57 protein-coding genes, 7 pseudogenes and 1 riboswitch (1 of these 65 running past the window's edge) are annotated in these 55,256 nt (G+C 63.8%); of the genes and pseudogenes, 44 read left to right on the plus strand and 20 right to left on the minus strand.

Annotated features, from left to right (window positions below):
* Positions 1 to 31 precede the first annotated feature (31 nt).
* The gene (locus tag CJD35_RS18030; protein ID WP_095687317.1) at positions 32 to 331 is read right to left on the minus strand and encodes a hypothetical protein; all 300 of its coding nucleotides are present in this window, start codon (positions 329 to 331) and stop codon (positions 32 to 34) included.
* A gap of 378 nt (positions 332 to 709) precedes the next feature.
* Between CJD35_RS18030 and CJD35_RS18035 the strand changes: the two genes are divergently transcribed.
* Positions 710 to 1,144: a hypothetical protein gene (locus tag CJD35_RS18035; RefSeq protein WP_244917330.1), complete on the plus strand. Its 435-nt coding sequence runs from the start codon at positions 710 to 712 to the stop codon at positions 1,142 to 1,144.
* A gap of 135 nt (positions 1,145 to 1,279) precedes the next feature.
* On the opposite strand, the gene CJD35_RS18040 is transcribed toward CJD35_RS18035, so the two are convergent.
* Positions 1,280 to 1,456, minus strand: a complete 177-nt coding sequence (locus CJD35_RS18040; RefSeq protein WP_095687318.1) for a DUF3606 domain-containing protein — start codon at positions 1,454 to 1,456, stop codon at positions 1,280 to 1,282.
* A gap of 48 nt (positions 1,457 to 1,504) precedes the next feature.
* Between CJD35_RS18040 and ligD the strand changes: the two genes are divergently transcribed.
* The 4 genes and pseudogenes from ligD to CJD35_RS18060 all read left to right on the plus strand — a co-directional run bounded on the left by ligD (position 1,505) and on the right by CJD35_RS18060 (position 5,992).
* Complete coding sequence (ligD, locus tag CJD35_RS18045; protein ID WP_095687319.1) at positions 1,505 to 3,481, plus strand: DNA ligase D; 1,977 nt, start codon at positions 1,505 to 1,507, stop codon at positions 3,479 to 3,481.
* Positions 3,478 to 4,287 (plus strand): exodeoxyribonuclease III, encoded by an 810-nt coding sequence (xth, locus tag CJD35_RS18050; RefSeq protein ID WP_095687320.1) that lies wholly within the window; start codon positions 3,478 to 3,480, stop codon positions 4,285 to 4,287. Before ligD ends, xth begins: the two co-directional genes overlap by 4 nt.
* Positions 4,287 to 4,773 (plus strand): annotated as a pseudogene (locus CJD35_RS18055) (cupin). Before xth ends, CJD35_RS18055 begins: the two are co-directional and overlap by 1 nt.
* Positions 4,774 to 4,876: 103 nt before the next feature.
* Positions 4,877 to 5,992: a DNA topoisomerase IB gene (locus tag CJD35_RS18060; protein WP_095687321.1), complete on the plus strand. Its 1,116-nt coding sequence runs from the start codon at positions 4,877 to 4,879 to the stop codon at positions 5,990 to 5,992.
* Positions 5,993 to 6,080: 88 nt separating this feature from the next.
* Here the strand turns inward: CJD35_RS18060 and CJD35_RS18065 are convergent, their stop codons facing one another.
* A complete protein-coding gene (locus tag CJD35_RS18065; RefSeq protein WP_095687482.1) occupies positions 6,081 to 6,932 on the minus strand; it encodes a glucose 1-dehydrogenase in 852 nt (283 codons plus the stop codon).
* A 265-nt stretch (positions 6,933 to 7,197) separates the two neighbouring features.
* Between CJD35_RS18065 and CJD35_RS18070 the strand changes: the two genes are divergently transcribed.
* Positions 7,198 to 7,998 carry an alpha/beta hydrolase gene (locus CJD35_RS18070; RefSeq protein ID WP_095687322.1) on the plus strand — a complete coding sequence of 267 codons (801 nt, stop codon included), beginning with the start codon at positions 7,198 to 7,200 and terminating at the stop codon, positions 7,996 to 7,998.
* A gap of 110 nt (positions 7,999 to 8,108) precedes the next feature.
* Here CJD35_RS18070 and fixJ read toward each other — a convergent pair whose 3' ends face one another.
* Both fixJ and CJD35_RS18080 read right to left on the minus strand, forming a co-directional pair.
* Positions 8,109 to 8,720: a response regulator FixJ gene (fixJ, locus tag CJD35_RS18075; RefSeq protein WP_095687323.1), complete on the minus strand. Its 612-nt coding sequence runs from the start codon at positions 8,718 to 8,720 to the stop codon at positions 8,109 to 8,111.
* Positions 8,710 to 10,212 carry a sensor histidine kinase gene (locus CJD35_RS18080; protein ID WP_095687324.1) on the minus strand — a complete coding sequence of 501 codons (1,503 nt, stop codon included), beginning with the start codon at positions 10,210 to 10,212 and terminating at the stop codon, positions 8,710 to 8,712. Before CJD35_RS18080 ends, fixJ begins: the two co-directional genes overlap by 11 nt.
* A gap of 125 nt (positions 10,213 to 10,337) precedes the next feature.
* On the opposite strand from CJD35_RS18080, the gene CJD35_RS18085 reads away from it, so the two are divergent.
* From CJD35_RS18085 to CJD35_RS18105, 5 genes are read left to right on the plus strand one after another with little or no spacing between them, the layout of a single operon-like run.
* Positions 10,338 to 11,027, plus strand: coding sequence for an alternative oxidase (locus CJD35_RS18085; protein WP_008831954.1), 690 nt, complete (start codon positions 10,338 to 10,340; stop codon positions 11,025 to 11,027).
* Between the two features lie 29 nt (positions 11,028 to 11,056).
* Complete coding sequence (locus tag CJD35_RS18090; protein ID WP_036529359.1) at positions 11,057 to 11,416, plus strand: response regulator; 360 nt, start codon at positions 11,057 to 11,059, stop codon at positions 11,414 to 11,416.
* Position 11,417: 1 nt separating this feature from the next.
* A complete protein-coding gene (locus tag CJD35_RS18095; protein ID WP_095687325.1) occupies positions 11,418 to 11,801 on the plus strand; it encodes a group III truncated hemoglobin in 384 nt (127 codons plus the stop codon).
* Complete coding sequence (locus CJD35_RS18100; RefSeq protein WP_095687326.1) at positions 11,798 to 12,091, plus strand: TehB family protein; 294 nt, start codon at positions 11,798 to 11,800, stop codon at positions 12,089 to 12,091. The genes CJD35_RS18095 and CJD35_RS18100 overlap by 4 nt, the downstream gene beginning before the upstream one ends.
* Before the next feature lie 59 nt (positions 12,092 to 12,150).
* Positions 12,151 to 12,600: a globin domain-containing protein gene (locus tag CJD35_RS18105; protein WP_036529351.1), complete on the plus strand. Its 450-nt coding sequence runs from the start codon at positions 12,151 to 12,153 to the stop codon at positions 12,598 to 12,600.
* A gap of 174 nt (positions 12,601 to 12,774) precedes the next feature.
* Here the strand turns inward: CJD35_RS18105 and CJD35_RS18110 are convergent, their stop codons facing one another.
* A complete protein-coding gene (locus CJD35_RS18110) occupies positions 12,775 to 13,209 on the minus strand; it encodes a hypothetical protein (RefSeq protein WP_095687327.1) in 435 nt (144 codons plus the stop codon).
* Positions 13,210 to 13,377: 168 nt separating this feature from the next.
* On the opposite strand from CJD35_RS18110, the gene CJD35_RS18115 reads away from it, so the two are divergent.
* From CJD35_RS18115 to CJD35_RS18155, 9 genes and pseudogenes are all read left to right on the plus strand, one after another.
* Positions 13,378 to 13,764 (plus strand): universal stress protein, encoded by a 387-nt coding sequence (locus CJD35_RS18115; protein ID WP_157742338.1) that lies wholly within the window; start codon positions 13,378 to 13,380, stop codon positions 13,762 to 13,764.
* The gene (locus CJD35_RS18120; protein WP_095687329.1) at positions 13,742 to 14,263 is read left to right on the plus strand and encodes a universal stress protein; all 522 of its coding nucleotides are present in this window, start codon (positions 13,742 to 13,744) and stop codon (positions 14,261 to 14,263) included. Before CJD35_RS18115 ends, CJD35_RS18120 begins: the two co-directional genes overlap by 23 nt.
* 208 nt (positions 14,264 to 14,471) lie before the next feature.
* Positions 14,472 to 17,399 carry a monovalent cation/H+ antiporter subunit A gene (locus CJD35_RS18125; protein ID WP_095687330.1) on the plus strand — a complete coding sequence of 976 codons (2,928 nt, stop codon included), beginning with the start codon at positions 14,472 to 14,474 and terminating at the stop codon, positions 17,397 to 17,399.
* Positions 17,399 to 17,740, plus strand: coding sequence for a Na+/H+ antiporter subunit C (locus CJD35_RS18130; protein WP_095687331.1), 342 nt, complete (start codon positions 17,399 to 17,401; stop codon positions 17,738 to 17,740). Before CJD35_RS18125 ends, CJD35_RS18130 begins: the two co-directional genes overlap by 1 nt.
* Positions 17,737 to 19,357, plus strand: a pseudogene (locus CJD35_RS18135) (monovalent cation/H+ antiporter subunit D). The gene CJD35_RS18130 and the pseudogene CJD35_RS18135 overlap by 4 nt, the downstream one beginning before the upstream one ends.
* Positions 19,354 to 19,839, plus strand: coding sequence for a Na+/H+ antiporter subunit E (locus CJD35_RS18140; protein WP_313326596.1), 486 nt, complete (start codon positions 19,354 to 19,356; stop codon positions 19,837 to 19,839). Before CJD35_RS18135 ends, CJD35_RS18140 begins: the two are co-directional and overlap by 4 nt.
* The gene (locus tag CJD35_RS18145) at positions 19,836 to 20,117 is read left to right on the plus strand and encodes a K+/H+ antiporter subunit F (protein ID WP_036529339.1); all 282 of its coding nucleotides are present in this window, start codon (positions 19,836 to 19,838) and stop codon (positions 20,115 to 20,117) included. Before CJD35_RS18140 ends, CJD35_RS18145 begins: the two co-directional genes overlap by 4 nt.
* On the plus strand, positions 20,114 to 20,518 hold the full coding sequence (mnhG, locus tag CJD35_RS18150; RefSeq protein ID WP_174703670.1) for a monovalent cation/H(+) antiporter subunit G: 405 nt from the start codon (positions 20,114 to 20,116) through the stop codon (positions 20,516 to 20,518). The genes CJD35_RS18145 and mnhG overlap by 4 nt, the downstream gene beginning before the upstream one ends.
* A gap of 76 nt (positions 20,519 to 20,594) precedes the next feature.
* Entirely contained in the window at positions 20,595 to 22,781 is a 2,187-nt protein-coding gene (locus tag CJD35_RS18155; RefSeq protein WP_244917331.1) for a putative bifunctional diguanylate cyclase/phosphodiesterase, read from the plus strand.
* 43 nt (positions 22,782 to 22,824) lie between these two features.
* Here the strand turns inward: CJD35_RS18155 and CJD35_RS18160 are convergent.
* Positions 22,825 to 23,130, minus strand: a pseudogene (locus tag CJD35_RS18160) (LysR substrate-binding domain-containing protein); the annotation flags it as partial.
* 464 nt (positions 23,131 to 23,594) lie between these two features.
* Positions 23,595 to 24,473: a LysR family transcriptional regulator gene (locus CJD35_RS18165; RefSeq protein WP_095687334.1), complete on the minus strand. Its 879-nt coding sequence runs from the start codon at positions 24,471 to 24,473 to the stop codon at positions 23,595 to 23,597.
* Positions 24,474 to 24,682: 209 nt separating this feature from the next.
* Between CJD35_RS18165 and CJD35_RS18170 the strand changes: the two genes are divergently transcribed.
* The 9 genes from CJD35_RS18170 to CJD35_RS18205 all read left to right on the plus strand — a co-directional run bounded on the left by CJD35_RS18170 (position 24,683) and on the right by CJD35_RS18205 (position 31,515).
* Entirely contained in the window at positions 24,683 to 25,378 is a 696-nt protein-coding gene (locus tag CJD35_RS18170; protein WP_095687485.1) for a type 1 glutamine amidotransferase domain-containing protein, read from the plus strand.
* Positions 25,378 to 25,836, plus strand: a complete 459-nt coding sequence (locus CJD35_RS18175) for a VOC family protein (protein WP_095687335.1) — start codon at positions 25,378 to 25,380, stop codon at positions 25,834 to 25,836. Before CJD35_RS18170 ends, CJD35_RS18175 begins: the two co-directional genes overlap by 1 nt.
* Entirely contained in the window at positions 25,830 to 26,942 is a 1,113-nt protein-coding gene (locus CJD35_RS18180; RefSeq protein ID WP_095687336.1) for an NADH:flavin oxidoreductase/NADH oxidase, read from the plus strand. Before CJD35_RS18175 ends, CJD35_RS18180 begins: the two co-directional genes overlap by 7 nt.
* Positions 26,939 to 28,090 carry an L-dopachrome tautomerase-related protein gene (locus CJD35_RS18185; protein ID WP_095687337.1) on the plus strand — a complete coding sequence of 384 codons (1,152 nt, stop codon included), beginning with the start codon at positions 26,939 to 26,941 and terminating at the stop codon, positions 28,088 to 28,090. Before CJD35_RS18180 ends, CJD35_RS18185 begins: the two co-directional genes overlap by 4 nt.
* Positions 28,091 to 28,166: 76 nt before the next feature.
* Entirely contained in the window at positions 28,167 to 28,907 is a 741-nt protein-coding gene (locus tag CJD35_RS18190) for an SDR family oxidoreductase (RefSeq protein ID WP_095687338.1), read from the plus strand.
* Positions 28,908 to 29,018: 111 nt separating this feature from the next.
* Positions 29,019 to 29,312 carry a putative quinol monooxygenase gene (locus CJD35_RS18195; protein ID WP_062106251.1) on the plus strand — a complete coding sequence of 98 codons (294 nt, stop codon included), beginning with the start codon at positions 29,019 to 29,021 and terminating at the stop codon, positions 29,310 to 29,312.
* A gap of 125 nt (positions 29,313 to 29,437) precedes the next feature.
* A complete protein-coding gene (locus CJD35_RS23465) occupies positions 29,438 to 29,569 on the plus strand; it encodes a hypothetical protein (RefSeq protein WP_276327795.1) in 132 nt (43 codons plus the stop codon).
* 205 nt (positions 29,570 to 29,774) lie between these two features.
* A complete protein-coding gene (locus CJD35_RS18200; RefSeq protein ID WP_095687339.1) occupies positions 29,775 to 30,914 on the plus strand; it encodes a glutathione-independent formaldehyde dehydrogenase in 1,140 nt (379 codons plus the stop codon).
* A 31-nt stretch (positions 30,915 to 30,945) separates the two neighbouring features.
* The gene (locus CJD35_RS18205) at positions 30,946 to 31,515 is read left to right on the plus strand and encodes a type 1 glutamine amidotransferase domain-containing protein (protein ID WP_095687340.1); all 570 of its coding nucleotides are present in this window, start codon (positions 30,946 to 30,948) and stop codon (positions 31,513 to 31,515) included.
* A gap of 257 nt (positions 31,516 to 31,772) precedes the next feature.
* On the opposite strand, the gene CJD35_RS18210 is transcribed toward CJD35_RS18205, so the two are convergent.
* On the minus strand, positions 31,773 to 34,364 hold the full coding sequence (locus tag CJD35_RS18210) for an excinuclease ABC subunit UvrA (RefSeq protein WP_095687341.1): 2,592 nt from the start codon (positions 34,362 to 34,364) through the stop codon (positions 31,773 to 31,775).
* A 407-nt stretch (positions 34,365 to 34,771) separates the two neighbouring features.
* On the opposite strand from CJD35_RS18210, the gene CJD35_RS18215 reads away from it, so the two are divergent.
* A complete protein-coding gene (locus CJD35_RS18215) occupies positions 34,772 to 35,983 on the plus strand; it encodes an IS256 family transposase (RefSeq protein WP_095686774.1) in 1,212 nt (403 codons plus the stop codon).
* A 402-nt stretch (positions 35,984 to 36,385) separates the two neighbouring features.
* Here CJD35_RS18215 and CJD35_RS18220 read toward each other — a convergent pair whose 3' ends face one another.
* The 3 genes from CJD35_RS18220 to CJD35_RS18230 form a co-directional block, all read right to left on the minus strand.
* Positions 36,386 to 37,495, minus strand: coding sequence for an S-(hydroxymethyl)glutathione dehydrogenase/class III alcohol dehydrogenase (locus CJD35_RS18220; RefSeq protein ID WP_095687342.1), 1,110 nt, complete (start codon positions 37,493 to 37,495; stop codon positions 36,386 to 36,388).
* A 215-nt stretch (positions 37,496 to 37,710) separates the two neighbouring features.
* On the minus strand, positions 37,711 to 38,001 hold the full coding sequence (locus CJD35_RS18225) for a metal/formaldehyde-sensitive transcriptional repressor (protein WP_095687343.1): 291 nt from the start codon (positions 37,999 to 38,001) through the stop codon (positions 37,711 to 37,713).
* A 204-nt stretch (positions 38,002 to 38,205) separates the two neighbouring features.
* Positions 38,206 to 39,195, minus strand: coding sequence for a zinc-dependent alcohol dehydrogenase family protein (locus CJD35_RS18230; protein WP_095687344.1), 990 nt, complete (start codon positions 39,193 to 39,195; stop codon positions 38,206 to 38,208).
* Between the two features lie 138 nt (positions 39,196 to 39,333).
* Here CJD35_RS18230 and CJD35_RS18235 point away from each other — a divergent pair, with 138 nt between their 5' ends.
* Entirely contained in the window at positions 39,334 to 39,912 is a 579-nt protein-coding gene (locus CJD35_RS18235; RefSeq protein WP_244917332.1) for a TetR/AcrR family transcriptional regulator, read from the plus strand.
* A 409-nt stretch (positions 39,913 to 40,321) separates the two neighbouring features.
* Positions 40,322 to 41,615: pseudogene (locus tag CJD35_RS18245) on the plus strand (IS110 family RNA-guided transposase).
* A 213-nt stretch (positions 41,616 to 41,828) separates the two neighbouring features.
* On the opposite strand, the pseudogene CJD35_RS18250 reads toward CJD35_RS18245, so the two are convergent.
* Positions 41,829 to 41,963: pseudogene (locus CJD35_RS18250) on the minus strand (IS3 family transposase); the annotation flags it as partial.
* 67 nt (positions 41,964 to 42,030) lie between these two features.
* Between CJD35_RS18250 and CJD35_RS18255 the strand changes: the two are divergent.
* Positions 42,031 to 42,210: an EAL domain-containing protein gene (locus CJD35_RS18255; protein WP_244917333.1), complete on the plus strand. Its 180-nt coding sequence runs from the start codon at positions 42,031 to 42,033 to the stop codon at positions 42,208 to 42,210.
* A gap of 54 nt (positions 42,211 to 42,264) precedes the next feature.
* Here CJD35_RS18255 and CJD35_RS18260 read toward each other — a convergent pair whose 3' ends face one another.
* The 3 genes from CJD35_RS18260 to CJD35_RS18270 form a co-directional block, all read right to left on the minus strand.
* Positions 42,265 to 42,645: a nuclear transport factor 2 family protein gene (locus tag CJD35_RS18260; protein ID WP_095687348.1), complete on the minus strand. Its 381-nt coding sequence runs from the start codon at positions 42,643 to 42,645 to the stop codon at positions 42,265 to 42,267.
* A gap of 39 nt (positions 42,646 to 42,684) precedes the next feature.
* Complete coding sequence (locus tag CJD35_RS18265) at positions 42,685 to 43,218, minus strand: DUF937 domain-containing protein (protein WP_095687349.1); 534 nt, start codon at positions 43,216 to 43,218, stop codon at positions 42,685 to 42,687.
* A gap of 172 nt (positions 43,219 to 43,390) precedes the next feature.
* The gene (locus CJD35_RS18270) at positions 43,391 to 43,774 is read right to left on the minus strand and encodes a hypothetical protein (RefSeq protein WP_244917334.1); all 384 of its coding nucleotides are present in this window, start codon (positions 43,772 to 43,774) and stop codon (positions 43,391 to 43,393) included.
* Here CJD35_RS18270 and CJD35_RS23165 point away from each other — a divergent pair.
* From CJD35_RS23165 to CJD35_RS18300, 7 genes and pseudogenes are all read left to right on the plus strand, one after another.
* Positions 43,754 to 44,149, plus strand: a complete 396-nt coding sequence (locus CJD35_RS23165; protein WP_244917335.1) for a winged helix-turn-helix domain-containing protein — start codon at positions 43,754 to 43,756, stop codon at positions 44,147 to 44,149. The two genes, CJD35_RS18270 and CJD35_RS23165, sit on opposite strands and share 21 nt — an antisense overlap.
* A gap of 44 nt (positions 44,150 to 44,193) precedes the next feature.
* Positions 44,194 to 44,901 (plus strand): hypothetical protein, encoded by a 708-nt coding sequence (locus tag CJD35_RS23170; protein WP_244917336.1) that lies wholly within the window; start codon positions 44,194 to 44,196, stop codon positions 44,899 to 44,901.
* Positions 44,902 to 44,918: 17 nt separating this feature from the next.
* On the plus strand, positions 44,919 to 45,437 hold the full coding sequence (locus tag CJD35_RS18280) for a PaaI family thioesterase (protein WP_244917337.1): 519 nt from the start codon (positions 44,919 to 44,921) through the stop codon (positions 45,435 to 45,437).
* Positions 45,438 to 45,556: 119 nt separating this feature from the next.
* A riboswitch (Fluoride riboswitch) is annotated at positions 45,557 to 45,632 on the plus strand.
* 20 nt (positions 45,633 to 45,652) lie between these two features.
* Positions 45,653 to 46,030: pseudogene (gene crcB, locus CJD35_RS18285) on the plus strand (fluoride efflux transporter CrcB).
* A 185-nt stretch (positions 46,031 to 46,215) separates the two neighbouring features.
* A complete protein-coding gene (locus tag CJD35_RS18290) occupies positions 46,216 to 47,109 on the plus strand; it encodes a DnaJ C-terminal domain-containing protein (protein ID WP_095687350.1) in 894 nt (297 codons plus the stop codon).
* Positions 47,106 to 47,444, plus strand: coding sequence for a chaperone modulator CbpM (locus CJD35_RS18295; RefSeq protein ID WP_095687351.1), 339 nt, complete (start codon positions 47,106 to 47,108; stop codon positions 47,442 to 47,444). The genes CJD35_RS18290 and CJD35_RS18295 overlap by 4 nt, the downstream gene beginning before the upstream one ends.
* 207 nt (positions 47,445 to 47,651) lie before the next feature.
* Positions 47,652 to 47,819: pseudogene (locus tag CJD35_RS18300) on the plus strand (acetyl-CoA C-acyltransferase); the annotation flags it as partial.
* 75 nt (positions 47,820 to 47,894) lie between these two features.
* Here CJD35_RS18300 and CJD35_RS18305 read toward each other — a convergent pair.
* Positions 47,895 to 48,143, minus strand: coding sequence for a hypothetical protein (locus CJD35_RS18305; RefSeq protein ID WP_095687352.1), 249 nt, complete (start codon positions 48,141 to 48,143; stop codon positions 47,895 to 47,897).
* Between the two features lie 260 nt (positions 48,144 to 48,403).
* A complete protein-coding gene (locus CJD35_RS18310; protein WP_095687353.1) occupies positions 48,404 to 49,477 on the minus strand; it encodes a catalase family protein in 1,074 nt (357 codons plus the stop codon).
* 117 nt (positions 49,478 to 49,594) lie between these two features.
* Between CJD35_RS18310 and CJD35_RS18315 the strand changes: the two genes are divergently transcribed.
* From CJD35_RS18315 to CJD35_RS18330, 4 genes are all read left to right on the plus strand, one after another.
* Positions 49,595 to 50,590: an SDR family oxidoreductase gene (locus CJD35_RS18315; protein ID WP_095687354.1), complete on the plus strand. Its 996-nt coding sequence runs from the start codon at positions 49,595 to 49,597 to the stop codon at positions 50,588 to 50,590.
* 68 nt (positions 50,591 to 50,658) lie between these two features.
* Complete coding sequence (locus CJD35_RS18320) at positions 50,659 to 51,165, plus strand: (2Fe-2S)-binding protein (RefSeq protein WP_095687355.1); 507 nt, start codon at positions 50,659 to 50,661, stop codon at positions 51,163 to 51,165.
* Complete coding sequence (locus CJD35_RS18325; RefSeq protein ID WP_095687356.1) at positions 51,162 to 52,175, plus strand: FAD binding domain-containing protein; 1,014 nt, start codon at positions 51,162 to 51,164, stop codon at positions 52,173 to 52,175. Before CJD35_RS18320 ends, CJD35_RS18325 begins: the two co-directional genes overlap by 4 nt.
* 10 nt (positions 52,176 to 52,185) lie before the next feature.
* Positions 52,186 to 54,438, plus strand: coding sequence for a xanthine dehydrogenase family protein molybdopterin-binding subunit (locus tag CJD35_RS18330; protein WP_095687357.1), 2,253 nt, complete (start codon positions 52,186 to 52,188; stop codon positions 54,436 to 54,438).
* Between the two features lie 78 nt (positions 54,439 to 54,516).
* Here CJD35_RS18330 and CJD35_RS18335 read toward each other — a convergent pair whose 3' ends face one another.
* The gene (locus CJD35_RS18335; protein ID WP_095687358.1) at positions 54,517 to 54,927 is read right to left on the minus strand and encodes a hypothetical protein; all 411 of its coding nucleotides are present in this window, start codon (positions 54,925 to 54,927) and stop codon (positions 54,517 to 54,519) included.
* Positions 54,928 to 55,052: 125 nt separating this feature from the next.
* Positions 55,053 to 55,256: the 3' end of an RES family NAD+ phosphorylase gene (locus CJD35_RS18340; RefSeq protein ID WP_174703671.1), read on the minus strand. Its footprint extends 552 nt past the window's final position; 204 of the gene's 756 nt are visible here — the last part of the coding sequence; the start codon falls outside the window, past its right edge — the gene reads right to left on this strand; it ends in the stop codon at positions 55,053 to 55,055.

Here is a 55,256-nt window from a genome sequence, read left to right on the forward strand (position 1 = left end):
GGCCAAAATCGCAGCTTCGGGCCGACTGGGCCTAGAAAGGGTCTGACGGCGTGTTGCGCGCCATGCTCAAAAGGACAGCGACGCTCCCCGCGAGAAAAAGCGGAAACAGAAACAAACTCACGATCCCGAAAATCCGGTGCGCGCCGCGTCGCTGATGATGAATGGTCCAGCTCTGGAGCGCCAGCAGCAACATCCAGGCGGTGGCCGTTACTCCATGAAGATAAAGTTCTGTCCGCGCGGTCCGCAAAACAGCGAAGTAGGTCGGCCAGAATGCCACGACTGTGGCGAGCACCATTGCCAGGACGAGATAATGGGCGCGGCGAAGCGGCATCCGATGATCCTGACAGACAGTAATTTCGCGGCGCCCCTTCCGTAGGGACCGCGTGGGTCCTTAGCAATTGCGCAATCCGCCGAGCGGCATTTCGTTGGCTGGAACCGGCAACGACTTCCTCGACGACCGAGCGCCCGGATTGGCTGCGAGCGCTGCCGATCACAGGTCAGGCATTGACGACGAAGTTCTGTAAGAAAGTGTGTCCCCCAATCGAAACCGTGACGGGCCCATTGATAAACTCGATCTGAGGCCTAGCTTTGGGATGCGTACCGGGCCCCTCTGGCGAGAATGTCTCGTGATGTCGGACGTATCGAACTCAGGGGCCGTCTCAATCATACTCCCTGAGCTCGATCCATTGTTTGGAAAGAGGAGTATGTTGTGATCTTGTCTTTGCTTGCCCTGGCAACCGCTTCCGTTGCGCCCTTTACTGATCAGGTTCATCGGACCAGCGTGGATCATCAAGGGAGATCCCTGGATGTGACCTATCGGGCCGATACCAAGGTATCTACCCGGCAGATCGGCATGTCCGCGGGAACCCGACCCACCACGGAACGCTGCCTCTGGACCGCCCGGGTGGCCGTCGTTCGCGATGTGGCAGGTACCAAGGGCGCATCTTTGAGCCATCGCCTGGATGCCGATCGAATGATCCGGGGCAGCCATTTTGGCAAATGCTCGGAGAATAGGGCGCAGGTTGCGTCATTAATTGCGCGTCGCAGTGATGAGGTGAAAGCTCATCTTGCGGAAGTTGCGCGAGAGGATGAACCTCGGTTGGCGAACGATATCAGCTCAGCCAAGCATTTCGCGGCCAATTAGACCCAGAGTTCATAGGTAGCAGGGGGCCCGGCGCGTGGGTCGCGTCGGGTCCACATCTGATGAAATGCGAGTTACACGCCGTCCGCTGGGCAGCGCGACCGCGGAGCGACATATTCTAAACGAGCCCGGTCGGCCTCAGCCCTTCAGGTGCTGCTCGACAGCGTCCGCGCCGTTTCCGACGGCCTTCACGGCCGCTTCCAGCGTTTCCTTGCTGACACCAAACTTGCCGGTCCAGTAATCGACCTCATAATCCTCTCCGAGCGAGATACGCGCCCGGTCCTGGGGCCCGCGAGCGTCCTTGTCGTCTGCCATTGCTCATCTCCTTCGTCGGTGGCCTAGGTCCGCAACGCCGGGGGGACGATGCGGTTGCCGCGATCGGTGAGACGCGGGGCGTCGCTCGGCGAGCCGAGTCCGCGGCGCGCTGGAACGAGTCCGCCGCTCACGCACTTTGGTCTCCATGAAGAACAACGGCCCTCCATCATGGCGCGCGTGAGCTCAGCGCCAGGGAAAGCGGCTTCAACCGGCCGCGCGCCGCCTTTCCGCCCTATGCAACTCGCAACGCTGGTCGACACCGTTCCCACCGGCAACCGCTGGCTGCACGAGATGAAGTATGACGGCTACCGTGTGCTGCTGAGCGTCGGCGGGGGCGAGGCCGTTGCCTATACCCGCTCGGGACTCGACTGGTCGGAGAAGTTTAGCGGACTGGTTGTCGACGCCCTGAAGCTGAAGGTCTCCTCCGCGCTCATCGACGGCGAGGCGGTCGTGCTCGATGCCGACGGCCGCTCGAGTTTCCAGGCTTTGCAAAACGCGCTCAAAGGGCCGCCGGCTTCGATCGATTATTTCGCGTTCGACCTGCTGGAGCTCGACGGCGAGGATCTAACCCAGCTGCCGCTCACCGAGCGCAAGGCGAAGCTCGCGAAGATCCTGCCCAAGGGCAAGTCGCGGTTGCGCTATTCGGATCACATTGCCGGCAATGGCGAGAAGTTGCTCAACCAGTTCTGCGCGGCGGGCCTTGAAGGGGTCATCTCGAAGCGGGCCGACGGCCGCTATGTCGGCTCGCGATCGGGCGGCTGGCTGAAGACCAAATGCATCAAGCGGCAGGAGTTCGTCGTGGTCGGCTGGACCCCTTCGGACAAGTCGCGGTTATTCCGATCGCTGATCCTGGGTGTCCACGAGGACGGCGTCCTGCGCTATGCCGGCAAGGTCGGCACCGGCTTCGATACCCAGGAGATTATCGACCTGATGGCGGTGATGGCGCCGCTCGAGCAGGAAGCGCCGGCCGTCAAGGCGCCGCGCGCAGAGGTGCGCGGCGCGCACTGGCTGCGGCCCAAGCTGGTCGCAGAAATCGCGTTTACCGAAATGACAAACGAAGGGACCCTCCGGCATCCGTCCTTTCTGGGCCTACGCGAAGACAAGAAGCCCGAGGCTGTGGTCGTCGAGACCGAGGCGCCGGTTGGGGCGGTGGCGGCCGAGACGTCGTCGATCAAGATCACCAACCGCGACCGTGTCATTTTTCCCGAGGGGAAGCTTACCAAGGGTCAACTGGCCGACTATTATTCGCAGGCCGCTCCGATCATGCTGCCCTGGATCGGGTCTCGGCCGATCAGCCTCGTGCGCTGCCCGCAAGGCCGGGCCAAGAAATGCTTCTTCCAGAAGCATGACGCGGGCAGTTTTGGCGACGCTGTCCGGCATGTCGCCATTCGCGAGAAGGACGGGCATGACGAGCCCTATCTCTATGTCGATACCGCGGACGGCCTGCTCACCTGCGTACAGATGGGCACGATCGAGTTCCATGGCTGGGGCGCCAGGATCGAGGATGTCGAGAAGGCCGACAGGCTGGTCTTCGATCTTGACCCCGACGAGGGTCTGGATTTCGAGAATGTGCGCAGCGCCGCCTTCCACTTTCGCGAGATCCTGCAGTCGATCGGGCTTGAGACCTTCCCGATGGTGACCGGCGGCAAGGGCGTCCATGTGATCGCGCCACTGGTCCCGCAAGCGGAGTGGCCGGAGGTGAAAGATTTTGCGCATCGGCTGGCCCAGGCGGTTGCCCAGAGCGACCCTGAGCATTTCACGGCCGCCCTGCCGAAAGCGCAGCGCAAGGGCCGCATCTTTGTCGACTATCTTCGCAACCAGCGCGGTGCGACGGCGGTCATGCCCTATGGGGTCCGCGCGCGCGAAAGCGCGCCGGTCGCCGTACCCATCACATGGAAGGAAATGGAGACGATCGACAAGCCCTCGCACTGGACCATTCGGGATGGCACCGAACTGGTGAAGCGGGCCGGCTCCAAGGCGCTCAGCGGTTGGGGCCGCGCCGACCAGACCCTGCCTGACCTGTGAAGATCGCCACCTATAATGTGAACGGCGTCAATGGCCGGCTGCCGGTGCTGCTGCGCTGGCTTGAGGAAGCGCAGCCTGATGTGGTCGTGCTCCAGGAATTGAAGGCGCCGCAGGAGAAGTTTCCGGAAAGTGCGATCCGCGATCTTGGCTTTGATGTCATCTGGCACGGCCAGAAGTCGTGGAACGGCGTTGCGCTGCTCAGCCGCGTCGGCGAAATCCACGAGACGCGGCGGGGGCTTCCGGGCGACCCCGACCCGAGCCAGAGCCGCTATATCGAGGCGGCGGTCAACGGCATCCTGATCGGCGGGCTTTATTTGCCCAACGGCAATCCGCGGCCCGGCCCCAAATTCGACTACAAGCTGCGCTGGTTCGACCGGCTGGTCGAGCACGCGGCTGGGTTGCTGGAGAGCGGACTGCCGGTGATGCTGGCGGGCGACTTCAATGTCATGCCGACCGATCTCGACGTCTACAAGCCGGAGCGCTGGCTCGACGACGCGCTGTTTGCACCCGAAATAAGGGCGGCCTATTTCCGGCTGCTGGATCAGGGCTGGACCGACGCGCTGCGCACGCTGCGCCCGGGCGAGGTCATCTACACCTTCTGGGACTATTTCCGGAACGCCTATGGCCGCAATGCGGGCCTGCGCATCGATCACCTGCTGCTCAGCCCCGCGCTTGCCGACCGACTGCTCGATGCTCAGGTCGATCGCCATGTGCGGGGCTGGGAAAAGACCAGCGACCATGCCCCGGTCTGGATCGAACTGGCCGACAAGCCAAAGCGCAAGCGAGTCCCCAAGGCGAAAATGTGATGGAGATCGAAAGCTTCCTGCTCGGCGAGAATGACTGGGTGCCGAACAATGCGCGGTTGCCGGTTGTCATCTATCGCGCCGCGCTGGACGGCGAGGGCGAAGACCTGGCCGGCCGGTTCGAGGCCTTGTTCGAGGACCATGGTTGGCCACCGGATTGGCGCGACGGCATATTCGACTATCACCACTATTCATTCGACCGCGCACGAGGTTGTGTTCGCAGGGAAGGCGAGCCTCGAGCTTGGCGGGCCAGACGGGCACGAGGTGTCCGTCGCAGCCGGCGATGCGCTCATGCTGCCGACCGGTACCGGCCACCGCGCGATTCATGCGAGCCAGGATTTCGAGGTTGTCGGCGCCTATCCGCGGGGACAGGGCTGGGACATCTGCCGCGAAGCGCCCGACGATGCGGCACGCGCGCGGATGGAGGCGCTTCCCGATCCGAAGCATGACCCCGTTACCGGCGAGACGGGGGCAAGGACTGGCGCCTGATCATGACAGGCGCATAGGAGGATCGAGTCTTGCTCTTGGACAGTGCGAACCAGAGTCCGGCCTGGGTGGGGAACGCGAACCCGTGCTGGACGCTTCAGCGGTTATGAAAACACAAGAGGATGGGCCGGCTGACACCGGCGAGGCAGGAACGATCGTCGATGCGCAGGAAGCCGCGGAAAATGCGAGTCTCGTCTACGTAACCGACGACAGCCCGGGAATCGTCCGCCAGCCCTACCGCGGCAAGTTTCGATATCGCGATGCCCGGGGCAACGTCGTGACGGACAAAAAAACTCTGAAGCGAATTGCTTCGCTCGCCATCCCCCCGGCCTATACCGATGTCTGGATCTGCCCCAAGGCAAACGGGCACATCCAGGCGACCGGCCGTGACGCAAAGGGCCGCAAGCAGTATCGTTACCACCCGCGTTTCCGCGAGGTACGCGACAGCACCAAGTACGAGCACATGCTGGACTTCGCAAAGGCCCTTCCTGGCGTGCGCGAGCGCATCGATGCCGATCTCAAGAAGCGCGGGCTACCGCGTGAGAAGGTCCTGGCCGCCGTCGTGCATCTGCTCGAGACCACGATGATCCGCATCGGCAACGCGGATTATGCCAAGCAGAACAAGAGTTATGGCCTCACGACCCTCCAGGACCGCCATGTCGCGATCGAGGGCGCTGAGCTCCGATTCAATTTCAAGGGCAAGAGCGGAAAGCAGTGGCGGCTGAAGCTGAAGGATCGGCGCATCGCGAAGATCGTCAAGGCCAGCCAGGATCTGCCCGGACAGCATCTGTTCCAATATGTGGGCGAAGACGGCGCGCAGTACGAAGTCACCTCGAACGATATCAACGCTTATCTTCGGGAGATCTCCGGGACGGACATCACCGCCAAGGATTTCCGCACCTGGAATGGCACGGTGCTCGCCGCCCTGGCGCTTTCCGAATATGAAAAGGTCGACAGCCAGGCTGCGGCGAAACGGAATGTCCGGACCGCAATCGAAGCCGTCGCTTCGCGGCTGGGCAATACGCCCACCGTGTGCCGCAAGTGCTACATTCATCCCGAAGTGTTCGAAAGCTACCTGAGCGACGAATTGGTCCTGGAGACACGGGACGCCGTCGAGAAAGAGCTGCGGGAAGACCTGTCCCGCCTCCGTCCGGAAGAAGCGGTCGTGCTGGCCTTCCTCCAGCGGCGGCTCGCCGAAAAGGCAAAGGTTCCGGCCCTGTAGCCATATGATGAATGGCAGGGCGATGGCCCGTCTCGATCTTTCCGTAAGCCCTGAAGGTCCCTCGCACAGATGCTCAGCGTCGGTTGCTTCAGCCGTTCACGATCGTGCCGCCATTGGGATGGAGGACTTGGCCCGACATGTAGCTGGAGTCCTCGCAGGCTAGGAACAGGAAGGCCGGAGCGACCTCATTGGGCTGTCCGGGCCGGCCCATCGGGGTGTTTTCGCCAAAATGCTCGAGCTTCTCCGGGCTGGCGCCTCCGCAAGGGTTGAGCGGGGTCCAGATCGGTCCCGGTGCCACCGCATTGACGCGAATGCGGTCACTGACGAGGTTCTCGGACAGCGAGCGGGTGAAGGCGGTGATGGCGCCCTTGGTTGAACTGTAGTCGAGCAGCTCCTTTGAACCCTGGTACATGGTGACCGAGGTGCAGTTGATGATGGCCGCGCCCTCCTTGAAATGCGGCCGCGCCGCCTGGACGAGGAAAAACATCCCGAAGATGTTGGTCTGGAACGTGCGCCGTAGCTGTTCCTCGGTAATGTCGGTGATGTCCTTGTCGGGATGCTGCTCGCCGGCATTGTTGACCAGGATGTCGATTTTGCCGAACGCGCTGAGCGTCTCGGCGACGATCCGCTCCGAAGTTTCCTTTTCTCCGATATCACCCCGAATGGTGATCGCCTGGCGGCCTTCGGCCTCGACGATGCGCTTCGTCTCGGCGGCGTCGTCATCTTCGCACAGATAAGCGATCGCGATGTCGGCGCCCTCCCGGGCATAGAGAGCCGCCACCGCCCGCCCGATCCCGCTGTCAGCACCGGTTATGATCGCGACCTTGCCAGCGAGGCGATCGGAACCCTTGTAGCGCGGTTGCCACTCTGGCCGCGGATCGAGACCGCTCTCGCGACCCGGAAGCGCATCTTCGTGAATCATCCCCTGGGTATCGCTCATGGACATCTCCTTCTCACAAGAGAACTCGCCCACCGCGGATCGGTTCTTCGCCTTGGCGACGAAGCGAAACATTAGGAACCCAGGCGCCGGCACAGGATGGAGGAAGCCACCGGCACGCCGACGCGGCGAGGAGCAGTCATCGCGAGAAATCATCCCGGGCAACGCCGTTCATAGTCGCGCGTTCTCGTCCCGTGCCTTCAAACAGGCGAGGAACCCATCCTGCCCGGACGCGTGTCGGGAAGGCAGATCAGCAGGAGATTATCGCATGACCGACATCGTCTTCGTCCACGGCATGTTCCAGAACCCCAAGAGCTGGGAGAACTGGATCCGTATGTTCAGCGACAAGGGGTACAATTGCCACGCCCCGGCCTGGCCGCTGCATGAAGGTGATCCGCGCTCGCTGCGCGACAATCCGCCGCCGGGTTTGGGCGAACTTCGCCTCAAGGATGTCATCGCATCTATCGAGGCTACGGTGCGTGGCCTCGACCGCCCGGTGATGATCGGCCATTCGGTGGGCGGTCTCATTACCCAGATCCTGTTGAGCCGGGGATTGCTCTCGGCCGGGGTGGCGATCGATTCCGTCGCGCCCAACGCCATGGTCGACTTTGACTGGGGCTTTCTCAAGAACAGCGCGATTATCGCCAATCCGCTGAAGGGTGACGAACCGATCTACATGGATGCCAAGACATTCCACGGCGCTTTCGCCAACAGTTTGAGCGAAGAGGAGGCAGCGCGCGCGTTCGAAGCGACAGCAACGCATGACAGCCGCAATATCCTGCGCGACTGTATGGGCGAGGATGGCCGGATCGATCTCGACGCGCCGCACGCGCCCTTGCTGATGATCGGCGGTGAGGAGGACGAGATCATCCCGGCGCATCTGACCGAGAAGAACCACAGCGCCTATAAGGATGAGGGGAGCGTTGCGGAGTTCGTGTCCTTTCCTGGCCGGAGCCACTTCATCTGCAACGAGCTCGGCTGGGAAGAGGTCGCGCAGACGGCGCTCCAGTTCATCGAGCGCAACGGCGTCCGTGCCGGATCTGGCGCCCGCAGTATTGAACCGATGTGATTTGCCGGGTGAGGGGCTGTCTGGTTGAGATCGGCCCTTGCATTGTCCGACGGTTGCGGAGGGCCGGGCGAGCCCTTCCGCCGATTATCAAGGACGCCCCTTGGTGCCTCTCAGGATAGCCGCGCGATCGTGACCATCCGGACGAGGTCGGACAAGGTCTTTGCCTGCATTTTCATCATGACATTGGCGCGGTAGACCTCGACCGTCCTCGCGCTGATCTCCAGGTCATAGGCGATCGCCTTGTTAGCCTGGCCCGCGACGAGGCCGTCCATGACCTCGCGCTCGCGCGGGCTGAGCGTGGCGATGCGGTCGAGGATGGCCTGCCTTTCCGCGGCGGAGGCGGCATCTCCCGCGGTGCGAGCCAGCGCGTTGCGGATCGCGCTCAGCATGACCTCGTCATCGAAAGGCTTTTCGATGAAGTCCGCCACGCCGGCTTTCATGGCCTGGATCGCCAGCGGGACGTCGGCGTGGCCGGTCACGACGATGACAGGGACTCCTGCGCCTCCGTGCTGCAGCTTTTCGGCCAGCTCGATGCCGGTCATCCCCGGCATGCGCACGTCGGTCACGAGGCAGGCGCCTGCGAGGGGCGGCGATGATTTGAGAAAAGCGTCTGCCGAAGCATAGGAGCGCACCCGTATCCCGGCTACATCGAGGAGAAATTCCAGTGAATGCCGGACGCTATCGTCGTCATCGATCACATAAACGATTGGGTCACTCGCCATCGCCTGGCCCTTCCTTGTCCTCCTTGGGCAGCGTGAAGCCGAACACGGCCCCGCCCCCTTCATGAGATTCTGCCCAGATGCGCCCGCCATGGGCCTCGACGATCGTGCGCGAGATCGACAGGCCTACACCCATGCCGGTGCGTTTCGTGGTGATGAATGGTTGAAACAGCCGGTCGGCCACATCGGCCGCGATGCCCGGGCCGGTATCGGCGACCGTCACCCGCGCCATGTCGGCGTCGGCCGGCGCGATGGCGATGGTCAACGCACGTGGCCCCGACCCATTCCCGGCCATGGCGTCGATGGCATTGCGAACGAGGTTGAGCACCACCTGCTGGATTTGCACCTTGTCCGCGAGCACGAGATCGATCTCTGGGCTGAAGTCATGCTGGACGCGTATCCCATGCTCCTTGGCGCCGACGAGCGCCAGCGCGCTCGCCTCCTCGACAAGCTTCGGCAGGCTTTCGACCGCTCGTTCGGTTTCGCCGCGCGCGACGAAATCGCGCAGCCGGCGGATGATTTCCCCGGCTCGCAGCGCCTCGGCGGCGGCGCGGCCGACCGCATCAATAACCCGGTCGTTGCGACCCTCATCGCGTTCGAGCAGCATCTTGCTGCCCTTGAGATAGTTGGCGATGGCGGAGAGGGGCTGGTTCAGTTCATGGGCGAGGGCCGAGGCCATTTCACCCAGGGCGGTCAGCCGCGAGACGTGAACGAGTTCGCTCTGCAGTTCCTGCAGCCTCGCCTCGGCATGCTGGCGCTCGGTGAGATCGCGGACGAAGCCGGTGAAGAACCGCTGCCCGTTGGCCTGCACTTCGCCGACGGCGAGTTCGAGCGGAAAGGTCGATCCGTCGCGACGTTCGCCTACGACGACGCGGCCCTTGCCGATGATGCGGCGCTCTCCCGTCTGGTAGTAGCGATCCAGATAGCCATCATGGGCTGCGCGGTAGGGCTCGGGCATCAGGAGCCGCACGTTGCGGCCCGCGATGTCCTGCGCCTTCCAGCCGAACATCCGTTCCGCCGCGGGGCTGAAGTCGCGAATGAGTCCCGCAGCATCGATCACCACCATGGCGTCGGGGACGGTGTCGAGGATCGAGCGCAGATGGGCTTCTCGGCTGGCGAGGCCGGCAGCGGCCTCGTCCGAAGCAAGTCGGGCTCGCTGAAACCACTCGCCCCCTAGCGCGATGGCGAGCCCGATCGCCACGAAGGCCACCGCGGCAATCACGCTGCCTTCCTCGATCGGGCCTGTCAGGTGGTCGCACCACAGGCCGGCGGCTGCGCCGGCCAGCGAAGCCATCGCGCCGACGCGAAGGCCTGACAGGGCGCTGGCGGCGACCACGCCCGGGACGAAGAAGATGAAGGTCGCGCGTGCGCCGAGCTGATCGGCAAACAGCAGCCGCACCGCGAGGCCGCCGGCGATCGCGAGCAGCGCGACGCCCAGGGCAGCGGGCAGGGCGAGCCGCGGCAGGAGCCGGCTTGCACCATCGCTGCGAGCCACCTCCGGTAAGTCCCTTAGGGGCGCTGCGGTAGGGACATCATCCAAATTTTCGTCCTTCCTTTCCCCGTCTACTTACGGCCCATCAGCGGCGCCCCGTCAATCGCGTCGCCATTGGAGACACGACAATGACTGCACCGTTCATCGATCTGGGCGTTCACCATAAGGCCAGCGGACTCTCCGACAAGGTCGCGCTCGGCTTCACCAAGGTCCTGCGCTGGTGCGCGGACACCTTTTTCGCCCAGCGCTACGGTCACCGGGCCGTCGTGCTCGAGACCGTCGCCGCGGTGCCCGGCATGGTCGGTGCGACGATCAACCACCTCGCCTGCCTGCGCCGCATGTGTGACGACAAGGGCTGGATCAAGACGCTCATGGACGAGGCCGAGAATGAGCGCATGCACCTCATGACCTTCATCGAGATTTCCAAGCCGACCTGGTTCGAGCGGGCCGTGATCATCGGCGTGCAATGGGTGTTCTATGTGTTCTTCTTTGCTCTCTATCTCTTGAGCGCCAAGACGGCCCACCGCGTCGTCGGCTATTTCGAGGAAGAGGCGGTGATCAGCTACACGCACTATCTCGCGGAAATCGACGAGGGCCGCAGCGCCAATGTGCCGGCGCCCGAGATTGCCAAGCGGTACTGGGGGCTGCCCGAGGAGGCCACCTTGCGCGACGTGGTGCTGGTCGTCCGCGCCGACGAGGCGCACCACCGCGACGTCAACCACGGCTTCGCCAATGAACTGGGCGGGTTGCCGGTTGGAGCCGTCGCGCAGTGCCCGCCCCACGCCGAGCTCGTCCCCAACTGGAAGAAGGCCGCCTGAGCCTCGGCCTGACTGCGGAAGGACATGACATGGTCTTGGATCGCCCGGTCCTGCTGTTCGAAAGCGATCAGCCCGTCCTGTCCTCCCTGCAGTTCGCCCTGAGCCTCGAGGGGTTCCTGCCCGCGGATGGCAATGTGCCGGATGCGGACCCCGCGACGGCCGAATGCCTCGTCATCGACCAGCGATATCGCGCCGATGGGATCGGCTTTCTGCAGGATCTGCGGGACAAGGGCGTTGTCGTACCGGCAATCCTGCTGGCGACCAATCCCTCGCGGGAACTCCGGCGACGGATGAAGCCGCTCGGAGCAGTCCTGATCGAAAAGCCGCTGCTCGGCAACGAGCTCACTGATGCCCTCCTGACCATCATCGCTTCCTCCAAGGCCGCCTGACATGTCTGCTTGCTCTATCGACGAAACCGTCATCGACCTGCTCGTGCCTGCCTTCTATGCCCGCGTCCGGGCGGATGGGTTGCTCGGGCCGATCTTCGAGAGTGCCATCGACGACTGGCCCCATCATCTGGCGAAGCTGAAGGATTTCTGGTCGTCGGTGATGCTGGCAAGCGGGCGCTACAAAGGCCAGCCGATGCCCGCCCATATCCGTCACGAAAGGGCGTTGAGTAATGAGGCCTTTGCCCGCTGGCTCGCGATCTGGCGAGAGACCACGGACGAACTTCTCGCGCCGGCCGTCGCCAGGGCGTTCCAGGAAAAGGCGGACCGTATCGCCCAAAGCCTTCAGCTAGGGATGCAGTTTTATCGCGAACGGAGCGCCGCATGACTGTCGCGATCCCAGCGAACGCCAAGTCCTACAAGCGCACCGCGACCTTTACCGAAACCACCATCCCGGCAGGCCTGCTGGGCGACCATTCGACCAAGGAGGGCACCTGGGGCCTCATCCGGGTAGAAAACGGCGCGCTTCGCTATGTGGTGACGGACGAGCGTCGGCCGCCTTCGGAGCGGATCCTCACCGCGGCCGGCGAGCCGGGCGTGGTCGAACCGACCATCCTGCACCATGTGGCGCCGGTGGGGCCGGTCCGCTTCCACGTCGAATTTCTAAGGATGGATTGATCGCCTGACCGGCACGTCCCCTCGTTCCCAACCTCGGTAGTTTATCAAGGAGTTCCCTGATGCGTACAGCCTCACCCGCCGCCATGGAGATCGTCAAGGCCACGGCCCCCGCTCTTGAGAAGCACGGCGTTGAGATCACCACGGCCATGTATGCCCGGCTGCTGCAGGATCCCGAGATCGCCGCCATGTTTGATCGGGCGGCGCAGGAAAGCGGGGAGCAGCCGCGCCGGCTCGCCGGCGCGATCCTGGCCTACGCAAGGAATATCGATAAGCTCCAGAACCTTGGGAGCGCCGTGCAGCGCATGGTCGCCCGGCACGTCGAGACCGGCGTCAGGCCCGAGCACTATCCCCATGTCGCGGCCGCTCTACTTCCGGCGATCCGTGAAGTTCTGGGCGCCGAAGTCGCCACGGACGACGTGCTGGCTGCCTGGGGCGAAGCCTACTGGATGCTTGCCGACATTCTCATCGCTGCCGAAACGCAGGCTTATGAAGAGGCCAGCGCCGCCTGATCGATAGCTTTGACACGGCCTATCCCGAGGTGACCGGCAGGAGAGCCTTACCACGTTGCGATATCGCGGGCCCTGGCCGCCGCTGTCGGACTCCTGCTGGTGATCCGGATCATACCAGCCAATAGGGCAAGCATCTCCCTATGGGGCCACCAGGGACCTTAAGGCCCGCTCGTGTCAGGTTCCGGAAGCGCCTTGCGTTTTCGTGAGGTCGACTGCGGGCAGGGCGTTCAATTGTTCCTTTGTCATCGTCGTCGAAAGGTCGGTGTCATTGCCCTTGCGAACGACCTGCAATCCGGCCACGGGAACGTGGACGAACTTGTCAGGATGGCTGTCCTCGATCTCGATCAGAAGCTGTGACACCGAGCCGTCCGCGCCGCGCACGAGCGACTTCACGTCTCCGAGTTCCACGCCGTTGCCGCCGACTAGGTCCGCTTCCAGCAATTGGACCTCGGTGAGACCGAGCGCGGCCGGAGTCGGGCCGGCGGCGGCCGCCGCCGCTTCGGCGTCGCGTTCGACCTTGTCCTCGGCGATATCACTGGGGGAATCGGCCCTGTTGCAACCTGTGATAAGGACAGCCGAGCAGGCCAGAGCGAACAAGGCGCGATTCATTAGTCTTCTCCGGATTTCAAACTGCCATCGCCATAGAAGGCGCTTGGGGCCTTACGGTTCCCTGATCCGCGGGCCGGCAACGCACCCATTCAGGCGGACGTAGGTGGATGTAAAAGGCGAAATGTTCTAGCTTCAGCAGCTTGGGGGGCGAACCGAAAGGAGCGTCGTGTGGCCGAGCCTGTTGCAGCCACGATCAGGAAGATCCTCGTGGCGACGGATCTTACCCCGCGATGCGATCGCGCCCTCGACCGCGCCGTCCAGTTGGCGAGGGAGAGCCAGGCCGAACTGGTGGCGGTTCATGTCATGGACGCGGCCGACCAGTCCGACTCGATGTTCGATCGGCGAGAGCGGTCCTGGCGGCGCGTGCCTGACCCCGCCGAACGGATGCGCTGGCGGTTGCAGCGCGACCTTGCCGAGGCGTTCGAAGGGATCAGGGTCATCGCGGCCCAGGGCGATCCGGCTGAACAGTTGGTTGCCCATGCACGCAGCGAAGCCTGCGATCTCATTGTGACAGGGGCGGCGAGCGCGATCGATGGGCCGGATCCTGTTCGGTAGCACCGTCAACCGCGTGGCTCGCGAGGTCGAGCAGCCGATCCTGGTCGTTCACGACCGCGCCTTCCGGCCTTATCGCGAGATCGTCGTGGCGACGGACTTTTCCGATGCGTCGATTGCGGGACTGCAGACTGCCTGGGACCTGTTTCCCCAAGCGGCATTTACGCTATTTCATGCCTATGACGTCCCCAGTGCCGCGCTCGCCGACGCGCGGCAGGACGGGCGCGCGCTTCTGACGATGCAAGAGGACATGATGGCGAAGGTTCGCGCCGATGACCGCCTCGACGCCCGTCTGGGCGGCAAGGTTTCGGTGGTGGCCGATTACGGCGCGCCCGAGGCCCTTCTCCCCGACTATGTAGAGGACCAGCGCGTCGATCTCACGGTCGTCGGCAGCCACGGACATGGCGCCCTGTTCGACGCGCTGATCGGCAGCACGGCCAAGCGTCTGGTCGAAGCGCTCGAGGGCGACCTTCTGATCGTGCGCCATTCTGCGGACGCGTGAGAAAAGGGCCGAGTCCATATTCGGCGGGGAGCCAGTCGCGCGCCGCCGTGTTTCACAGGAGGAAAGACCGTTCAGGCCGCTGCAGGGGATATGAGGGGGTGCAATCGGTTTTGATATCAACCAAGCGCGCCTGGCGCCCGGGACAGGTCATGATCCGACATCGGCGGCACCAGGGTCGCGCCTTGCGGGAAGGGGAGGGGTTGGTCTCGTGATCAAGCCGCACCTTCTCTACCTGGTGCTCGCCTTGCCGTTTCTCGCGAGCCTGGCCGCAGCCTTTCTACCCTCGGTGACCCGCAATCTGGCTTCGAGCTTGGCAGGGGTCGTCACCCTGCTGGCGATCGGGGCGCTCCTCAGCTTCTATCCGGCCGTATCGCAAGGGGACGTGGTGCGCATCGACCAGCCCTGGCTGCCGTCCCTCGGGCTCGATCTGGTCCTGCGTCTGGACGGCTTTACCTGGCTGTTCGCGCTGCTGGTTCTCGCGATCGGAGCCTTGGTCGTTCTCTATGCGCGCTATTACATGTCGCCGGACGATCCGGTGCCGCGCTTCTTCAGCTTTCTGATGGCCTTCATGGGCTCAATGCTGGGCATCGTGTTGTCGGGCAATCTCATCCAGACCATATTCTTCTGGGAGCTCACCAGCCTCTTTTCCTTTCTCCTCATCGGCTATTGGCATCACAACCAGAGCGCGCGCGACGGTGCGCGCATGGCGCTTATAGTGACGGCCACGGGCGGCGTCTGCCTGCTCCTGGGCTTTCTGCTTATCGGGCACATCGCCGGCAGCTATGATCTTGAGGTCGTCCTCTCCTCGGGCGGATTAATCCGCGCCCATCCCCTTTATCTTCCCGCGCTCGTGCTGGTGCTGATCGGCGCCTTTACGAAAAGCGCGCAGGTCCCGTTCCACTTCTGGCTGCCACATGCGATGGCGGCGCCCACCCCGGTCTCGGCCTATCTCCATTCCGCGACGATGGTGAAGGCCGGCATCTTCATACTCATCCTGCTCTGGCCGGTGCTGGCCGGCACGCAGGCCTGGTATCTGATCGTCGCGACCACAGGCCTTGCCACATTGCTGGTCGGGGCCTGGGCCGCGATCTTCCAGCATGATCTCAAGGGCCTGCTCGCCTATTCGACCATCAGCCATCTCGGGCTCATCACGCTGCTTCTGGGGCTCGGCAGTCCGCTCGCGGCTGTGGCGGCGATCTTCCACACCGTGAACCACGCGACCTTCAAGGCGTCGCTGTTCATGGCGGCAGGGATCATCGACCATGAAACGGGCACACGCGATCTGCGGCGGCTGAGCGGCCTCTTTCGCTGCATGCCGGTCACCGCGACGCTGGCAATGGTGGCGGCGGCGGCGATGGCCGGCGTGCCGCTGCTCAACGGCTTCCTGTCGAAGGAGATGTTCCTGGCCGAGGCGCTCGGGGCGCATAGCGGCACCTTGCTCGACAAGGCGCTGCCGGTGCTGGCGACGCTCGCCAGCATGTTCAGCGTGCTTTATTCGGTGCGCTTCATCCACCAGACCTTCTTTGGCCCGCCGCCCAGCGACCTGCCGCACCAGCCTGGCGAGGCGCCCCACTGGATGCGGCTGCCAATCGAGGTGCTTGTGCTGCTTTGCCTGGTCGTGGGCGTCGCGCCTGCCGCGACGATTGGCCCGCTGCTCGGTGACGCCGCTCGCGCCGTGCTGGGCGCGCGCACGCCGGCTTATGACCTTGCCGTCTGGCATGGCTTCACCTTGCCCCTGCTTATGAGCGGGATCGCACTGGCCGGCGGCCTCCTGCTCTACCGGGTCTTCGGACGGCGGCTCAACAGTGTCGAAGCCTCCCCTGTCATCGGCCATCTGAAAGGACACCGCCTGTTCGAGCGGACGCTGACCGGTCTTATTCAGGGTGCGCGGTCCGCCTATGGGGCGATCAGCTCGGGCCGGCTGCAGGTGCAACTGCGCCTCCTCATCGTGACCGCGCTCTGTGCCGGCGCCTTGCCGGTCTTCCTCCTGGGCTATAGCGCCGGGACCGCGCCGCGCACGCTTCTGAATCCCATATTCGCTCTGCTCTGGCTGATCGGCGGAGCCGCTGCGATCGGCGCGGCCAACCGCGCGAAGTTCCATCGTCTGGCGGCCCTCGTCATGGTCGGCGTCGCCGGGCTCATGACCTGCGTCAGCTTCATCTGGCTCTCGGCGCCGGATCTTGGACTCACACAGCTGCTGGTCGAGACCGTGACCCTGGTCCTTCTCCTGCTTGGGCTGCGTTGGCTTCCGCTGCGCCGTCCGGACGTCTGGCCGGGCGCGCAGACACCGCTCGCCGTTCGTCTGCGCCGCGGCGGCGACCTGCTGTTGGCAGGCATAGGGGGCGTCGGCATGGCGGCGCTATCCTATGCGACGATGACGCGCGCGCCGCCCGAAGGCGTCGGACGCTTTTTCCTGGAGCAGGCCTATCCCGGCGGCGGCGGCAAGAATGTGGTCAACGTCATCCTTGTCGATTTCCGCAGTTTCGACACCCTGGGCGAGATCACGGTGCTGTCGATCGTTGCTGTGACCATTTTCTCGCTGCTGCGCCGCTTCCGACCCGCTGCGGAAAGCGTCGAAGCGCCCGACCAGCAGAAGGTCCAGAATGCCTTCGACGACGCGGGCGCGGAGCGGGAGCGAGGCGACACGGCGCGCCACTATCTCATGGTCCCTCGGGTCCTCATGGAATGGCTGTTTCCGATAATCGTCACGTTCGCGCTCTATCTCCTGATGCGCGGCCACGACTGGCCGGGCGGCGGCTTCGCGGCGGGGGTGACCGCTTCCATCGCACTCATCATCCTTTATATGGCGGGTGGCACGCGCTGGGTGGAAGCGCGGCTCAATGTGCAGCCGCTGGTCTGGATCAGCGCGGGCCTGGTCTGTGCGGTAGCGACCGGCGCCGGAGCGCTCCTGTCCGGCGCGCCATTCCTCACCACCTATTTTCAGTATTTCGAGGTGCCGCTGACAGGCGCGGTGCCGGTGGCGAGCGCGCTGCTGTTCGACATTGGCGTGTTCATGGTGGTGGTGGGGACAACGGCGCTGATCCTGATCGCGCTTGCCCATCAATCGATCCGCGCGCCTCGGTCGCGTCCAGCGGCCGGGTCTTCGCCCGAGGATCCTGCCGAGGGTGAGAGTTGATGGAGGCGGTGCTGGCCCTTGCGATCGGCATCCTCGTCGCCAGCGGCCTGTGGCTGCTGTTTCGCCCGCGCACGTTCCAGGTGGTGCTCGGACTGTCGCTCCTCTCCTATGCGGTCAATCTCTTCATCCTGGCCGCAGGTCGGCTGCGAACCGACGCACCGCCGATCCTGGACGGCAAGGCCGTCGATCCGGCGCTTTATGTCGATCCCGTGCCCCAGGCCCTGGTGCTGACGGCTATCGTCATTTCGTTCGCCACGACGGCGCTGCTCCTGGTGGTGTTGCTTGCCGCGCGCGGCCTGACCGGAACCGACCACGTCGACGGCGAGGATGAAGAGCCATGAGCGCGGCCCCCCTCTGGCTCCAGCATCTGCCCGTCCTGCTCGTCGTCCTGCCGATCGTGGCCAGCGCGCTGCTGCTGGCGGTGGCCGAGCGGCGACGCAGGCTCAAGCGGGCGATCAGCCTCGTGACGGCTGTCACCATGGTCGCCGTCGCGGGGCTGCTGGTGCTGAGCTGCGATGGACAAGTGGGGGCGGCACCGGGGGGCCGCAGGTCTACCGTCTTGCCGACTGGCCGGCGCCCTTTGGCATCGTTCTGGTGGCGGACCGCCTTTCGGCCCTGATGGTCCTCCTGACCGATCTCTTGGGAGTGACGGCGCTGGTCTATGCGCTGGCGCGGTGGGACCGCTCGGGTCCGCGTTTCCATGCGCTGTTTCTGCTGCTGCTGGCTGGGATCAACGGCGCCTTCCTGACCGGCGACATCTTCAATCTCTTCGTATTCTTCGAGGTGCTGCTGGCCGCGTCCTATGGCTTGATCTTGCATGGCTCGGGGGAGGAGCGCACGCGGGCGAGCCTTCACTATATCACGATCAATATCGCGACATCGCTGCTGTTCCTGGTCGGGGTCGCGATGATCTACTCAGTGACAGGATCGCTCAACATGGCCGACATCGCGGTGAAGACCCCGCAGGTCGCGCGCGGGGATCTCATGCTGCTCGAGGCGGGCGCCGCGGTGCTGGGCGTTGCCTTTCTCGTCAAGTCGGGCATCTGGCCGCTCAACTTCTGGCTGCCGCGCACCTATGCGGCGGCGGCGCCGCCTGTCGCTGCGGTTTTCGCGATCATGACCAAGGTCGGGGTCTACATCATCCTGCGGCTCAGCTCTTTACTATTCGGCGAAGGGTCGGGCGCGGCGGTGGCTTTGCCGATCATGCGCTGGTTCTCCTGGGCTTCGCGACGATGCTGTTCGGAACTTTGGGCATTCTGGCGACCCGCCAGTTGACCCGGGTCGCGGGTCACTATGTGCTGGTGTCTTCAGGTACGCTGATCGCGGCGATCGGGCTGGGCGGTCAGGCGCTGGTGGCGGCGCTGCTCTTCTATCTGGTGAGCTCGACGCTCGCGGTGGGCGCGCTCTACCTGCTCATCGAACCGGTGGAGCGCAATGCCGACGAGGAGGATCTGATCGCGGGAATCGCCGAACCCGTATTCGACGACGAATATGTGGGCGCGGTCAGCGAGGAGACGGACGAGGTCGGGATTATAATACCGGGCACGATCGCGGTCCTGGGCGGCGCTTTCATCTTCTGCACGCTCCTTCTTGCCGGTCTGCCGCCTCTTTCCGGTTTCATCGCCAAGTTCGCGATCATTTCCACCCTGTTCGACCAGGACGCCATTTCCCCCTCCGCGTGGACGCTTGCCGGCCTGATCATCCTTTCGGGTCTCGCGACGCTGGTCGCCATGACCCGCGCCGGCATCGATCTTCTCTGGACGCCGGGCGAGGATGCGCCAGCCCGCCTGAGCGTGATCGAGGTTGTCCCGATCGGGCTGCTGCTGGCAATCTGCCTGTCCCTCATGGTCGCGGCGGGTCCGATTTACCGCTATGTCGAGACGACCGCCGGGGGGCTGGGTGCGCCACGTGCCTATATCGAGGCGGTGATGGGATCTCACGCGGGCGCGCCGCGATGATCGGGCGTCTCTTCCCCTATCCGCTTCTGGCGGCGGCAGTTTGTCTCCTGTGGATCCTTCTGAGCGGCGTCTCTGCGGGGCAATGCCTTCTGGCTGCAGCGGCGGCGCTGCTCGTGCCGCAGGTGATGCGGCCTCTCGGGCCAGCGTCGGCCCAGATCCGGTGGGGGAGGGCGGTGCCGCGCCTCGTCGGCCTGGTGCTGCTCGATATCCTGCGCTCCAATCTGGCGGTCGCGCGCATCGTTCTGTTCGGTTCGCGGCGGCGGCGGTCGGGGTTCATTGAAGTGCCGCTCGAACTGCGTAATCCCTATGCGCTTACCACTCTGGCGGTCATCATCACGGCGACGCCCGGCACCATCTGGCTTCAGCATGACCCCGATCGGCAGACAGTCCTCATCCATGTCCTCGACCTGAAGGACGAGGCGGACTGGATCGCGCTCATCAAGGGCCGCTATGAGCGCCTCCTGAAGGAGATTTTCGTTTGAGCCACCTCCTCCTGGGCCTGGCGATCACTGCAGCCCAAATCCTTCTGGGCCTGGCCATGGCCTGCGCAAGCTTCCGGATTCTACGTGGACCGCGCGCGCAGGACCGGGTGCTGGGCCTCGACGCGCTTTATCTGGCCGCAATGCTGCTCTTGCTTACATACGGCATCCAGACCGGACGCACCCTGTTCTTCGAGGCCGCGTTCATTATCGCCTTGCTGGGCTTTGCGGGAACCGTGGCATTGGCGAAATTTCTGATGCGCGGCGAGGTGATCGAATGATCCAGGCGCCTGACCTTCCGCCCTGGGCGGCCTTGATCGTGGGTATCTGCCTGCTGCTCGGCGCGAGTGTCACGCTTATCGGCACGGTCGGCCTCGTGCGGATGAAGACCTTTTATGAGCGCCTCCATCCGCCGACGCTCGGCCCGACGCTGGGCACGGCCTTCATCCTCATGGCGTCCATCACCTGTTTTTCCGCGATGCAGTCCAGGCCCGTTGTGCATGAGATCCTCATTGCGGTGTTCGTGACTTTGACGACGCCGCTGACCCTCATGCTGCTGGCCCGTGCCGCCCTCTATCGTGACCGGCTGGCAGGCGACATGTCCGTGCCGGGCGACGATCACAACGGGCCATCTTCGCCCGCTGTCACGCGGGATGCACAGGGATCGCCTCCTCCAAACTGAGATCGGTCGGCTTTGCAGCGAAGCAGCAACACTGGGCGCCGGATGTCTGGAAGGCTCGTCAACCGGCCGTTCGATCTTGACCGAGGCAATCGGCAGGAGAGCCTTAACCAAGTTGCGATATCGCGAGTCCATGGCCGTAGCTGTCCGACTTCTCCGCGTTTCTGTGCCACGGCAGTATCTTTGGCCGCTCCTGTCGCTGCTCAGCGTATGCTTCGGTTTCATCTTCCTTCTCATTTTCCTGAGCACTCGTGCCCAGGATGCTCAGCAGCTCGAGCGGGAGCGGCAAGCGCTCGGGGGCGTGTTCGCCACCGCTTCCGCGATGGTGCAGCACGATCTGCAGGATTACGCCAAATGGGACGATGCCGTGCGTCACATCGGCTCGAGGTTCGATGCGGCCTGGATGGATGACAATGTCGTGGCCTATCTGGGCCGCACCCAGGGATATTCCGACATCTTCGTGCTCGGCGCGGACGATCGGACCCTTTACAGCTTTAACGACCGGAAGATCGCCGCGAAGACCGCTCACCTGCGTCTTGGCGCCGACTTCGTCCGCTCGATCGCCGAAGTGCGGCGCTTGCCGGCTGAGGGCAGCCCGATCGTCAGTGGCTTCACGCGCTCGGGCCAGCAGATCATGGTCTATGCCACGGCCGCCGTGGTGCCTCTGACGGGTAAGATCGCCGCACCCCCAGGGCCGACCCGCCTTCTGGTGATCGCCCGGCGCGTCGACGAGGCGTTTTTGGCGGACCTCACGCGCGAACTCAATGTCCACGATGTACGAATGACGCTGGAAAACCGGACAGCGGGAATGGACGCCATCGCCATCAAGGGCCGGTCGGGCGAACGGATCGCCTGGCTGGAATGGCGGTCGCATCACCCGGGTGAATCGCTGAGGCAGCATCTGGTGCCGGCGATCCTGGCGGTGGCTTTCGTCGCCTTTGTGGCTGCCGGCCTAATTCTTCGCCGGGGCGGCCAGTCGATCGAGGCTTTGCGCGCAAGCGAGCTTCTTGCCCGGCATCTGTCGGATCACGATACCTTGACCGAACTGCCCAATCGCCGCGCGCTAGGGGAGCGGCTGGGCGAGCTTGTCGCGGCAAGGCAAGGACTGGCCCTGCTGTTCCTCGATCTCGACGGGTTCAAGGACGCCAATGATGTCTACGGCCATAGTGCCGGCGATCTCCTGCTCAAGGAAGCCGCCGGTCGCCTGAAGGCCGCGGCGGGGGAGGCCTTCATCGCGCGCGCGGGCGGCGACGAGTTTGCCGTTCTCTTGGGATCGCCATCGCCTGGCGTGGCGGCCGAGACATGCGAGGCCATTCTCGAAGCGTTCTCGACGCCGTTCAAGGTTGGCGCCTACAGCATCACAATCGGGACCAGTATCGGCTATTTCGAGAGCGACACATCCTGCGATAGCGCGGAAGAGTTCATTCGCAAGGCGGACGTTGCCATGTATGCCGCCAAGGATGCGGGCAGGAACTGCGCGCGGGTCTACCACCCCTCGCTCGACGAAGGCCATGAAAGGCGCCAGCGGCTCGAGCAGGATCTCAAGCGCGCGGTCGAGAACGAAGAGATCTACGTCCGCTATCAGCCGATCGTCGATGCCCAGTCGGGCGAGGTCGTCGCCGTCGAGGCGCTGGCGCGCTGGTCTCATCCCGTCCATGGCGATGTCCCGCCGGACGTGTTCATTCCTATCGCCGAGATCAGCGGGCTGATCAACGCGATCGGCCGCCAGGTGCTTCTCCATGCCTGCCGGGAAATGCGCGAGACCGGGCTTGATCTGGCCGTTAACCTGTCGCCGGCGCAATTCTGGGATGGCAATCTTTACGACGAGGTTCAGCAGGTCCTGGAACGGACCAGGTTTCCTCCCGAGCGGCTGGAGCTGGAAATCACCGAAAGCCTGCTGCTGCGCCGTCCCCAGGTCGCGGCGGCTGTGATCGACCGGCTGCGCTCACTCGGTATCCGCATGGCGCTCGACGACTTTGGTACCGGGTTTGCGAGCATCGCCTATCTCCAGCAACTCACGATCGACCGGCTCAAGATCGACAGGTCGTTCCTTGCTCCGCTGGAATCGGAGCCTGATATGCGAGAGGTTCTGGTCTCCATCGTCGGCCTGGCGAAGGCCTATCGTCTTGAAGTCTGCGCCGAAGGGATCGAGACACCGGGACAGGCGCAGCTTGCGCGCCTCGCGGGCTGCGGACGCTTGCAGGGCTGGCTGTTCGGGCGCCCCCAAGCCGCGAGCGCCTTCCAGGCTGTGGCCTTGCGGGCTTAGGAGCGCGAGGAAGCGGTCGGCCGGTCAACGACCACGCTCGAAATCAATCAGTAAGGGGTGGAACGATCTTGTTGGCCTGGGCGCGCTGAATTGCACATTCCCGGGCGAGAAAGTCGACCAGCGCTCGTACCGATGGCAGAAGGCCGCGCCGCGACGGAAAGACCGCATGGACTATGCCGGCCTGTGGTCTCCAGTCCGGGAGTATGTGCGTTAGCCGTCCGGACTTAACGTCGTCCCAGATAAAAATCGTCGGTAGCTGTACCGCGCCCGCCCCCGCTATCGCCGCTTCCCGCAACACCGCCATGTCGTCGGTAACCAGCCGGGGGGAGTGGGGGACTGTCGCTAATTGACACACCCTACATCGAGCAGGTCGATGCACAGCGTGCCTTGCTGGGCGTCGAGCTGTCGCTGGTGCAGGTAAGGACCGATGAACTCACGACGCTGGTCGGACTTTATCAGGCCTTGGGCGGTGTACCGGAATGAATACGCGAAGACTTTCGGGACTGCGGCTTCAAAAAGCCGCTATCCCATCAAGATCGGGTAGAGGTACTCATTCCCCTTGTGCTGCAGATCGTCCAATTTCACGCATTCTCGAGGAAAACCAAAGGCCCGGGGCGCACCCAACATGAAAGTGATGAGCACTGTGATTATTGGGAAATTCTGGTTTCACTGCCCTCATAACGCCAGCTTTGCGCCCCACATCCGGCCGTTCGGCCTTGTCGCCGACGATTCCGAAAGCCGCCATTCGCTTCGCCAACGCTCAACTGGTTCAGGCCCGACATTGCGCTCACGGCCCAACAGGCGTGGCCACAATTATGTTCGGAGTGCAGCAATCAGGGCGTCCCGAGCCATGGCCACGCGCGGGTGTCGCAGCGATGAGCGTGCCCAGACGAGGTAGTAAGCGTTGCGCGGCACCGTGATCGGGGCGGGGATCTCGATCAGCGTGCAAGAAGCGCGTTCGCTGCGGGTGAGATAGCCGGGCAGCACCGTCCAGCCGAGGCCCGCGCGCAATCCCGACCGTAGCACCCGCAGATCGGGCGCGGTCAAGGCTGGCTGGCTGGTCAGCTCGATCTGGTTTGCCTCGAGCCAGGTCCGCAGCAGCGGCCGGTCAAGATCGTAGGCGAGGTGGACCGTCCGGTTGAGCCCGTCGGCAAGCGGCAATTCGGCAATCCGCATAGCCACGGCGGGCGAGGCTACGGCGCGCAGGTGCTCTTCGCCCAGCACATGAAAGGCCAACCGCGCATCTTCGGGTTGCGAGGCGGTGACGGCCAGGTGCACCTTGTCTTCGAGCAGCAAGGCATAGAGCGCCTCGCGTCCGCCGATATGCAGGCGCAGGTCAAGCCCTGCTTCCAGCAGCGGGGCCAGCCGGGGCGTGATCATCTCCCCCAGCAGGTCCGACGGCGCGGCGATGTGGACCGTGCCCGAGATGCGCGACGATCGGGCCCGCGCGCTGGCCAGTGCCGATTCCGCCGTGTCGAGGCTGCTTCCGATCGAAGCCGCGAGATCGTCGGCAATCGCTGTTGGTCGAACACCCCGCGAATGGCGATCGAACAAGGGACGGCCCAATTGCGCCTCGAGCGATGCGATGTGCTGCGACGCCGCCGGTTGGGTGATGCCGATTGCCCGGGCCGCCTCGCTCAGCGAACGACGGCGGTAGACTTCAACGAAGGTGCGCAACTGCAGGAGGGACATTGCGGTTCCATAAGCGGATTTATGGCCGTCCGCCATTCCCGCTGGATTTCATGATGCCGTTCCCTGCGTATCTAAGCCGCCGAAAGGAACGATCGAATGCAAAATCGCCGCCAATGCTGCAAGCCCTCACCGCTGTCCTGGTGGCGGGCGCGGCGCCGGCGGGTGCGTTTGCTCGTGTTCCCGACATCACTAGAAAAGGACAACTGACGATGACCCGCATTCTCATGGTGGCCACCTCCGCCGACCGCATGACTCCCGGCACCGAACCGACGGGTGTCTGGCTCGAGGAACTCACCACCCCGTACTACGCGTTCCGCGATGCGGGCGCCGAGGTGACGCTGGCCTCGATCAAGGGCGGCGCCATCCCCGTCGACCAGCGCAGCGTCAACGCCGACGGCGAGAACGACGCTTCGGTCGAGCGCTATCTGAAGGACGAGGCCCTGAAGGCCGAGGTTGCCAGCACCCCTGTATTCACAAGCATCGATCCCGCCGGCTACGACGCGCTGTTCCTGCCCGGCGGCCACGGCACCATGTTCGATTACCCCGGCAGCGACGAACTGGCGCGCCTGGTCGAACGCTTCGACCGCGAAGGCAAGATCGTCGCCGCCGTCTGCCATGGACCGGCAGGGCTGGTCTCGGCGAAGAAGGCCGATGGCACGCCCTTCGTCGCCGATCGCCGTGTCGCGGGCTTCACCGACAGCGAGGAACGCGCGGTCGGCCTCGATCAGGCGGTGCCGTTCCTGCTCGAAACGCGCCTCAAGGAACTTGGGGGCAAGCACGAGGGCGGCCCCGATTTTGCCCCCTTCGCCCTGCGCGACGGCAATCTGGTGACCGGCCAGAACCCCGCCAGCGCTACCCGCACCGCGGAGCTGGTGATGGAAGCCCTCAAGGACAAGGTCGCCTGATCATGCGCTATCTCCACACCATGCTGCGCGTCGCCGATCCCGAGGCGGCGATCCGGTTCTTCACGCTGCTGGGTCTAAAGGAGACCCGGCGCATGGAGAACCAGGCCGGGCGTTACACGCTGATCTACCTTGCCGCCGACGAGGATTTCCGCGGCGACGGCGAGCAGGGCGAAGCCGAGGTCGAGTTGACGTACAACTGGCCGCCCGAGGACGGCAGCCCTGCCGAGAAATACACGGGCGGCCGAAACTTCGGGCACCTCGCCTACGGGGTCGACGACATCTACGAAACGTGCGCGCGGCTGCAGGCGGGCGGCGTGACGATCAATCGCCCCCCGCGTGACGGATACATGGCGTTCGTCCGCTCGCCGGACGGGATATCGATCGAACTGCTGCAGAAGGGCGAACACAAGGCTCCGGCCGAACCCTGGGCCTCCATGCCCAACACAGGCGAATGGTGATGGCGAATTTGTTCGAACCGATTGAGGTTGGCGGGCTGCGGCTCGCCAACCGCATCGTCATCGCGCCGATGTGCCAGTATTCGGCAGTCGACGGCGCGATGACCGACTGGCACCAGATGCATCTCGGCCAGTTGGCGCTCTCGGGCGCGGGCGCGCTGACGATCGAGGCGACCGCGGTCAGCCCGGAAGGGCGCATCACCTACGGTGACGTCGGCCTGTACGATGACCGTACCGAAGCGGCGATGCGAAGCGTGCTCGAAAGTGTGCGCCGTTGGTCGGACATGCCGCTGATCATCCAGCTGGCCCATGCCGGCCGCAAGGCGAGCTGCGCCAAGCCGTGGCAAGGCGGAACGCAGATCGCCCCCGATGCGGAGAATGGCTGGCAGACCGTGGCACCCAGCGCCATTCCCTTCTCTCCGGACGACCATCCCCCTGTCGAACTGGACACGGCGGGGCTTGCCCGCATCCGGGGCGCCTTTGCCGACGCCGCCCGCCGCGCCGGCAGGCTGGGCATCGAAGCCATCCAGATCCACGTCGCGCATGGCTATCTGCTCCACGAGTTTCTTTCGCCGATCTCCAACCGGCGCGGCGATGAATACGGCGGCAGTCTCGACAACCGGATGCGGTTCCCGCTCGAAGTGTTCGATGCCGTGCGCGAGGCGTTTCCGGCCGACCGCCCGGTCACCGTTCGCGTTTCGGGTACCGATTGGGTCGAAGGCGGCTGGACGGCGGAAGAAACCGCACGGTTTGCGCAGGAACTGGAGCGGCGCGGTTGTTCGGCGATCCACGTGTCCAGCGGCGGCCTCGACCCGCGCCAGCAGATCCCTGTCGGCCCCGGCTATCAGGTGCCGCTGGCGCGGACGGTCAAGGACGCGGTTGCCATGCCTGTCGCGGCGGTCGGAATGATCACCGATCCTCAGCAGGCAGAGCGCATCCTCGAAGACGGGCATGCCGACACCATAGCCATTGCCCGCGCTGCGCTGTGGGATCCGCGCTGGCCCTGGCACGCCGCCGCCGCGCTCGGCGCATCGGTCAAGGCTCCGCCGCAATACCTCCGGTCCGAGCCCCCCGAGGCGGGCCGCATCCTCAAGGAAATGACACCATGAAAATCTCCGTCAAACTGCTTCTTGCCGCTGGCGCCGCCCTCTCGCTCGCCGCCTGCGCGACGACCCGCGAGGGTGCATCCGCGCCCCAGATCGAACAGGTCGCGACCTTCGATGGCGCGATGCCGACTGGCGTGACCGTCGCCCCCAACGGGCGCATTTTCGTCAACTTCCCGCAATGGGGCGACAACGCGCCGTTCACGGTTGCCGAGTTGGTCGACGGCAAGGCGGTGCCTTATCCCGATGCCGCGACCAACCGGCCCGATCCGGCCGACCCGGCGGGGCATTTCATCTCGGTGCAGAGCGTGGTGGCCGACGGCGCCAATCGCTTGTGGGTGCTCGACACGGCGGCGCCCAAATTCTCTCAACCGCAGGCCGGCGGTGCAAAGCTGGTGGCAATCAACCTTGCGACCGACCGGGTGGTGAAGACGATCGTCCTGCCGCCCAGCGTGGTGCTGCCCACGACCTACCTCAACGACGTGCGCTTCGATCTGCGTCAGGGCGCCGAGGGCGTCGCCTACATCACCGACAGCAGCAACGAGGGGGTCGGCGGCATTATCGTCGTCGATATCGCCAGCGGGCGTGCGATCCGGCGCCTGTCGAACCATGCGACGACCAACCCCGAGCCCGGCTTCACCCCGGTTGTCGACGGCGCGGTGCTCATGAACCGCCCGGCTGACGGCCCCGCGACGCCGGTCACGATCGCAAGCGACGCGATTGCGCTCAGCGCCGACGGCAGCCTGCTGTATTACGGTCCACTGTCGGGCCGCACGCTGCACGCGGTGCCCACGGCGATGCTGCGCGATCCCGCGGTGTCCGAGGAGGAGTTGAGCCGCGCGGTCCGCAGCCTGGGGCGCAAAGGCGCCTCGGACGGGATAGCCGAAGACGACAAGGGCCGCGTGTTCGCCGGCGATTACGAGAACAACGCGATCCGCATGCTCGACCAGGGCCGCTGGACGACGGTGGTCAGCGACCCGCGCATCAGCTGGCCCGACACGCTGTCGATCGGCACCGACGGCTATCTCTACTTCACCGCCAACCAGCTTCACCGCCAGCCAGGCTTCCACGGCGGGCGGGACTTGCGCCGCAAGCCCTACGAGCTGCTCCGCATCAAGGTGGGCACCGCTCCCGTCCTGTTGCGCTCGCGGTGACCCCATCAGGCCGGGCGGGCTCGCGCGGGCCCGCGATCCGGCGAAAAATCAACAACTGACTTGAAGGAATACTGTCATGACCAAGGGTATCGAAGGCAAGGTCGTTCTCATTACCGGCGGCAGCACCGGCATCGGCGCGGAAACCGCGCGTCTTCTCGCGGAACGCGGCGCCAAGGTGGCCATCGCCGCGCGGCGCAAGGACAGGCTCGACGAGGTCGTCGCGGACATCGCCGCAACTGGCGGCACGGCACGTAGCTACGCGCTGGACGTGACCGACAAATCGGCGGTCCAGTCCGTGGTCGCCGCAATCATTGCCGACTTCGGCCGCCTCGACGTGCTGATCAACAACGCCGGGCTGATGCCGATCCGTCCGATGGCCGAGGTCAACACCGACGAGTGGGACCAGATGATCGACGTCAATCTGAAGGGTACGCTCTACGGCATCGCGGCGGCCCTTCCCGGTTTTCTCGAGCAGGGCAGCGGTCACATCATCAACTTGAGCTCGGTTGCAGGCATCAAGGTCTTCGCACCGGGCGGCACGGTCTACTCCGGCACCAAGTTCGCCGTCAGCGCGATCAGCGAGGGCTTGCGCCACGAGGTGGGGGAAAAGGTCCGGGTCACGTCAATCGAGCCTGGAGCTGTCGAGAGCGATCTGAAGTTCACGACCTCTGGCACGGCTGCCGAGACGGTGCTGGACTTCTACAAGCAGGCCATTCCGGCGGCATCGGTGGCGCGTGCTATCGCGTTCGCTGTCGAACAACCTGATGACGTCGATGTCAACGCGATCGTCATCCGGCCGACCGCACAGCAGTTCTGATTTCGACGAGGAGGCGGGGCCGCGTGTGCTCCGCCTCCTGGGGAACGTACCGGCCCGCTCGTCCGTTATTTTGCCAAATGATATCTGTCCGTTTAACTTGAGGAGTCGATGATGCCCAAACTCGCGCTGTACGTGCCACTGAAGGCCAAACCCGGTAAAGAGAGCGATGTCGCCAATTTCCTGACCTCGGCATTGCCGCTCGTTCAAGCTGAGCCGGGCACTCTGACCTGGTATGCGATCGAGGAAGGTCCCGGTGCGTACGCGATCTTCGATACGTTCGACACAGAGGAGGATCGGCAGGCCCATCTTGACGGCAAGGTTGCCGCCGCGCTGATGGAGAAGGCGGAAGAACTGTTCTCGGAACCGCCGCAGATTCACAAGTTCACCCTGCTGGCCGCGAAATAGCGGAGCGGTCGGCACCCCAAGCTGCCGTACGACTGCACGGTTAGGGTCGCCTGCCCTCGGGAATGGACGGCCCGGCCGGCTCTGGAACTAAAGAGAAGAATACGACAGGCCATCCGCGATAGTGGATGGCCTTGTCTTTTGCGCTTATCCGGCCTTTTGATGCTGCTGCTGATAAGTCGGCGTTGATGTGTTGGGTTATCATGGCGCCGTTGGTTTCGCAGGAACTTCTTGAGGTCATCAATCTGCCGCTTTTTTAGATCGTCCTGGCCCAGGCAATCGAAAAGCCGCCGTAAATCGATCCTAGAGTTGCCGAACGGGAAGGAACCGCTCAGGCATCAGGCGGTTTAGGAAACAGACATCGGTTGGAAAGATGCGATGCTATGCGCCTTTGCGCTGGTCCGGATCATCAGCAAGCTCTCGATTTGATGACGCCCAGAGCAGAGCTACAAAAGGAGAAGATCCGTGAAAGCTATCGTGTACAACGGGCCCAAAGACGTTTCCGTCAATACCATCGATGATCCCAAGATCGAAAAGCCAACCGATGTTATCATCCGGCTGACCACGACCAACATTTGCGGGTCCGACCTTCACATGTACGAGGGCCGTACCAGCTTTGAGAAGGGCAGGGTCTTCGGTCACGAAAACCTTGGCGAGGTCATCGAAGTCGGCGCTGCCGTAGATCGTATCAAGAAGGGCGATCGCGTCTGCATGCCGTTCAACGTCGGTTGCGGGTTCTGCGAAAATTGCGAACGCGGTCTGACGGGTTTTTGCCTCACGACCAATCCTGGAACCGCCGGCGCAGCGTATGGCTTTGCCGAGATGGGGCCGTGGCAAGGCGGTCAGGCCGAGTTGATGCGCATTCCTTATGCAGACTTCAATTGCCTGAAACTGCCCGAGGACGCCGAAGAGAAGGAGGACGACTATGTCATGCTCTCCGACATCTTCCCGACGGGTTGGCATGGCGTCGAACTGTCAGGTTTCTTGCCTGGTGAGAGTATCGCGATCTATGGGGCTGGTCCGGTCGGTTTGATGGCCGCGCACTCAGCCGAAATTCGCGGTGCCTCTCAGATCTTCGTGGTCGATTCTCACGATGACCGACTGAAACTCGCCGAGGCGATGGGCGCCATTCCGATCGACATGCGCAAGGGCGATCCCGCCCAGCAGATCCTTGACGCAACCGGCGGCCTCGGGACCGACCGGGGGGTCGAGGCGGTCGGATACCAGTGTTGCGATCGCCACGGCAAGGAGCGCAGCAATTACACGATGAACTGCCTCGTCAAAAGCACGAAGGCCACCGGCGGAATCGGTGTCGTCGGCGTGTTCATTCCGGAAGACCCGAACGCGCCCGACGATCTCCAGAAGGAAGGCAAGATGGCGTTCGACTTCGGCAACTTCTGGTTCAAGGGCCAGAAGATCGGCACCGGCCAGTGCAATGTAAAGCACTACAACCGGCGACTGATGAAGCTTATCGAGCAAGACCGGGCCAATCCTGCCCAAATCATCTCGCACCGACTGCCGCTTGATCAGGCACCAGACGCCTACAAGCATTTCGACGAGCGCGATGCTGGTTGGACGAAGGTCGTGCTCAAGCCGGGCACCTGACCTTGGTCTTCGACGGAATAGGAAATAAATCATGACTTTGGAAGGCAAATCAGTTGCCATTCTGATCGCACCCCGTGGGACGGAAGAACCAGAATTCTCGAAGCCCAAGCAAGCTGTCGAGGACGCTGGTGGCAAAGTGACCGTGATCAGTTTTGAACCGGGCAAGGCTCGCACGGTCAATAGCGATCTTGACGAGGGCGGCAGCTATACTATCGACAAAACGTTTTCCGAGGTGATAGCCGACGATTTCGACGGACTTGTTGTGCCCGGAGGGACTGTCGGTGCCGACAAGCTGCGCGGCAGCGTCGAGGCAATTGGTTTCATCCGGGCTTTCTTTGATCAGAAAAAACCTGTTGCGGCCATATGCCACGCACCCTGGACATTGATCGAGGCGGGCGTGCTTGAGGGTCGCACCTTGACGTCCTACCCGACGCTGAAGGTCGATATCGAGAACGCCGGCGGTGCATGGACCAATGAGGAAGTCGTGGTCGACAACGGCCTTGTTACCAGCCGCGATCCCAATGATTTGCCCGCCTTCTGTGCCAAACTCGTTGAGAAAATCGCAGAAGGTGTCGGCGCAGCGCCCGCAGCAGGGAATTAAGGCGGGGCGTTTCGACGAAACGATGTGAGGGCCCTCTCCCTGGGGAAGGTCCGCACAAAGTGAGCGTGGCGGATGGCCGGCGATTGGCTGTCGGCCACGCCGCGTATCACACGAACACGGCGCACCTGACGGGCACTCAAACCCTAACCCGCGTCAACCGCGGTGACACATCGCCGGCTCCCGCTTCCAGATTCGACCCATTCCAACGTGTGGTCGAGATGCACCTGATCGAACGCCCGTTCGGTCAGGTTTACGACCTACAGCGCCGCTTTGAGATAGGGGGCAGTGAGACTGCCTTCCGCTTCCGCAACGACGCCAGGGACTCCGCTGGCAACGATACCGCCACCATCTTCCCCGGCCCCCGGTCCCAGATCGATGATCCAATCCACCTGCGTGATGGCGCGCATGTCATGTTCGACGACTACGACCGTATTGCCGGCGTCGACGAGGCCCTGCAGGTGTTGCATCAGCCGGTCGGCATCTGAGGGGTGAAGCCCCGAAGTTGGCTCGTCGAGGATGTAGATCGTGTTGCCGCGCTGGGCGCGTTGCAGTTCAGTCGCCAGCTTGATGCGCTGCGCCTCCCCGCCAGACAGCTCGGTCGCCGGCTGTCCGAGCCTCAGATAGCCAAGACCGATCTCCCGCAACACGTCGAGGGAGCGCATCACAGATGCCTCGCCAGCGAAGAAATCGCACGCATCGTCGACCGTCAGTTCGAGCACTTGGGCGATATTGCGCCCGTTCCATTCGACTTCGAGTGTTTGCGGGTTGTAGCGAGAGCCGTGACAGGTCGAGCAGGGCGCAAAAACGCTCGGCAGGAACAGCAGCTCCACCATGACGTATCCCTCGCCCTCGCAAACAGGGCAGCGGCCTTGCGCGACGTTGAACGAGAACCTGCCCGGGCTGTAGTGCCGCCGGCGGGCGAGCGGCGTATCAGCGAAGATCCGTCGCACATGGTCGAACATGCCGCTGTAGGTGGATAGGTTCGAGCGCGGCGTGCGGCCGATCGGTTTCTGATCGACCCGCACCAGCCTGCGAACATGCTCCATGCCCGCGATAATGCGTCCTTCAGTATCGTTCTGAACAACATCGAGCAGCGGATCGATATCCTCCTCCGCGGCCACGGGGGAGCCGCCGAGGTGTTCCGTGACAAGCTCGGGCAGAGCCTGACTGACAAGACTGGATTTGCCCGATCCCGAAACGCCGGTGACAGCGGTGAAGCAGCCGATGGGAAACTCGACGTCGAGACCATGGAGATTGTTCCGCCTGATCCCTTCCAGGCGTAGCCATGCCTTGGGATCGCGCGGTGTGCGCTCACTCCGAAGCGGCTCTGCGAACAGGTAGCGGCGGGTGATCGAAGTTTCGACGTCGGCAAGCCCCTCTATCGGCCCGCTGTAGAGGACTTCACCGCCCTTCTCCCCGGCTCCTGGCCCGACATCGACGAGCCATTCCGCGCGGCGGATCACGTCGAGATCATGTTCGACGACGAACAGGGAGTTGCCCGCCGCCTTGAGACGCTCGAGGATAGTGAGCAAGGCTTCGCCATCTGCCGGGTGCAACCCCGCCGAAGGCTCGTCAAGCACATAGACCACGCCGAAAAGCTGTGACGACAACTGGGTGGCAAGCCGCAAGCGCTGCAGCTCTCCGGAGGAGAGCGTCGGCGTGCTGCGGTCGAGCGAAATGTAGCCAAGGCCAAGATCGATCAGCGGCTCGAGCCGCTCGATCAATTCGCAGGCGAGGCGTTGGGCGGCGATCCGCTTCTCGTCAGAGAGATTGGGCGTGCGGCGCACGTCGGGCGCGCTCTTGTGCGCAGAGCCGCCCGCCGCAACCCGTTGTTCGACCGCTGCATCGCGGGCCACTTTTTCCAGAACATGGCCCTTCGAGGCGGTGGAGGCCGTCCCATATTCGCCATGCGCTACGGGCATCAGCAAGTCCTTCAGCTTGAGCACCGTCAGGTCGCCGAACTCGGCAATGTCGAGGCCGGCGAATTTGACCGACAGGGCTTCGCGCTTCAGGCGCTTGCCATCGCAGGTCGGGCAATCGCGGCCGATGATATATTGCGAGACGCGCTTCTTCATCAGCGCGCTTTTAGTGTTGGCGAAGGTTTCCAGCACATAGCGGCGCGCGCCGGTGAAGGTGCCCTGGTAGCTCGGCTCCATGCGGCGCTTGAGCGCCGTCCGGGTCTGTTCGGGCGTCAGGCCCGCATAGACCGGCACCGTCGGCGCCTCGTCAGTGAAGAGGATCCAGTCGCGATCCTTTTTCGGCAGGTCGCGCCACGGCGTATCGACGTCATAGCCGAGCGAAACGAGGATATCCCGCAGGTTCTGGCCATGCCAGGCGGTCGGCCAGGCGGCGATCGCCCGATCGCGAATGGTGAGGCTGTCGTCAGGAACCATCGTCTCTTCGGTCGCGTCATATACGCGGCCGATGCCGTGGCAGGTCGCGCAGGCCCCCGCGACCGTGTTGGGGGAGAAATCCTCCGCATAGAGCATGGGCTGATGGCGCGGATATTCGCCCACGCGGGAATAGAGCATCCGCACGAGGCTGGAGAGCGTCGTCACGCTGCCGACCGAGGATCGCGCGTTGGCCGAGCCGCGCTGCTGCTGCAACGCGACCGCAGGCGGCAATCCGTCGATCGTGTCGACCTCCGGCACGCCGGCCTGGTCGATCAGGCGACGGGCATAGGGCGCAACCGATTCCAGATAACGCCGCTGGGCTTCGGCATAAAGGGTGCCGAACGCGAGCGATGACTTGCCCGAGCCCGATATGCCGGTGAACACCACGAAGGCGTCGCGCGGTACATCGACGTCAATATTTTTGAGGTTATTCTGGCGCGCGCCGCGAACCTGCACGCAAGCGGGCGGCCCTGTATTCCCATGATCGGTGGCCTGCGTCGTCGCGTGAATATCCTTGCTCTTCAATTCAGTCTTCCTGCCCTATACGCCCGTGCGGCCCGTGATTCATCAAGATCGGGTGACCGATGAATGCATTTCCGACTCAAGACATCCAACGGCCAGGCTGGCCTGATGTTCGGCACCTTTGAAGTATTTTTCCGGCATTAGACAAGGTTACGACAAAACCATTTCTCCCGTTGGTCACGTTAGCGTCCGCGCTCGTGGTGTAATTTCTGGTGTAGATTGAGATGATCGCATGGGGTGGGGCATGCCCCACCCCATGCGATTTCGATCTCGGTGGCCACCGGGCTCATCGGTAAGGTGGAGTTACCACACTTCACACGCCCACCGAGGAGTTGATCCCGATGACCAACGACAGACTACCGCTTGCCGAGCTGATGGCGAAGACTGGAGATGGAGATTTCCTGCGCACGATCGCCGAGAGCGTATTACAGATCATCATGGAGGCCGACGTCGATGGCCTGGTCGGCGCTAGCCGACACGAGCGCTCCGGCGACCGGACGACCTGGCGGAACGGCTACCGCGACCGCAGCCTCGATACCCGGCTCGGCACGCTCAACCTGAGGATTCCCAAGCTACGGACCGGCGCCTACTTCCCTGGCTTCCTGGAACCCAGGAAGACCGTCGAGAAGGCGCTGGTCGCGGTGATCCAGGAGGCGTGGATCGCCGGCGTCAGCACCCGGCGTGTCGACGAGCTGGTGCAGGCCATGGGCATGACCGGCATCTCCAAATCCTCGGTGTCCAAGCTGTGCAAGGATATCGACGAACGTGTCCATGCCTTCCTTAAGCGGCCGCTCACCGGCGACTGGCCCTACCTCTGGCTCGATGCTACCTACCTCAAGGTGCGCGAGGGCGGGCGGATCGTCAGTGTCGCCGCGATAATAGCCGTTGCCGTCAACACCGAGGGCAAGCGCGAAATCGTTGGCCTTCACATTGGACCCTCCGAAGCCGAGCCATTCTGGTCGAGCTTCCTCAAGGACCTCGCACGCCGCGGACTGACCGGCGTGAAGCTGGTCATCTCCGATGCCCACGAGGGCCTCAAGGCAGCGATCACTCGCGTGCTCAGCGCCACCTGGCAGCGGTGCCGCGTCCACTTCATGCGCAATGCCCTGGCCTACGTGCCCAAGGGCCAGAACACCGTCGTCGCCGCTGCCATCCGCCAGGTCTTCCTCCAGCCCGACCATGCCGCCGCGACACAGGTCTGGCGCCAGGTCGCCGACCAGTTGCGTACCCGCTGGCCAAAGCTCGGCGCCTGCATGGACGATGCCGAGCACGACGTGCTGGCCTACATGACCTTCCCCGAGCAGCACCGCGTCAAATTACATTCCACCAATCCACTGGAACGCCTGAACAAGGAAGTGAAGCGCCGCGCCGATGTCGTCGGCATCTTCCCGAACGAGGATAGCATCATCCGCCTCGTCGGCGCCGTCCTGCTGGAGCAGAATGACGAATACCAGCTCCAGCACCGCTACATGCAGATCGAGGGCATGGCCGCCCTTGCTACACCAATGATCGAGGAGGCACAGCCGCTACAGATTACACCCAAGGCCGCCTGAAAATGCAGCCCGCTGGCCACACCCAATTCTACACCACATTGACGGACGCGACCTTGGTCACGCGACGAGGCCACACACGCTCCGCTGTCAAGCGCCTGGGCCACACGGCCCTGGTCCGTGCCGCTATCGGCATGTAACGACCGCACTTCGGCGCTTTTTACCGCATCGCGACGCGTTGCCCACTTGCCAGAGCGCGCGTCATCATGGCCGGGGTCGGGCCATGATGACGGCCGAGTTGTCGATCCGAGCGCCTCGCGCCGCGTCTTAGAACGCGACTGAACGGTCGATGTTGGCGGCGTCGAGGAAGAGGGGGAAGAAAATGCTGTCACCCCAGATAACCGGACTGGTCATCCGGAACTTCCTCGATGACTGGTGTTGCCAGAGGCGCCTGGGATCGGCGGGTCAGTAGTGAATGACCGTGCGGATCGACTTGCCTTCGTGCATCAGTTCGAACGCCTCGTTGATCTCCTCCAAACCCATGGTGTGGGTAACGAACGGGGCCAGATCGATATCGCCTCTCATGGCGTCCTCGACCATGCCGGGGAGCTGTGTACGTCCCTTAACGCCGCCGAAAGCGGACCCCTTCCAGACGCGGCCCGTAACGAGCTGGAATGGACGGGTGGAGATTTCTTCGCCCGCGCCGGCAACGCCAATCACGATCGACTGACCCCAGCCACGGTGCGCTGATTCAAGAGCGGCGCGCATGACATTGACGTTGCCGATGCACTCGAAGGTATGATCGATGCCCCATCCCGTCATCTCGATCAGCACTTGCTGGATGGGCTTGTCATGGTCCTTGGGGTTGATGCACTCGGTCGCACCGAACTGGCGTGCCAGCTCGAACTTGGACGGATTGGTGTCGATGGCGATGATGCGACCCGCCTTCGCCTGGCGGGCGCCCTGAACCGCCGCGAGGCCGATCCCGCCAAGGCCGAACACGGCGACCGAGTCTCCGGGCTGGACCTTGGCGGTATTGTGGACTGCGCCGATGCCGGTCGTGACGCCGCAGCCCAGCAGACAGACATGTTCGGGGTTTGCCTCGGGATTGATCTTGGCGAGCGAGACTTCGGCGACGACAGTATATTCACTGAAGGTTGAACAGCCCATGTAATGATAGAGGGGCTGACCGTTGTACGAAAAGCGGGTGGTCCCATCGGGCATCAAGCCCTTGCCCTGCGTTTCGCGGACAGCGACGCACAGGTTGGTCTTGCCCGACAGGCAGAAGTCGCACTTGCCGCACTCGGCGGTGTAGAGCGGAATCACGTGATCGCCCGGCTCGACGCTGGTGACGCCTTCACCGACCTCGACAACGATACCCGCGCCCTCGTGGCCCAGAACCACCGGGAAAACACCCTCCGGATCACTCCCCTCCAGCGTATACGCGTCGGTGTGGCACACACCGGTGTGCGTCACCCGTATGAGGACTTCGCCTTTCCGGGGTGGAGCGACATCGATCTCGACGATTTCGAGTGGCTTGCCCGCCTCGAAAGCTACAGCGGCGCGAGATTTCATGTTGGGATACCCTCGTTGAGTTAAACTGATTGCTGGTGGGAGGTCGTTGCGTCGTCGCAAATTCGACGACATTCTCATACTGGTAGGGAGTATCTTTATCATACTCCCTACCAGTATACAAGAGGTGTCCTGGCGAGGATCTCAAACCAGAGAAGGCAGCAGGGGCTGGCTTCTAAGTTCGGGAGAACGCGGGCAAGAAAATGAGCCTGAAATTGTCATTTAAGATAAGTACGCAGAATCTTCATTACGCCCTCCACGCCGTCATCGTGATCGCCGCCTGCGCCTCCGACGGCCCGATCTGCGCCCGCACCGAATGTTTCCCTGAGATGACTCTCCATCACTTCTGTCATCAGTCCATTTGTCGCACCACGCATGGCGACAATTTGCTGCAGCAGGGGAGCGCAATCGGCCCCCGCTTCGATCGCGCGTTCCAGAGCGTCCGCCTGACCCTTGATACGCCGCAAGCGTGTGATGGCTCGCTTCTTGTCCTCTGATGAATGTGGCATCGCGTTCTCCCGAGAAATCGCTCCAGCATACTATACAGGGGGGGAGTTTCAATCCTGCACAGAGCCGGGCGTTTTTATGATCGGGCGAGGTTCCGGTCATGCTCTCAAGGATGCGCCACGAGCAGCCTTGGCACGGGCGCCGCAAGTCCGATCCTCTGTCGGGGAAGGGGGGCGCGATCGCTCACTCCCCCACCGGTATGCCGGTCAGACCGTAACGACGACCTTGCCGATCTGCTCGTTCGATTCGAGGAAGCGGTGCGCGTCCTGGATGGCGTCGAGCGGGAAAGTGCGCGCGATCCGCGGCTTGAGCGCGCCCGATTCCAGACCCGCCACGATGAACGCCTTGGCGCGATCGAGGGCGGCGTCGTCCGAGACGATCTCACTGTAGAGATAACCCTTGAGCGTGAGGCTCTTGCCCAGCACGGAGAACAACGGGAACGGCGTCGGCTCCTCGCTGAGCGCGCCATATTCGAGCAGGATGCCGCCGCGCGCCATGCTCGCGGTCAGCGGCTCGAACGACGGGCCTCCAACCGGGTCGAGCACCACGCGCGCACCTGCACCATCGGTTATCTCCATCACCCTCGCCACCAGATCCTCTTCCCCGGTCGCGACGACATGATGTGCACCGGCATCAAGCAAGGCCTGGCGCTTGGCGCCGGTACGCGTCGTCGCGATCACCGTCGCGCCGACCATCCGCGCAATCTGGAAGGCAGCAAGGCCGACGCTGCTGGAAGCAGCGGTGACGATGACGAAATCACCTTCGCCGAGCTTCGCCTGCTCCACCAGCGCACCCCAGGCGGTGACATACTGCATCCACACGGCCGCCGCTTCCTCGAACGACAGCGCCGCCGGATGCTTGACGACGAGGCGGGCGGGCACGTTGGCGACCTCGCCATAAGTGCCCCAGCGCGCGATATCGAGCGGAGGGATGACGCTGACGGCTTCGCCTTGCGCAAACCCGGTCAAGTCCGCGCCGACCTTAACGACGGTGCCGGCAGCCTCATAGCCAAGGCGGCTCGGGAACTCGGCTTCCTGAAGGTAGGCATGGTTGCGGAACATCACCTCGGCGCGGTTTATGCCTATCGCCTTGACCGCGATCTGCACCTCGTCGGCCGCGGGCGCGGGCACTGCCAAATCTTCAATCTTGAGGACACTGGCGTCGCCATATTCGTGGATTCGAACGATGCGGCTCATGGGACATTCCTTGATTATTGAACGATCGTTCTGTATCGATGTCAGCGACGAGGCTCAAGCTATTATTTATCGATCATTCCATATCAGGCGCCAGAAATGACAGAGACGAAAGCACGTCGCGGCGCAGGTCGCCCTCGCGTGTTCGACACTAACGCAGCGCTCGACAAGGCGGTACGGCTGTTCTGGCAGCGCGGCTACGAGGCGACTTCGATGGCCGATCTGGTGGCAGAGACTGGCGTCGCCGCCGCCAGTTTCTATGCGGCGTTTGGCAACAAGGCGGGGCTGTTCGCGGCGGTGATCGAGCGCTATGCCGCGACGTTCAGCGTCCACCTCTATGCCCCCATCAACGACCCGGCGTTGTCCACCTTCGAGGCCGTCAAAGGCCTGCTGGAGCGAGCGGCGTCATCGTTCTCGGAGCCTGGAACGCCGGCCGGCTGCTTCATGTATTCGGCAGCGGCAGCCGTGTCGCCGGCGTCCGCCGCCATCGAATGCCTGCTGCGCGACAAGCGTATCGCGGCGGAGGCCCTCCTGATCGAGCGTCTGCATCGCGGCGCCGCGCAGGGCGAGCTTGCGGCCGATGCCGATCCGGCCGTGCTAGGCAAATTCATCAATACGGTCATGGAAGGCATGTCCGTTCAAGCGCGCGACGGCGCTACGATTAACGAACTGCTCTCCATCACCAAAATGGCACTCGATCGATGGCCGGCTGCGGTGTAATCGTCCAGGCGAGATCGTCCTTGATGTTCTAGCAACAAGCCTCTGTCGACTAACAACCAAGCCCACTGCGAGCCCAGTCCGTATGTCCGGATTGACCTGATCGCGCCAGCTCCCGCTCAAAGAAAATGCCCGCGCCCGGTTGAAAGGACTTTTCTACAACATCCGTGTAGGTCGGCTTTCCCGGCCTGCTGAAGTCCGGCGTGACGCGGTTGATGTAGGCCCAGTGGTCGAGCGCCCGCGAAATAAATTCCGGACCATAGCACATTGGGAAGCGGCCCCTCGAAGGGGCGCATTGCCTTGATGAAGGCAAGGGCGCGTAGCGCCCGCAGGCTTCATCAAGGCAGTCATGATCGGCCCGCAGGTCTCTAAAGTGAAGTTGTCGACTCAACCCTTTGGAGACAGACCGACCATGACCAAGCGTAGCTCTAATCCCACCGACGCCGTGCTGGTAGCCATCGATATGTCCAAACACCGCCAGGAGGTCCTGATCGAACGTCCAGAAGGCGGACGCCGACGTCGCATGACGGTGATGGCGACAAAGGCAGATTATGATCGCCTAGCCACGGATCTTAGCGACATCGGGCGTCCGATCATCGTCGGCTTCGAGGCTACTGGTAACTACCATCGCACGCTGGCGCATCGCCTGCTGTCCGCCGGCTTCGAGTTGCGCTTGATCTCGTCCGTTGCCTTGGCTCGAACGCGCGAGGCTCTGCACAATGGCTGGGACAAGAACGATTCCAAGGATGCGCAAGTGATCCTGCACATGCTGCGGATCGGCGCCACCCAGCGATACGTCGATCCGCTCGCCGCCGGGATCAACGACCTGCAGGAGATGTCGAAAACGCACGAGGCGATCTCCAAGGCTAAGACGCAGACATGGCATCGCATCCTGACCCACTACCTGCCGCTCTATTTCCCGGAGATTGAACGCTTCGCTGGCAACAGCCGATCCGACTGGTTCCTTGCTCTGCTCGAACGATTCCCGACTCCAGCCAGCATGACTGTGCTCGGCCAGGAGACTTTCTCCCGCGAAGCATGGGACTTGGTCGGCCGCAAAGTGTCCAAAGCCCGGCTGATCAACGATATCTACGAGACCGCCTGCGCCTCCGTGGCGCTACCTGTCAACGAGGATTCCGTCTCGATCGCTATGTTCCGCATGGTGATCGCCCAAGCACGCAACCTGATCCGGCAGCGCGACGAGATCGAGCGAACGGCGCATGCCATGCTGGCCGAAAACCGCGATTATCAGCTTCTGCGCATGATCCCCGGCATTGGGCCCATCAATGCGTTGACCATTCTCGCCGAGGCAGGCGATCTACGCCGCTTCAGCCATCACCGTCAGTTCCTGAAGTTCTGCGGTCTTGATCTTGCGACCCGGCAGTCCGGTACATTCCGAGGCCGCACGATGCTGTCCAAGTACGGTAATGCGCGATTGCGGCGGACCTTTTGGATGGCTGCCCAGGTCGCCGCACGTCAGCGCAACAACAGTTTCCGCGACAAGCTCGGACGATACACTGCCGGGCACGCGGATGATGCCGATCGTCGCCGCAAGGCGATGACGGCGCTCACCGCCAAGATGGCGCGCGTTGCCCATGCCGTCATCAAGACGGGGACAGAGTACCGACCGTTCCTTGAACGGTCGGATGCCAGGTGGAAGGACCCCTCTCTGCAAGTGCCGTGAGGGCGCGAAAGCGACCCTGTAGATAATGTTCGGGCCTTCCACCTGGGTGCGTATCTCGTTCTAAGGACGGTGAGGACCACGGCCGCTTCGGCGCCGCTGGATCCTGTGTTTGCTATGGCAGGGAGCGATCCCGTTGACGGTGGAAGCCATCTGGCTCAGAATGCATGCCTCGCCGCTCAATGTCGGCGCATAGAGATCTGTTGACCAAATCTCGCTTTCCTTCGTGACCCAGGACGTTATCCACCCTGATCTTGGCAGGCGGACTGCCGCGCTCGAACAGCAGGCGGTCCATGACATCGACCACCTGTTCACCCTTGATCCCCTGATCGACGTGGATCGCCAGGCACTCGCGGGTATAGGCATCGACAACATCTCCAGCTTAAATCAGCGACAGGTCGTTCCTTGCTCCGCTGGAATCGCAGCCTGACATGCGAGAAGTGCTGATCTCCATCGTCGGCCTGGCGAAGGCCTATCATCTTGAAGTCTGTGCCGAAGGGATCGAGACGCCGGGACAGGCGCAGCTTGCGCGCATCGCGGGTTGCGGCCGCTTGCAAGGTTGGCTGTTCGGGCGTCCGCAAGCCGCGAGCGCGTGCCAGACCGTGGCGTTGCGAGCTTAGGAGCGCGAGGGAAGCGGTCGTCCGGTCAACGACCGCGCCGACCCTGCGGAACGATCATGGCCGAACGACGGGCGAGCAATGGGCCGCCTCGATGCGCCACTGATCGCCCGGCAGCCGGTGCCAGCAGCGCGTATAGGCGAAGGTGCCGCTGAAAGGTTGCGCGTCGTAGGATCCCGACAACTGGACCGTGACGCAGACCACCGCGCTGTCGCCTAGGAGGCGAATGAGGGGTGGCTCGATGGGGTCCAGTTGTTCGATGCGAAGCAGGCCGGACTGGTGAGCGCCGAGATCATCGCCCTTGTCGAGCCGCACGCCGACCTGGTTGGTAAAAATCAGATCGGGGCTGAGCAGGGCATCGAGGGTCGCCGCATCGCTGGCGAGCATCGACGCGCGAAGCCGGCCTTCGGCATGCTCGATCTGCGCGCGGTCGTCCATAAGCAGGCCTGCCCCAAAGTCGTTTGAAAGGGAGGGCGGTCAACGGCCGCCCAGGATCGATCCCAATATGCCGCCGAGTCCGCCGGCTGATGCGGCGCTCCCGGAGGACCCGCCGCTACCGGCGAGCGCACCGGCAATGCTGCCGAGAATGGATTCCAGTCCGCCCTGCTGCCCCCCGGAGCGCTTGGCGAGGTGCCCCGCGACAAGCATCGCGAGGATAGGGAGCATCTTCTTGAGGATCGCGGGATCGAGGCCAGTGGCTTGCGATGCTTTCCCGGCGACCTCCCGGCTGACGTCCTTCGAGCCGAACAGGCTCGCCAGCAGTTGATTGCCAAGGCCGGTGTCAGTGGGGCTGGAGCCGACGACATTATCGATGAGCCCCGAGCCGCCCAACGCCTGGACCTGCGCCGCTAGACCCGCCGGCTCAACCGGGGCCGCCGTCTTGCCGTCGATACTGCCGATGAGCGAGGGAACAAGAGCCTGCGCCCCGCGCTCGGCATCTTCGCGTGAAATGCCAAGTTGCTGGGTCAAGGCGTCGAGGCTTCCTTCGGGAAGCAGATCGGCAAGGTTCATGTCACGTCTCCATTTCGCATGCGGGGCGGGGCAGCGTTGCACCAAGGGGTGGGCATCATCGGTCAGGGCGTCAACAGGCTTTCAGCCGCGCCGATACTTGCGCAGCGATGAGGCGGACAGTTCGGCGCGGCCCGCGGCGCCAAGAGCAAGCGCCGGCCCTTGGGATCAAGGGCTACCGTGACGATTTCGACGCGCCCTCGGCCCTCGAGGCTGCCAGCCAATAGAGGACCGCGGCGATAAGCCAGAGGCCGGCGAACAGGGCGCTGAATGTTCCGCCGCGCGCATCAATCTGTGCGCCCATCGCCGCGATGCCTGCCTGGGCAGCGGCAGCCGCGCTATGGGAGATCGCCATGCCCAGCGGTCTGAAGCGCGCCATCGCCGAGCCGATGAAGGCGATGATGGGCACGCCCGCGAAGAGGAGGTTGAAGGGACTGTCTTCCGAGCCGATCATGCCGACCGCGAGATTTGCCCAGATCATCAGGGTCCCGGAAAGACCGATGAGCGTCATGAGAAGCATATGAGGTTTTGCTGAAAAGTGCCGCCGCGCGGATATCATTTCGGCCAGTTCGTCCTCGATCCCGAGGATCGGCCCTTGCTGCGTGACGGCGTTCCGGTCGAGCTCAACGCTCGCTATCTCGACGCACTGGCGCTTCTCGTGCGCAATGCCGGGTCGCTCGTCGGCAAGGACCGTTTTCTGGGGGAAGTCTGGAAAGATGTGCCTGTCACCGACGAGGCGCTGACCCAATGCATCCGGCTCCTTCGCCAGCGTCTGGGTGACGATGCGAGCCGTCCGCATTTCATCGAGACGGTACCCAAGCATGGCTACCGCTTCATTGCCGAGGTCAACTGGCGCGAAGGCTCTGCCCCGGCCGAAGACTCGGCCCCCACACGCTTCACCCGTCGGCCGCGCCCTCGGCGCTCCGCCGCGTAGCGATGATGGCGGGAGCCGGAACGCTGGGTGCTGGGGGCGCCGGATTGATCGGCGGGCTCGCCTATGGGTTTGTCGCCGCGACGCCGCCACTGCCAGGCGGAGGCGGCGCCGCGTCCTCCGTCTTCGTGTTGCTCTGGCTCACCTTGGCGGTGGCTTTCGTGGGCGGCGCGAGCGTCAGCCTGGGGATCGCCATAGCCGAGGCCGCAGGCAAACGCCCATGGCTTACTCTTGGCGGCGCAGTCGGCGGAATGATCGTCGGCGGCGTCGTGAAGTTGCTTGGGATCGACGCGTTCAATCTCCTGTTCGGCCAGTCACCGACAGGGATTACGGGCGGGCTCGAGGGGCTTTTCCTGGGGGCTGGGGTAGGCCTTGGTGCTACTTTGTCCGGCATGGGCCGCTCTGATCGTTCCCTTCGCTCTGTGGCAGCGCGCGCGGCGCTTTGCGGCGGTGCGGCGGGCAGCGTTGTCGTTCTTCTTGGCGGACATCTCATGGCCGGGAGTTTCGAGCAACTCGTCCAGACATTCCCGCAATCGCGGATCGGCCTTGCGCAGATCGGCGGCCTGTTCGGCGAGCAAGGTCTTGGTCCGGTGGCCGAGGCGGCCTCTGCGTTCGTTGAGGGCGCGCTGTTCGCGGCGGGCGTGGTCGTTGCCATGAAGCTCGCGCGCCGTGATTTGGACAGGCCTGAAGGCCGCTCGGCGGCGTCGTCCGGCCTGGTCACGAGCGGCAGAGGCAGCGCGCCTCGGTTGGGTTAGGGCCCGCCAGCCCGGGTATGGGCAGCGAAGAGGTAGATAGGCCTGATCGGCTTGATTTTCCTTTCGGTTATCAGAACAGGTTTCCTGCGATAAGAGCGGTCGACATGAACAATGATCTTCCCGAACCGCGCCTGGATTTTGACGGCCTCAATGCGTTTCTCGACGCCGCCTTTCCGCTCGAAGCGCGCGCCAATTTAGGTTCGCTCGTGGAGATCGCTCCGGGGCGTGTCCGGATGCTGCTCGAGCCGACTGCGGCGATGGCGCGGCCTGGAGGGATCGTATCAGGCCCTTCGTTGATGGCGCTGGCCGACATTGCGGCGTATGCTGCGATTGCCGCCCATTATGGTCCTGAACCTATGGCAGTAACACATAACCTTTCGATCTCTTTCTTGCGGGCCTGCCAGTTCGAGGCGATCCATGCCGATGCCCGGCTGCTCAAACTCGGGCGCAGGCTATCAACGATCGACGTGCGGATCTGGCAGGGGCGCGAGGATCGCCTGGTGGCGCAAGCAACGGTTGGATACGCGCAGCCATAGTCGCAGTGTCCCCGCCACTTGGCGGCTGCTCCTTATCCCCGGGCCGACCGGAGGCTCGGCCAGGCGCCGCCGGCCGCGTCGTTTCGGCAATTATTGATCACATATATCGCCCGCTAAATGTTGCGGAAGGCAATGGATTCCTGCCTGGCACATCGCCGAACCGCCCTCGCAAGGGACGATGATTCCTACCGGCACCATCTGGCGAAGGAGGAATCATGCGTTTGTTCTTCATCGTGTTCGTGGGTTCAGGGATAGGTGGCGCGCTACGCCATCTCGTAGGTCTTGTATCGCTTCGACTGCTCGGACCGAGCTTTCCCTCTGGAACCCTGGCCATAAATGTCTTCGGCTCAGCGCTGATGGGGTTGGTCATCGTAGTGCTTTCGATGCGTTCGGGGACCAACCATGAGCTGCGGGTCTTCCTGACCACCGGCCTCATCGGCGGCTTCACCACCTGGTCGACGTTCAGCCTTGACGCGTACAGTCTCTGGGAACGCGGCTAACAGGCGGCAGCGATAGGCTACGTCCTTAGCAGTCTCGTCCTGTCGTTCGCGGTTCTGGCCGTTGTCCTGGTGGCGGCTCGCCGCTTCGGTTGATGCAGATTAGAGGTTAGACTGAGTGTCAGCGCTCATTTGCCGGCGGCCCTGACGGCGGGACGGAGCCAGAAGAAAATCGTGCAGCCAGCCCCGACCGAAATCTTGTTTTTGTCCCGACCGCAACAAAATTGGATGAGCGCGGCTATGCCGCGCTGGGCCAATGATACAGGAGCGAGGGCACCACGTTGAGCAGTCCTTATGAGGTCTTGGGGGTATCGCCGACAGCCTCGGCGGATGAAATTCAGAAGGCCTACCGAAAGCTCGCCAAGACCCTCCATCCCGATCTCAATCCTGGCGACCGGACGGCTGAAGACAAGTTCAAAGCCGTCGCGGGAGCCTATGATCTCCTTCGCGATCCCGAAAAGCGGCGTCGCTTCGACGCCGGCGAGATCGACGAGACCGGCGCCGAGCGACCGCCGCAGGGCTATTACCGGGACTATGCCAGCAATGATTACGGCCGATATGCCAACAGCGGCGGCTTTGCGGATTTCGACGAGGACCTGTTCGCCGACTTGTTCCGGCAACGTGGGAGAGCGCAGCCCAATCGGCGCGGCGAGGATCTCCAGTTCCGCCTGGGTCTGACCTTGGCGCAGGCGATCACGGGCGGCGAACAGCGACTGACCCTGCCGGGCGGTGGTACGCTCGACGTCAAGATTCCCGCCGGGATCGTCGATGGCCAGACATTGCGCCTCAAGGGCAAGGGCGGGATGGGCTTTGGCAGCGGCGGCCCCGGTGACGCCTATATCATGCTCGAGGTTCTGCCCGATCCGCGATTTGCGCGAGAAGGCGATGATCTCGTTCTCGAGGTTCCGATCTCGCTGAGCGAAGCGGTACTTGGCGGCAAGATCCAGGTCGCGACACCGACGGGTCAGGTGTCGATGACAGTGCCGGCCGGTTCGAACAGCGGCAGCACATTGCGCCTGAAGGGGCAGGGGGCCCCGCGCGCAGGCGGCGGCCGCGGCGACGAACTGGTCAGGCTGAAGATCGTACTGCCCAAGCCGACCGATCCGGAGCTCGAAGCCTTTGTGAAAAACTGGGAGGCGGGCAGGGCACATAATCCGCGGGAGGCAAGCCGATGATCGACCTGGACGACTTCGTGCAGCGCACGGGTATCGCACGGCAGGTTCTGACGACCTGGATCGAGCGCGAATGGCTGGTCGCCGAGCACCCCGGCACGTTGCAGCTCTCGGAGATGGATGCCGCCAGAGCACGGCTCATTCATCAGTTGGAAGGCGATTTCGGGATCAACGACGAGGGTATCGAGATCGTTCTCCACCTGCTCGACCAGGTCCATGGCCTGCGCCGCGCGCTCGAGACCATGCAGCGAGCAGAACCTGCCGGGCGGGGCAGGGTGACCCGGCGTGGGAGCCGCCTCCGCCAGCGCTACTATCGTTTGGGCAAGCGCCGGCTTTAGTTGGCCAGTCGCCGCCCGCCAATAGGCGCGACCAAGATGGGGATTATCGCCAAAGGCACGCCGGTGACGCGCCTGGCTCGCGCGCAGTGGGAAAGTCGGCGGAAAGAGCGGGGAAGACTGTGGAACGCCTGTTAAAAGGACAGGACCGCACCGCGATACAATTCGGCGTGTCGTGGAGCATCAGCGACAAATCGCGTGGTCACAAAAGGGATCGGTCTTGGCCATCCGGTGGGCGCAACCGGAGCCATGTTGACAGTGAAGGCGCTCTACGAGTTGAGCCGCACCGGCGGCCGCTACGCCCTCGTGACCATGTGCATCGGCGGCGGGCAAGGGATCGCGATGATCATCGAGCGGCTTGGCCCAAGGCTTTCGTGATCCGCCCGCTCGGTGGCCATTCTATTTGGCAGCGGCAGGTTAGGCTTTGATGCAAAGGCCGGCGCGCTTCCCCTCCTAGGCGGAACCGCCCGGAGGGATGGCGTCTTGCGCGCTGGCGTCAGCCTCCGCGGCGCCGGCCTTTGCACCTTCTTCGGCGGCTTCGGCCACCGACTTTTCGAACATCTTCTTGAGCACCCAGCCCACCGCGAAAGTGACGGTTGCGGTGACCACTGCCCGTGCCGCGGTTTCCTCGAGCGACCGGATGAATTTCCGACGCCGGCTCGGGGCCGTGGCGCGTTCGATGATACTGTCAGCTGCTTTCATGTCCTGCCTCGCGTGATCCTTCGGTCGTGGAACGCGCTAGGCCCGGCTGCGCTCCCGGCGCCTATGGATCATGCGCAATAAAATGACGTCGAGGAGACGCCAGTAGCCCTCGTCAGCAGGAGGGGCCCGGGTGCTTGGAATGTCGCGCCGGTTGCCGACGCTACTTGCCGGCGAGCAAGGATTGGTCGAGACGCGCGTCATCCGGAGGATTTTCGCGTCCGATCATCTCGATGGCGTCACGGGCTATGACACTGCCGCGATCAGGCAGATGGCTCGTGAATCGGACAGCGGTTGTACGCGGAGCGGTAATTGGCCGACATCGGATACGCGCTGCGCCGGACGCGATTGATGACGCCGAGTGGCTGGTGAGCGGCAAGGCCATGCCATGGACTGAACGCAAGCCCGTCGTCGATGCGCCTGGCCTTCTCGTCGTTCCAGCCAGGCTGGGGCTCGACGACAATCCGGCCGATCGCGCGGAATGGGCTTTGAGCTTCGTCCCAGACCACTGTGGCATCCTCTACGGGCATCGCCTCGAGATCGGTGCACAACTGCACGCGCAATTCCCATTCCGCGCCGTGGGCGGCGATCACCGCGTCTACTTCTTCGCGCAAGCCATTGTCCCGGCCCGCCAAATCGACCGGCTGGTCTTTCAGCGCAACGAGGTGCGGCGAAACAGGAGCGAGGGAAAATTTCGCAATATGGTCGCCGAACCGAAAAGCGGTCTGGCTGTAGAAGGTTTCCCCGAGCGGATGCGTGACAGGGTGACCGCCCAGTTGCTTGATCTTAGCGCTCTCGCCGCCAAGGGCTTCGATCACCGCTTCTGTGCCGCGCAGGACGGCTGACAGCGCCTTTTTGCTGCGTTCCGCCTTGTCCGTGGTCTTGGCGAGCAGTTTCAGATTGGCGAGAAAGTCCTTGGCTCGCGGCGCCGAGAAGGCCGGTCCGTTGACCATGATGATGTCCTGCGTGCTGGCATCCTCGGAACCTGGAAGCCGCTCGCCCTCGACGCCCAGGATCTTGATCGCCATCCCGCGCGGCAGGGAGACGCTGTCGGGAAGGATGTCGCCGGCGTTCGTCGAGATGCGCAGCACGACCTTGTGGTGGCCGCGGCGGGCGGCGATGCCCTGGGCAAGTTCGGCCGGCAAGCCGTCGAACAAGGCGAGCATACCCTCAAGCAGGCCGTGGCTCTTGGCATGCACGCTTCGCACCGCGTGCCCATAATCCTGCGAGGTCGTCTCGAGGATCCTGTGCAGTTCCCGGTCGATCGCCATGCTGGTCTCCGCTTCCTCCGGCTCAGGCGTCTCGACATCGGGGGAGAACAGAACCGGCTGCGGCATGAGGTGTTCCTTGGATCTAGCGTCTGTGCCGGAACCCGTCGCCGGGCAGGCGAGTTCCCATAGCGCATCCATTATGCCGGTCGCACGGCAACCGCCGCAAACCGACCGGACCGCCCCATGCCGCACCGACCGCTTTCCGATCAGGTCTTCGTCATCACTGGCGCGAGCTCCGGTATCGGCCTGCTTACCGCGCGTAAGGCGGCAGGGGCCGGCGCGCGCGTGTTCCTCATCAGCCGGAATGACGCGGCCCTGCGCGCGATCGTGCAGGAGATCGAGGCGGACGGTGGCCGGGCGGCTTACGCTGTCGCCGATGTCGGGGATCGCGAGGCGCTGCAGCGCGCCGCTTCCTGCGCCATAGCGGCCTTCGGCCGCGTCGACACATGGGTCAGCAACGCGGGGGTCGCCATCTATGCGCCGCTGCTCGCCACGCCATTGGAGGAACATGAGCGATTGTTCCGCACCAACTATTTCGGGGCGGTCAACAGCGCGCAGGTCGCCGTGCCCTATCTCACGGCAAGTGGCGGCGCGCTCGTTACGATCGGCTCGATTGCCGGCGACATGCCTTCGCCTGTCATGGGCGCTTATACTGCCTCCAAGCATGCGATCCACGCCTTCGTCGCCTCGCTGCGGATCGAACTCAAGGCCGCGCGATCGCCGGTGCGGGTGACGCTGATCAAGCCGTCGGGCATGACCACGCCGATCGCGATGCATGCCGCCAATCACCAGGACGGCCAAGCGCGGATCCCGCCGCCGCCTTATGATCCGGCGCTCGTGGCCGATGCCATACTCTATACCGCGACCCACAATGTTCGTGCCCTCACGGTCGGCGGCATCGGACGGCTGGAGGTGTTGTTCGCCAGCCATTTTCCGGCGCTGTTTGAGCGTCTCGCGCCGCTCGTCGGGCCTTTTCTCGTCGATCGCTCGAAGCCCGCGACGCAAGGTGACAATCTTTTCGGGCCGGGCGCCGATGGCGAGGCACGCTCGCGCAACGAGGAAGGGCGCCGATCGAGCCTAACCCTGGCGGCACGGACACGGCCACACGCGGCTGCGGCGCTCGTCGGCGGGGCTGCTGTGATCCTGGGCGGCCTGTTCCTGCGGAATCGGCGATCCTAGGGGAACCAGGGGGCGACCGGGGGGATTATCGAACAGAGCCGCGCTCCCGCGCGGGACAGGGAGCTGCCATGGCCACCATTTCCAAACCCGCGGCCCCTGGCGACGTCGAACCTCTCGATATCAGCCTCACCATCAACGGCGAACGGCAGGCGTTCACGGTCCTGCCTTGGGTAACGCTGCTCGATCTGCTGCGCGATCATGCCGATTTCACGGGCACGAAGAAGGGCTGCGATCATGGCCAGTGCGGCGCCTGCACGGTGCTGGTCGGCGACCGCCGGATCAACAGCTGCCTGCGTCTTGCGGTGATGCATGATGGCGATAACATCACAACGATCGAGGGGATGGGCGATGGGGAGGCGCTGCATCCCCTGCAACAGGCGTTTTTGGACCATGACGCCTTCCAGTGCGGCTATTGCACGCCGGGCCAGATCTGCTCGGCCCAGGGGCTGATCAACGAAGGCCGTGCCCGAAGCCGGGAGGAGATACGCGAGCTCATGAGCGGCAATCTTTGTCGCTGCGGCGCGTATACGAACATCGCCGACGCCATCGAGCAGGTCTTGGGAGAGCGAGCATGAACCGCTTTGGCTATGCGCGGCCAACGTCGATCGCGGACGCCGTCAGGCTGGCCGCAAAGGACGGTGCGCGCTACATCGCGGGTGGCACAAACCTGGTCGATCTGATGAAGGAACATGTCGAACGGCCGACGAGCGTGATCGACATTACCCGGCTGCCACTGGGTAGGATCGAGGAGGCTGAGGATGGGGGATTGAGGCTCGGTGCGCTCGTGCCCAATGCCGACACCGCCTATGACCGGCGCGTCCAGGATCGTTACCCGCTACTGTCGTCGGCGATCCTGGCGGGCGCCAGCCCCCAGCTGCGCAATGCCGCGACCAATGGCGGGAATCTCAACCAGCGCACGCGTTGCTACTATTTTTATGACACGGCGACCCCCTGCAACAAGCGGGTCCCGGGCTCTGGCTGCGGCGCGATCGGTGGGGTCAACCGCATCCATGCCATTCTGGGGGCTAGCGATCAGTGCATCGCAACCCACCCGTCGGACATGTGCGTCGCCCTGGCCGCGCTCTCGGCCCAAGTGGAAGTGGCCGGCCCGAATGGCGTCCGCACGATCGCGTTCGCGGACTATCATCGCCTGCCCGGCGAGGATCCCGCGCGCGACAACAGCCTCGAGCGCGGCGAGCTCGTCACGGCCATCATCCTTCCGCATGAGGATTTCACGCAGAACTACACCTATCTGAAGTTGCGCGACCGCTTGTCCTACGCCTTCGCGCTCGTGTCGGTGGCGGCGGCTCTGCGTATCGAGGGCGCCAGGATCGCCGAGGCGCGCCTCGCGCTTGGCGGCGTGGCGCACAAGCCCTGGCGCCTTCCCCACGTCGAACAGTTGCTGGTCGGCCGCGAGGCGGGCGAGGCGGTCTTCCGGCAGGTCGCTGACGCGCTGCTCGACGGTGCGGCCGGCCAGGGCGAGAACGACTTCAAGATCCCGCTTGCGCGGCGCGCGATCGTGCGGGCGCTGTCGCAGGCCGCGGCCGGCACGCCGCAATCGCAAACCGACAAACGCGTCGCCTGAGGACAGGACCATGGCAGCCATCATCGCTCACGACGGCATCGGCGCTCCGCTCAGCCGGGTCGAGGGACTTCTGAAGGTGACCGGCAAGGCGCGCTATGCCGCCGAATATCCCACCACTGGTCTGCTCCATGGGGTCGTCGTCAATGCCGCGATCGCGCGCGGGCGGATCACCCGGATCGACGACAGTGCCGCACGCGCGGTCGCAGGCGTCGTCGATGTGCTCACCCATGAAAATCGGCTGGAGATCGCATCCGCGGACAAGAAATTTCAGGATGACGTCGCCCCGCCCGGCTCGCCCTTGCGCCCCCTGTGCGACGCGCAGATCCACTATAATGGCCAGCCGGTCGCCCTCGTCGTCGCCGAGACATTCGAGGCGGCGCGCTATGCGGCAAGTCTCGTCGAGCTCGGCTACGAGCAGGATGCGCACAATACCCGGTTCGAAGTCGCGCTTGCGGAAAAGTTCGTGCCCAGGAAGAAGCGGTCAGGATATTATCCGCCCAAGAACCGTGGCGACGCGCGCTCGGCCTTCGAGACCGCACCGGTCACGATCGCCGGCGATTATCACAAGGGCGCCGAGCACCATAATCCCATGGAGATGCATGCCTCGACCGTCTTCTTCGAAGGAGACGGCAGGCTCACGGTTCATGACAAGACACAGGGTCCTCAGAATGTGCAGGCCTATCTGGCCGGCGCGTTCGACCTGAAGGCCGACGATGTCCGCGTGCTCAATCCCTTTGTCGGCGGCGCGTTTGGTTCGGGGCTGCGACCACAATATAATGTGTATTTGGCAGCCATGGCCGCCTTGAAGCTGAAACGCTCGGTACGCGTCGTGCTCACCCGCCAGCAGATGTTCACCCATACGCACCGCCCCGAATGCCTCAACTCGATCTCGCTTGGTGCCGAGCGCGACGGGGCTCTGACAGCGATCCTGACCGACGCCACGACCCTGACGTCCAGGTTCGAGAATTACATGGAGACCGTCGTCAACTGGGGCATGATGAACTATGCCTGCGAGAACGCGGAAGGCGCCTCCTATATCGCGCCGGTCGACACCTATACGCCTGGCGACATGCGCGCGCCCGGCGCGGCGACCGGCATGACACAATTCGAGATGGCGATGGACGAGCTGTCTTACGCGGTCGGCATCGATCCTCTCGACTTGCGGGTGAAGAATTACTCCAACATCGACGCGATGAACGGGACCGAGTTCACCAGCAAGGCTCTGCGCGAAGCCTATGCGCAGGGCGCCCAGGCTTTTGGATGGGACAGGCGCAGCCCGCAGCCGCGTTCGATGCGCGAAGGCCAGGAACTGATCGGCTGGGGCATGGCGACCGGAATGTGGGACGCGATGTTCTCCAAATGCGCGGCCCGTGCGACGCTCAAGACCGACGGCACGCTCGAAGTCGCAAGCGCGATGTCGGACATCGGCACGGGCACCTATACGGTGATGACCCAAGTCGCGGCGGATACGCTCGGACTACCGGCCTCGGCTATCAGGGCAAAGCTCGGCGATTCCACCCTTCCGCTATCGCCGGTAGAGGGCGGCTCCTGGGGTGCGGCGTCAGTGGGCGCAGCGGTGCAGCTTGCCTGTCATGGCGTGGCCGCCCGGCTCGCCAAGGCTGCTGCGAAGATGGACGGCGATCCGCTCGAGGGCGCGAAGCTGGATGACCTGCTCTTCGAGAATGGGACCATGCGCCGCCGCGACGGCAAAGGTGAAGCGGTCCCCTTCACGGCGGCGATGGAGGCCGCGGCGCTGGACAGGATCGAGGTCGAGAAGACAGCGCAGCCTGGCCCCCTCGACATGGTCAGCCTGATGCGCAAGTCGCGCAACACCCATAGCGCGGTGTTCTGCGAGGTGCGGGTGGACGAGGAGCTGGGCGTCGTCCGTGTGACGCGGGTGGTGAGCGCGATCGCGGCCGGCAGGATCATCAACCCCAAGACCGCGCGCAGCCAGATACTCGGCGGGATCGTGATGGGGATCGGCGCGGCGCTGCACGAGGAAAGCTTCCTCGATCACCGGCTCGGCCGGTTCATGAACCACAACTACGCGGAATATCATGTGCCTGCCCATGCCGACATCCACGATATCGAGGTGATCTTCGTCCACGAGCCGGACCCCGAAGTCACACCGCTCGGCGTGAAGGGCCTGGGCGAGATCGGTATAGTCGGCACTGCGGCCGCAGTCGCAAATGCCATTTATCACGCGACCGGGGCGCGGGTACGCAGCCTGCCGGTCACGATCGACAAGCTGCTCGTGGACTGAAGCCGCGCTTCCCGCATGGGCGCTCCCAGGGAGCGGCCACCCTACGGTGATCGCGCGGGGTGGCGGGTCGCATGAATGTCAGGGAGCGGGATATCGGGCGACGATTGCGGCGAGCTCTGCCGAAATCGCGTCTGCATCGCGGATAAGATCATCGGCCTGCGCATCGATCTCCTGCTGGATGTCGCGCGGCCACTCATGCTCCATCGTCGCGGCAAGCCGGCTGGCAGAATTGAGATAGGTGCTGGTACGCGCTTCCAGCATGGTGCACTGGTCCGCGTCGGTGTCGCTCTGGGTTGCCGGGTGGGCGGCGGCGAGCACCTTGCGGGCGGCGCGAACCAGCGCGCTCATGCGCAGACCGATCATGCCAAGATGCTGGGCGCGCCACTTGTCGACGGTCGCGTTGTCGTAGGCGGTGCGCGTGTCGCGGATTTCCTGGATCAGGAAGTCCGCTTCGGCCTGCGGGGTCATTTTGGATTTCGGTTCGAACATAGGCTTTCTCCATGCTTTGGCGCCGCCCGTACAAGCCGTGCGGTCGCCAGGGTTTAGGAAGGGGAGGGAGGCTGCCGCCTGGCGGAGCAGGTCGGAGCTAGATCGCCGAAGCGGGCTTCGCGGGGCTATTTGCCGGTGATCTTCACCCCGATGATGTCGGCGAGCTCGATGAGTGCAGTGAAGGTGTCGGCATCGGCGACGATGTCGACCGGCGCTTCGACGCTGCTGAATGGATCGGGCGGCAGCCGGTCTTCGAACAGAATGAGGGCGCGCGCGCTATCGTCCTGACGAGATACCCATCCCAGTCCCTGGACGTCCGGACACTGGGC

The sequence above is a fragment of the Sphingobium xenophagum genome (assembly GCF_002288285.1).
In the GTDB taxonomy this organism is placed as follows: Bacteria; Pseudomonadota; Alphaproteobacteria; order Sphingomonadales; family Sphingomonadaceae; genus Sphingobium; species Sphingobium xenophagum.

Bases quoted from the DNA above. Each gene is read 5' to 3' on its own strand.
- CJD35_RS18265 (WP_095687349.1), bottom strand. From the start codon at position 43,218: ATGAACCTTGCCGATCTGCTTCCCGAAGGAAGCCTCGACGCCTTGACC.
- CJD35_RS18230 (WP_095687344.1), bottom strand. From the start codon at position 39,195: ATGAGCCGCATCGTTCGAATCCACGAATATGGCGACGCCAGTGTCCTC.
- ligD (WP_095687319.1), top strand. From the start codon at position 1,505: ATGCGGTTGCCGCGATCGGTGAGACGCGGGGCGTCGCTCGGCGAGCCG.
- CJD35_RS18095 (WP_095687325.1), top strand. From the start codon at position 11,418: ATGTCTGCTTGCTCTATCGACGAAACCGTCATCGACCTGCTCGTGCCT.
- CJD35_RS18185 (WP_095687337.1), top strand. From the start codon at position 26,939: ATGAAAATCTCCGTCAAACTGCTTCTTGCCGCTGGCGCCGCCCTCTCG.
- CJD35_RS18320 (WP_095687355.1), top strand. From the start codon at position 50,659: ATGGCCACCATTTCCAAACCCGCGGCCCCTGGCGACGTCGAACCTCTC.
- CJD35_RS18090 (WP_036529359.1), top strand. From the start codon at position 11,057: ATGGTCTTGGATCGCCCGGTCCTGCTGTTCGAAAGCGATCAGCCCGTC.
- CJD35_RS18065 (WP_095687482.1), bottom strand. From the start codon at position 6,932: ATGAGCGATACCCAGGGGATGATTCACGAAGATGCGCTTCCGGGTCGC.
- CJD35_RS18070 (WP_095687322.1), top strand. From the start codon at position 7,198: ATGACCGACATCGTCTTCGTCCACGGCATGTTCCAGAACCCCAAGAGC.
- CJD35_RS18040 (WP_095687318.1), bottom strand. From the start codon at position 1,456: ATGGCAGACGACAAGGACGCTCGCGGGCCCCAGGACCGGGCGCGTATC.
- CJD35_RS18030 (WP_095687317.1), bottom strand. From the start codon at position 331: ATGCCGCTTCGCCGCGCCCATTATCTCGTCCTGGCAATGGTGCTCGCC.
- CJD35_RS18215 (WP_095686774.1), top strand. From the start codon at position 34,772: ATGACCAACGACAGACTACCGCTTGCCGAGCTGATGGCGAAGACTGGA.
- CJD35_RS18120 (WP_095687329.1), top strand. From the start codon at position 13,742: ATGGGCCGGATCCTGTTCGGTAGCACCGTCAACCGCGTGGCTCGCGAG.
- CJD35_RS18310 (WP_095687353.1), bottom strand. From the start codon at position 49,477: ATGCCGCAGCCGGTTCTGTTCTCCCCCGATGTCGAGACGCCTGAGCCG.
- CJD35_RS18060 (WP_095687321.1), top strand. From the start codon at position 4,877: ATGAAAACACAAGAGGATGGGCCGGCTGACACCGGCGAGGCAGGAACG.
- CJD35_RS18305 (WP_095687352.1), bottom strand. From the start codon at position 48,143: ATGAAAGCAGCTGACAGTATCATCGAACGCGCCACGGCCCCGAGCCGG.
- CJD35_RS18170 (WP_095687485.1), top strand. From the start codon at position 24,683: ATGACCCGCATTCTCATGGTGGCCACCTCCGCCGACCGCATGACTCCC.
- CJD35_RS18130 (WP_095687331.1), top strand. From the start codon at position 17,399: ATGGAGGCGGTGCTGGCCCTTGCGATCGGCATCCTCGTCGCCAGCGGC.
- CJD35_RS18140 (WP_313326596.1), top strand. From the start codon at position 19,354: ATGATCGGGCGTCTCTTCCCCTATCCGCTTCTGGCGGCGGCAGTTTGT.
- CJD35_RS18335 (WP_095687358.1), bottom strand. From the start codon at position 54,927: ATGTTCGAACCGAAATCCAAAATGACCCCGCAGGCCGAAGCGGACTTC.
- CJD35_RS23465 (WP_276327795.1), top strand. From the start codon at position 29,438: ATGGCCTTGTCTTTTGCGCTTATCCGGCCTTTTGATGCTGCTGCTGAT.
- CJD35_RS18100 (WP_095687326.1), top strand. From the start codon at position 11,798: ATGACTGTCGCGATCCCAGCGAACGCCAAGTCCTACAAGCGCACCGCG.
- CJD35_RS18270 (WP_244917334.1), bottom strand. From the start codon at position 43,774: ATGATATCCGCGCGGCGGCACTTTTCAGCAAAACCTCATATGCTTCTC.
- CJD35_RS18190 (WP_095687338.1), top strand. From the start codon at position 28,167: ATGACCAAGGGTATCGAAGGCAAGGTCGTTCTCATTACCGGCGGCAGC.
- CJD35_RS18225 (WP_095687343.1), bottom strand. From the start codon at position 38,001: ATGCCACATTCATCAGAGGACAAGAAGCGAGCCATCACACGCTTGCGG.
- CJD35_RS18205 (WP_095687340.1), top strand. From the start codon at position 30,946: ATGACTTTGGAAGGCAAATCAGTTGCCATTCTGATCGCACCCCGTGGG.
- CJD35_RS18165 (WP_095687334.1), bottom strand. From the start codon at position 24,473: ATGTCCCTCCTGCAGTTGCGCACCTTCGTTGAAGTCTACCGCCGTCGT.
- mnhG (WP_174703670.1), top strand. From the start codon at position 20,114: ATGATCCAGGCGCCTGACCTTCCGCCCTGGGCGGCCTTGATCGTGGGT.
- CJD35_RS18105 (WP_036529351.1), top strand. From the start codon at position 12,151: ATGCGTACAGCCTCACCCGCCGCCATGGAGATCGTCAAGGCCACGGCC.
- CJD35_RS18280 (WP_244917337.1), top strand. From the start codon at position 44,919: ATGGGCAGCGAAGAGGTAGATAGGCCTGATCGGCTTGATTTTCCTTTC.
- fixJ (WP_095687323.1), bottom strand. From the start codon at position 8,720: ATGGCGAGTGACCCAATCGTTTATGTGATCGATGACGACGATAGCGTC.
- CJD35_RS18295 (WP_095687351.1), top strand. From the start codon at position 47,106: ATGATCGACCTGGACGACTTCGTGCAGCGCACGGGTATCGCACGGCAG.
- CJD35_RS18110 (WP_095687327.1), bottom strand. From the start codon at position 13,209: ATGAATCGCGCCTTGTTCGCTCTGGCCTGCTCGGCTGTCCTTATCACA.
- CJD35_RS18180 (WP_095687336.1), top strand. From the start codon at position 25,830: ATGGTGATGGCGAATTTGTTCGAACCGATTGAGGTTGGCGGGCTGCGG.
- CJD35_RS18220 (WP_095687342.1), bottom strand. From the start codon at position 37,495: ATGAAATCTCGCGCCGCTGTAGCTTTCGAGGCGGGCAAGCCACTCGAA.
- CJD35_RS18085 (WP_008831954.1), top strand. From the start codon at position 10,338: ATGACTGCACCGTTCATCGATCTGGGCGTTCACCATAAGGCCAGCGGA.
- CJD35_RS18195 (WP_062106251.1), top strand. From the start codon at position 29,019: ATGCCCAAACTCGCGCTGTACGTGCCACTGAAGGCCAAACCCGGTAAA.
- CJD35_RS18330 (WP_095687357.1), top strand. From the start codon at position 52,186: ATGGCAGCCATCATCGCTCACGACGGCATCGGCGCTCCGCTCAGCCGG.
- CJD35_RS18260 (WP_095687348.1), bottom strand. From the start codon at position 42,645: ATGGACGACCGCGCGCAGATCGAGCATGCCGAAGGCCGGCTTCGCGCG.
- CJD35_RS18325 (WP_095687356.1), top strand. From the start codon at position 51,162: ATGAACCGCTTTGGCTATGCGCGGCCAACGTCGATCGCGGACGCCGTC.
- CJD35_RS18315 (WP_095687354.1), top strand. From the start codon at position 49,595: ATGCCGCACCGACCGCTTTCCGATCAGGTCTTCGTCATCACTGGCGCG.